Origin of the sequence: Gordonia crocea, assembly GCF_009932435.1 — a bacterium.
Lineage (GTDB): Bacteria > Actinomycetota > Actinomycetes > Mycobacteriales > Mycobacteriaceae > Gordonia > Gordonia crocea.
This window is the reverse complement of record NZ_BJOU01000001.1, coordinates 1,756,410-1,812,657: the sequence shown is the minus strand read 5'-3', so window position 1 is coordinate 1,812,657 and position 56,248 is coordinate 1,756,410. Positions and strand designations below refer to the sequence as shown.

Genomic DNA, 56,248 nt, shown 5'->3' with positions numbered 1-56,248 from the left:
GGCGCCCGACGGTGCCGATGGCCAGGTTGTCCGGCGAGGTCAGCGTCGTCGCCCCGGTGGACTCGGACATGCCCCAGACCTCCAGGACCGGAACACCCAGGGCGAGGAAGAAGCGCAACACCTCCGGCGGGATCGAGGCGGCCCCGGAGTAGGCGATATTCATCGCATCCATGCCGATCCCCTCGCGCACCTTGGCGAGGACGAGTTTGTCGGCCAGTCCGTGTTGCACGCCGAGCAGGCCCGACGGCGACTTGCCCTGCAGCCGCAGGTCGGCGACCTGCTTGCCGACGCCGAGTGCCCATCCGGCCAGCTTCGCCTTCACCCCGGTCGCCTCGGCGAGCTTCGCCTCGACCCCGGCCTTGAGCTTGCCCCACACCCGCGGCACCCCGAAGAAGAACGTCGGCCGCGCGTCGGGCAGCGCGGTGGCGAGCGCCCGCGGATCGGGTTCGGTCGTGATCATCGGCCCGCGCACCATGTTCGTGGCGTGGGTCGACACGCGGTCGGCGATATGGGCGGCCGGCAGATACGACAGCAACCGGTCGTCGAGGCCGGCCTCCACGATGTCGCTGAGCGCGACGAGCTCGGCGATCATGTTGCGGTGCGTGATCTCGACGCCCTTGGGCGGACCGGTCGTGCCGGAGGTGTAGATCAGAGTGGCGAGATCGGCCGGGGTCACCGCGCGCCAACTCGCCTCGAAGTCGAAGTCCGCCGGCGCCGGCGTCGCCTCGACATCCGTGAGGGGAATCGTGCCCTCCCCGCCGTCGACGCTGATGATGGCGGCGACCTCGGACTTGGCCGCCGTCATGATCGGCAGGAACACCGACTCGGTGATCACGACCTTGTTGCCCGCGTTGCCGAAGAGGTACTCGACCTGCTCGGGCGAGCTGGTGTTGTAGATCGAGAACGGCACGGCGCCCAGGTGCAGCACCGCGGTGTCGACGAGGTGGAACTCGGGCCGGTTGGTCAGCATGATGCCGACGGTGTCGCCGTGCTTCACCCCCAGCGCGGCCAATCCGCCGGCGATGGCGCGGACCCGGTCCCCGTACTGCTTCCAGGTGATCTCGGTGCCCCCGCCGACGGTGCGCAGCGCGACCCGGTTCGGCGCGAGGGTGATGGTCTCCTGGAAGCCTTCGGGCAGGGTTGAGACCGCCTTGCCCGAGTGGTGTGGGAACGTGATCAGATCGTCGGCCATGCCGGAACCCCTAGTGGTTGAGCGGTGATTGAGGTCACCGTATCGGGGACCGGCCCCGGCGGGGACAGGTTCGGCGCAAAAAGGTAAAGACTCGGTAATCTTTCGAGGTCAGGCAGTCTCGACCGCGATATCGGTCAGCTCCCAACGCCCCTCGCCCTGCAGCTCCAGCATCTTGGTGTGGTGCTGCTCGGTGGTGCTGCGGTGGCTGATCGAGACCACGATCGTCTCCGGCAACCGGGTGCGGATCAGGTTGTACAGCGCGTACTCGAGCCCCTCGTCGACCGCGGAGGTGGCCTCGTCGAGGAACACCACCTTGGGCCGTGACAGGAGGATGCGCGCGAACCCGACGCGCTGCTGCTCACCGGGCGAGAGCACCTTGGCCCAGTACTCGTCCTCATCGAGTCGCTCCACCAGGTGCGGCAGGGAGACGTCGATCAAGACCTGGCGCAGCTCGTCGTCGCTGAACTCGGTCGGCGGCGCCGGATAGGTCAACACCGACCGCAAATCGGCCAGCGGGAGGTAGGGCACCTGCGAGAGGAACAGCGTGTCCTGCCCGGCCGGTCGGACGAACTCGCCCTCGGCATAGGGCCACAACCCGGAGAGACCGCGGAAGAGGGTGGTCTTGCCGCTGCCCGAGCGGCCCTTGACCACCAGCGCCTCGCCGGTGACCAACCGCAGCGAGAGGTCCTCGATCAACAGGGTCCCGTCGGGCTTGTTGATGTCGACGCTGCGCAACTCGATGTCGTCACCGTCGGCCGTGTCGATGGTGGGCAGCTTCCTGGCCTTGGCGTCGGCGTCCTGCAATCCGTCGAGACGGATGATCGACGCCCGGAAGGCGGTGAAGTCGTCGTACATCAGGCGGAAGAAGGACAGCGCGTCGCTCAGGTTGCCGAAAGCCGACGCCGTCTGGTTGAGCTGGCCGAAGCTGATGCTGCCGGCGAAGAACCGATTGGCCTGCACCAAGAACGGCAGCACGACGGACGTCTGGCTGACCGACAGGTTCCAGCCGGAGAAGAGCAGCGTCCGGTGGATGATGTTCCAGTAGTTCTTGATGACCTGGTCGAACCGGTCGATGAGGCCGCGATGCTCCACCTCTTCGCCGGAATACAGCGCGATGTTCTCGGCGTTCTCGCGCACGCGGACCAACGCGAAGCGGAAGTTGGCGGTCAGGCGCTCCTTGAGGAAGTTCAGGTGGATCAGCGGGCGACCGATCCAGAACGCGACGAGTGAGGCCAGGAACACGAACATCAGCAGCAGGTAGACCAAGCCGTGGGAGATCTCCAGCCCGAAGACGTGCATCGGCCCGGACAGTCCCCACAGCATGACCGAGAAGGTGACCATCGTGACGATCGCAGGAATGATGCCCCCGGTGGCCGAGCCGCCGCTGCTGAAGACGAACTGTCGGGTCCAGGTCACCAGCGTGGTGATGTCGGCCTCGATGCGCTGATCGGGGTTGTCGACGCCGGCCGTCAGATCCCCGTCGGTGGTCTCGATCGGGACGAACCGGTTGCGGTAGAAGGCCCGATCGGCCAGCCAATCCTCGGTCACGTGCTCGGTGAGCCAGGATCGCATCCGGACCGAGAAGGCCGCGCCGAACCACACCTCGACCAACGTCCGCACGACGTGGATGGTCGCCAGCAGCGCGAACACCGCCATCGATTTCCAGAACGCCGACTGCGCGGCGTCGAGCCCGGTCTGGCGGGCCGGATCCCCCGCCTCCTTGCCCAGCGCCGAGGCCCCGGCCTGGATCGCGTTGTACATGTCCAGGCCCTGGTAGGTGAACAGGACGTTCAGCCGTACCCCGAAGATGGCCAGCAGCAGGAGCACGACGATCAGCAGCCAGGTCATCGGCGCGATCTGTCGGTCGGTGAAAAAGCCACCGGTCACCCGCCAGTACTGCCTACCCCACTTCGTGTAGGCGGCCAGCAGCGCGCCGACCACCACGAGGCCGGCGAGCGACGCCGCCGACACCCACAGCGTCCACACCAGGGAGTTGACCAGCTCGTCGCCCCAGTCGAGGCCGCCGCCGTCGGTGTTCACTTCTCGCCCCCGACGACGATCGGCACGATCGCGCCTTCGGCGAGCGACTTCGACGTCACGAACTGCGAATCGGTGTTGCCGATGCGGATGTTGTAGCCGGCCGCGTCGCGGCGCAGCTTGTCGAATGAGAAGGGCAGATAGCAGCGCGTGACCGTGCGCCGGCTTGCATCGTCGGTATTGCGCACCTCGGTCTGCTTGACCTTCTCAAGCCGGGTGCGCAGCACCCGATCGGTGCGGTCGGTCCACGCGACGACGAGCGTTCCGGCCTCCACCTCACCGTCGGCGGTGGTCGCCGAGGAGCAGTCGACGATGACGCCGCCACCGCCGGTGAAGGTCGCGGTCTTCTGATACCGACCGACCAGGTAGCCGACGAGCACCACGGCGATCAGGGCGAGGATCCAGACGCCGCCGCTGACACCGGTGACCCAGGAGACGGCGGTACGCGTCTTTTGCTGCCACGTCCGGCGCGGTAGGTAGGGGCCGGGCGGCAGCCACTGCTGCGGGAGCGATCCGGGCGGCGTCACCGGCGGCGGGGGCACCATCCCTGCCGGGGGCACCATTCCCGCCGGGGGTGCATAGGCCGGCGTCGAGGGCTCGGGGGCGACCGGCGCGTCTGACGATCCCTCGGTCGTCGCGCCGTCGGGCTGATCGTGCGTCTCCACGCTGCGAAGTACTCCTCATACAGGGCCGGCCTACCGGGCCGGAGGCGGTCAACCCGGCCAGGTTACCGTTGGATTCAGCCTTTCGGCGGGAAGTACTTGATGAGTGCCTCCTGAACGACCGACGTCGCCAGGGTCCCGTCGCGGGTGAAGAACCGCCCCGACCCGATACCGCGCGAGCCCGCCGCAACCGGCGACTCGGTCGCGTACAGCAGCCATTCGTCGAAACGGAACTCGCGGTGGAACCACATCGAGTGGTTGACCGTCGCCGCGAACAGCCGGTCGATCCCCCAGGACAGTCCGTGGGTGGTGATGATCGAGTCCAGCACCGTGGTGTCCGAGGCGTAACACATCGCCGCGACGTGCCAGATCGGGTCGTCGGGCAGGTTGCCGTCGGTTTTCATCCACACCCGGTTGCGCATCAGCTTCTCCCCCGCCTCCCGGACCTTCCAGGTCGGGTCGTTGGCGAAGCGGATGTCGATCGGGTGCAGCGCGTTCACGAAGGTCGCGATCGTGTCCTCATAGCCCTTGAAGTGCTCGCCCAATTCGGGCAGCTCCTCCGGGTAGGGCACCGTCGGGCTCTCGATGGCGTGCTCGAGACCGGCGGTGTTGTCCTGGTAGGCGACGAGCATCGTGAAGATGTCCTCGCCGTTCTGCCGCGCGGTGACCTGGCGGTTGGCGAACGACTTGCCGTCGCGAAACCGCGTGACGTGGTACTCCATCGGCTGGTTGACGTCACCGCCGCGGATGAAGTGCGCGTGCAACGCGTGGATCGGCGGGTTGCCACGGGTCAGCGACCGCGATGCCGCTACCACCCCCTGCGCCAGCAACTGCCCGCCGAAGGTGCGCGCGGTCTTCTGCTCCGGGTGTTGCCCGATGAACACGTCCTCCTCGCGTTGCGCCACGTCGAGGAGGTCGAGAAGGACTTGGAGGTCTTCGCTTTGTTCGAGGGTCACCAGGACATGCTAGGCACGAACGTCCCGTGGAATCCCATGGGGATGTGGTTGGCCAGCTCGGCGGTGGCCACCGGTCCGTCGGCGAGGCGGTCGGTGTCGAGGATCAACAGTCGCGAGCGCGCTTGCGCCGCCACGTGTTCCACCGACATCAACCACCCGCCGCGGTCGCGCTCGGGGTCGGCGGCGAAAATCGCCTCGCACACCGTGTTGCCGGCCTCGACGGTGAACACGTCCTGTCTGCCGGTGGTGTGGTCGACCGCGGTGATCGAGTCGGGATCGCCGCCGGGCGCCGACGCCGCGGCCGCATAGGTCACCGGGTGGGCCCGGGTCTCGTAGCGGTGGTCGAGTTGGGGAAATTCACACGGCGTGTCGGCGATCCGTTCGCGGCTCACGCGCCGCCGGCCGATCCGGATCCGCTCGATCCGGCCGCCGAATGCCGCGCCGGGGTCGTTTTCGCAATCGCGAACCGCCTCATTCCACTGCGACCAGGCCGTCGCCGCGTCGTGTGCCACCACTTCGACGACGACGTCATCGCCATCCTCGAACGCGTTGGTGGCGTGGAAGTGGAAGAGCGCATCGGTCTCGAGAATCCGGGTCGCGCCGCCGTCGCGCGGCACCAGCGCCACCCGGGTGCCCAGCTTCTCGTCGAAGGTCAGGCAGTGGTCCAGCGAGTCCAGGCCCAATGCGGCGGCCACCGGCCGCCCGACGACGATCGGATCGACGAGGAACACCAAGTAGTGCTCGGTCAAGGCGAAATCGTGGCAGAAGGCCGGGCGGGTCAACGGAACGGTGCCCAACCGCGTCATGGCCCCGGTGCGGTCGCGGCGGTAGGTCCGCAACATCGGTCGCGGGAAGATTTCGATCCCGAAATTGAACATCTCCCCCGACGCCGGATCGACCTTGGGATGCGCGGAGAAGGCGCCCATCAGCCGCAGCGTGCCGTCGAAGTCCTCACGGCCGATGGTCGCGAGACTCTCCGGGTCGAGCCGGTAGGGCCGGCCACCTTCCCAGAGTGAGAACAGCCCGCCCGCGTGCGCGACGACGTTGGTATTCGACACATTGGCCGGCAGGCGGAACGCATTGGCCAGAAAACCGCCCGGCCGCTGTGTCCCGATCCCCCGGCCGATCCACCGCGACGACGCCTTGGCGAAGTGGCGGGTCCGCACGTATCGGTTGCGGAAGCCGACTCCCTCGGGTCCGATCTCGAAGCGCGAGACCATTCCGTCCCCGTCGAAGATGTGGCCCAGGCGGTGCCCGCCGATCTGGAGGCGGCCCGGCCCGATGCGGTACAGCACCCCGCGCAGGGACGCCGGGACGGTGCCGGTGATCTCGTCGACGCGGTAGTCGAATTCGCGTTCTTGTGCATCCCAGGGTCCACTCCCGGGGCGGTGGGCGGGTTCGGCCGCCAGCTGATCAGTCATACGTGTCAGTGTTGCATCAATGAGACATATTGTCTGACTATTGTCTCATTGTGTTCCGAGCGGACTGGGTAGTATCCGCGTCGTGGACGAACAACGGGTCATCGACGGGGCCTTGGCGGTCATCGCCGACACCGGTCTGCGCAACCTCACGCTGGCCTCGGTCGCCACCCGGGCGGGGGTCAGCCGCGCCAGCGTCTACCGCACGTTCGACAACCGCGCCGCACTGATTGACGCCGTCGTCGCCCACGAATTGGCGACGATGGAGACGATTCTGAGCGCCCGGGTGCGGTATGCCGACGATGCGGCCGCGACCGTGCGCGCCATCGTCCGCGAGGTCCTGGCCTACTTCGACGAGAATCCGGCGCTACGGGCGATCCTGCGGCACGACGGCGCCGAACTGACGCCGTTCCTCGTCGAGGACGGCTCCGGCCACCCCACCCTGGTGGCCATTCTGAACGAGGTCGTGTGGCGTCATATCGGCCAGACACCGGTGGCCGAAGCACTGCGCCCGGACGCCCGGCGCGCGGTCGAGCACCTGGTCCGGGTGGTGTTCACCCACTTCTTGATCCCCACGTCGGCCTGCACCGACGACGACGTCGCGCGTTTGGTCGCCGACGCCGTCGTCGCGCCGGCGTAGTCAGCTCAACGCAGCGTCGCCGGGCGCACGACCATCACCGACGAGGCGCGGCGCCCCTTCTCCCGCACGAGCGCGATCGGATGGTCCTGCGGATCGATCACCACGTAGACGTCGGACATCCCGACCGGATCCAGCCAGCGGCCCTGGCTGATGCCCTCGGCCTCGTCGGCGGAGATGGCGCGGTGCGGAAAGGCGATGCGGGCCGCCTCGTCGATGTGCAGGCTCAGCCGCGCATCGGCCTCCAGCGCGTCGAGCCCGATCGCATGCTCCAGCGTGAACGGCCCGACCGCGGTGCGCCGCAGTGCGGTGAGGTGTCCGCCGACGCCGAGCGCGACCCCCAGGTCGCGGGCCAGCGCCCGGATGTAGGTCCCCGACGAGCAGTCCACCTCGACATCGAGGTCGATGACCCCGGTACCGCGCCGCGTGTCGAGCACGTCGAACCGGGACACGGTCACCGACCGTGCCTCGAGTTGGAACTCCTCGCCCTCGCGGGCCAGCGCATGCGCCCGCTTCCCGTCGACCTTGATCGCCGACACGGTCGCCGGCACCTGCTTGATGTCACCGGTGAGATCGCCGATCGCCGCGGCGATCTCCTCGTCGCGCACCCCGTCGGCGGCGACGGTCCGCACCACCGCGCCCTCGGCGTCGTCGGTGTCGGTGGCGACGCCGAGGCGGATGGTCGCGGTGTAGGACTTCGTGGTGAGCGACAGCAGGCCCAACAGTTTGGTGGCCCGCTCGATCCCGATGATGAGCACACCGGTCGCCATCGGGTCGAGCGTGCCGGCATGGCCGACGCGGCGGGTGTTGAACGCCTTGCGGCACCGGCTGACCACGTCGTGGCTGGTGATCCCGGCGGGTTTGTCGACGATGACGAGACCGGCGTGGTCGAGGTGGGCGTGTTCGGTCATCGGTCGCGTTCCGTTCCGGCCGTCACCGCAGTGCGATCGTGGTCGTGATGAAGCCGCGCGCGATCAGCCAGCGCCCGGGCAACTCGAGCAACGGCGGACCGCCGTCCGCGGCAGCGGGATCGATGAGGATCCGCGAGGTGAAGGTGCCGTGCGCACCGCCGCCGTCGAGATCACCGGCCTTGTCGAAGGTGATGTGCGCATCCTCGAATCCGAGCCAGCGCCGCGTCAACGGGAACCACGCCTTGTAGGTGGTCTCCTTGGCGCAGAACAGCAGCCGGTCCCAGTGCAGCCCCTCGGGACGGGTGGCCAGGACGTCGCGCTCGGCGTCGATGCTCGTCAGATCCAGGACGCCGTCGGGCAGGGCCTCATGCGGCTCGGCGTCGATTCCCAACGACCGGACCGACATCCCGAAGGCGACGATCGCCGCGCGGTATCCCGCGGTGTGGGTGATCGACCCGACGACCCCGTCCGGCCACACCGGCATGTCCTTCTCCCCGCGCATGATCGGCACCGGATCGATCCCCAACTCGCCCAGGGCGACCCGGGCGCACGCGCGGGCGGTGATGAACTCCTTGCGCCGCTTCTCCACGGCCCGACCGATGATCGACTCCTCGGCGGGCAGGGCGGTCAACCCCTCGGGGTCGCCGAAGCTCTCCGCCGACGCGATGCCGCCCGGCAGGAGCGGGGCGATCATCGTCGACGTGCTGATGCCGGGCACGGGTGTGGTCACCGGTTTCCTTTCTGCATGCGGGCGCGGCGCTCCTCGAGCCGTTGCCGCATGGCCTCGGCGCGCTCCCGGTAGTCCGGCGGCAGCTCGAACCGGGCGCCGTGCTCGTCGAGGTCGGGCGGCGTGGCGTCGGGGATGATCGCGCGCATCAGCGGTTCGGGCAGTCCGCGCCGCTTCCATTCGCGCGGGTACCCCACCGACACCTCTTCGAAGCGCACGCCATCGTAGTAGGTGGTCCGCGGGATGTGCAGGTGGCCGTAGACACAACAGGCCGCACGGTAGCGCAGATGCCAGTCCGCAGTCAGTTCGCTGCCGCACCACAGCGCGAACTCCGGGTACATCAGTACTTCGGTGGGTTCGCGGCGCAGCGGCCAGTGGTTGATCAGGATGGTCTTCTCCGACGGGTCGATGGCGTCGAGTCGGGCCGCGGTGGCCTCGATCCGCGCCCGGCCCCAGGCGTCGCGGGTGCCGAACGGCTCCGGCGACAACAGGAATTCGTCGGTGGCCACGACGTTGCGCTCGCGGGCCACGGCGAGTGCCTGCAGCGCGCTGGCCGTCCCCTCCGGGCGGAACGTGTAGTCGTAGAGGAGGAACATCGGCACGACGCGGACGGGCTCGCTGCCGTCGCCGGGGTCGAACAGCGGATACATGTCCTCGGGCGTCACGACACCGAGGTCGCGGGCCGCCTGCACGAGATAGTCGTAGCGGGCGACGCCGTGGATCTGCAGGGGGTCTTTGGCCGTGGTGTACAGCTCGTGGTTGCCCGGCACCCAGATCACCGTGGCGAACCGGGTGGCGAGTCGTCGCAGCACGTCGACGATGTCGTCGGTGCGCTCGGCGACATCCCCGGCGACGATCAACCAGTCGTCGTCCGCGGCGGGGTGCAGGCGGTCGACGATGTGCTCGTTGCCCCGGTGGGCCACGTGCAGATCACTGATCGCCCAGAGCGTTGCCATATCGACCATCGTGCCACGGCGCGCTGGCGCGCCACCGCAGCGCCGGGCCGTTCGCGGCTATCGGGGAGTGCACTCGAACAGGTTGAAGCGGTAGGCCTTCGAAATCGCCGACCGGCCGACCACCTTGATGGCCAACCGCGGCAGCAATGGCCACGTCCGCACCACCGCGCGCGGCGGCTCGGCGAAACTGTAGGACTCCAGCAGCATCAAGCCGTACCGCTCCAGAGCGGACGGATCGTCGCAGGCCCAGTGGAACTCGGCCTGGACCTCGCGGTGGGTCGTGGCCTGACCGTCCACCATCACCTGACCGGCGGTGTCGAAGGCGAGTCTGGCGCCGGGAAACGCCGACGCCATGGCCTGCAGCGCACCCGCGACCCGGTCCTCCTCGAAGTAGAGCAGCACACCTTCGCTGAGCAGCAGGACCGGCTTCGACCGGTCGATCTCGTCGTACCAGTCGGTGTCGAAGATCGAGCCGACGCGCATCCGATAGCGCTCCCCGTCCCGGGCGAACTTGCGCCGCAGCGCGATGGTGTCGTCGAGATCCAGGTCGAGCCAGGTGACCCGGCCGTTGTCGAGCCGCTCGAAGCGGGTGCTCAATCCGCATCCGAGGTCGGCAACCGTCCCGTCGGGGTGCTCGGCGAGGAAGTCGCGGACGAATCCGTCGAAGACGGCCGCCCGCCACACCGACCCCATGGTGTTGGGCAGCGTGAAGCTCGAGAAGTCGTAATCGACGCGGTCGACGATCTCGGCCGCCCGGGTGTCGCCGAGCACACTGGACCGGCGCCGCGCATCGGCTGCGCGCCCGTACAACGGGATCATCAGGGTCTCTTGGACACTGCCCAGGTCGATCTGCTCCGCCATGTCCCCCACCCTAACTTAGGGTTGGCTAAGTCCGAAAGCGAAAACCGAAGCGATAATCGCCGGGCCGGATGGTCCGATCGCTGACCCGAGCGGGCTGCGCGTCGACCATCTCGAGCACGCCGCCGACCACGCGCTGGGGGCGCCTCAGGACGAACTCCCTGGTCTCGCTGTTGCTACCGCGGTTCACGCGCGCGGAGAGCGTCACCACCCCGGGCCAGACGCACTGCACATCCTGCGGACACCGGCTGTCCTGCACCACGGTCAGGGGCGTCACCCGGGCCCCGCCGACCGTCACGGTTTGCCCGATCTTCGCGTAGCCGGCCCGGGGCACGGGGTTGGCGGCCGTGTTCGCGCAGCCGACAACCAGCAGCGGGACCGCTGCCAGGATCACCACCAGGCGAAGCATCGGCCCATCATCGCACGGATCGGCCGACGCGTCGGACAGTCAGTTCTTGTACTCGGCGTAGAACGGCGCGGTGGGCAACATCGACTTGCGGGCGGTCAACACCCCGTCCGGGACAGTGACGAACCGGCCCTGGCACCGTCCGGCCAACGAGGCCGCCGTTGCATCCCACACCGCGGGTGTCAGCGGCTCGATGGTGTGGTCGAATCCGGCGGGCACGTCGTTGATCGGGATCGGGGTGACCCGGCACTGACCACCGTCCAGGTGGCCGTCGGCGTACTCGTTGACGCTGCGGATCCCGAAGTACTTCGTCGGGCCGGGGGTGTCGTCGCCGGCGTTGAGTTGTTTGAGGAACGGCGTCTTGGGGCAGTTCTCCCGGGCGATGTCGGCCCGGCAGGAGGCGGGCGAGCCATACTGAGCCGTGCCGATGGCCACATAGGTGGCCACCTTCGAGGCACCGCCCATCTCCTTCAGGTACCAGCGCGAGCTGATACCGCTGACGCTGTGGGCCACCAGGGCGACCCGGTCGTGCGGATGGGCGCGCCGGAGGCGCTCAACCGCGCCGGCGACCGTGCGCGCATCCTTGCGCATGTCCTTTCCGGGCAGGTCGAGGACCGTCGTCGGGTAACCGCGGTTGGTCAGTTCGTCGGCCATCGCACCGTAGGCCGGCGCCAGCGACTGGTTGCCCACCTGCTGGCCCGGCATCAGGATGACGCGGGTCTTGACCGGGGCGGCCTCGGCCGGAACCGCGGCCACCGTGATGGCCCCGACGGTCGCGATACCGCAGACCAGGGCGGAAAGCTGTTTCATCATGGCGGTAAGGATAGCCTGGGCTAATGCGCGGCGCCGATTTGGCCCGTCCATCCGCCCTGGCGGTAGCGCCAGTACACCGCGGCGAGACGGGCGAGCATGAAGACCAGCAGGCCCGTCCAGATCCCCGCGAGCCCCCAGCCGAAGACGTGCGACGCCCAGATCAGCGGTAGGAAGGCGACCAGCGCCGCCCCGAGGGTCGCGGTGCGCAGGAACGCCGCGTCACCGGCACCCAGGAGGACTCCGTCGAGGGCGAAGACGACGCCGGCGATCGGTAGCATGGCGATCAGGAACCACCAGGGCGTCGCGATCGCGTCGAGAACCTGGGCGTCGGTGTTGAACAGCCGCGGCAGCACCCCCGCCCCCAGTCCCAACACCACCGCGACCACCAGGGCCAGCCCCACCGATGCCACCGTCACACGGCGGGCCACCTCCCGGGCCCGCGCCGGGGCCGCGGCCCCCAGCGCCGCCCCGACCAGCGCTTGTGCCGCAATCGCCAGGGAATCGAGCAGCAGGCTGAGGAACTCCCAGACCTGCAACACCACCTGGTGCGCGGCCACCGCCGCCACCGAGTACCGCGCCGCCACCGCGGCCGCGGACAAGAAGCACACTTGGAACGACGCGCTGCGCGCGATCAGGTCGCGGGCCATCACCAGCTGCGCGCTGATCACCGCCCGGTCCGGTCGCCACCCGACGCCGGTGGCACGGCATTCGCGCCACAGTGCCCCGAGGAAGCACAACCCGGTCACCGATTGGCCGGCGAGATTGGCCCACGCGCTGCCGGGCAACCCCCACCGCGGGAACGGGCCGACGCCGTGGACCAGTACCACGCAGAGCACCGCAGCCAGACCGAGGCCGACGACCACATTGACCACCGGGGCCCGGGTCTGCTGGACGCCGCGCATCCAACCGTTGCCGGCCATCGACGCCAAGATCAGCGGGACCCCGAAGACGGCGATGCGCAGCCACCCGGCACCCTCGGCGGCCACCGCCGCATCCGGCACCAGGGCCCGCATGATCGCGGGGGCCGCCGCGTACCCGGCCGCCACGATCGCCAACCCGACGACGACGGCGATCCACGTCGCCTGCACCCCCTCGATCACCGCACCGTCGCGGTCGCCCTCGCCGAATCGGCGCGCCGACCGCGCAGTCGTGCCATAGGCGAGAAAGGTCAACTGGGTGCTGAGGATCGCCAACATCAGTGTGCCGACCCCCAGCGCCGCGAGCTCCCGGGCACCGAGGCGCCCGACGACGGCCAGATCCAGCAGCAGGTACAGCGGGGGCGCGATCAACACGACCAGCGCCGAGGCGGCGAGTGCGCCGATCCGCCGCGGGCCCGACTCGGAATCGGCCGGCGCCGAGGTCACTGCGCAGCGGCCAGCAGCGCCGCGACCACCTCGTCGGCGGTGCCCGACGCGCTGTACCCGGCGGCGCGCACATGGCCGCCGCCGCCGAAGCCGCCGGCGATCGTGGTCACGTCGACGTCGGTCCTCGACCGCAGTGACACGTTCCAGCGGCCCGGTTCGGACTCTTTGAAGACTGCCGCGACTTCCGCGTCGCCCGCCGTGCGGACGAGGTCGATCAGGCTTTCCGACTCGTCCCAGGCCATCGACGACAGCAGTCGGTGGGGCACCGTCGCGTAGACCAATCCGGCTCCGCCACAAGCAGATTCAACCAACTGTGCATCGCCGAGCACCTCACCGGCGACCTGCAACCAGGCGAACGGATGGGTGTCGAGGAGCTGGCGGCTCCAGCGCGCCCCGTCGACGCCGACCTCCAGCAGCCGGGCGGCGATACGGAACGACGCGGGCCGGGCCCATCTGAAGGAACCCGTGTCGGTGACCAAACCGGCGTAGATGCAGGTGGCAATCGGCTCGGTCAGTTCGACGCCCAGCTCGTCGACGATCTGCAGCACCAGCGAGGCGGTGCAATCCGACGTCGGGTCGATGAGGTCGACGCTGCCGAATCCGCCGTTGGAGACGTGGTGGTCGACCACGATCCGGGTGGGAGCCGCCTCGAACACGGCGCCGAGCTCCTCGAGGCGGCCCTGGGTGGCGGCGTCCACGGCGACGGCGACCGGATGACCGGTCACCGATGCCGCATCCACCAACAACTCACCGCCGGGCATCCCCGCCATCGTCGCCGGCAACGGCAACACCCCGGGGTAGGCGACCTCGACCGTCTTGCCGAGGGCGACCAGCGCCTGGCCGAGGGCAAGGCCGCTGCCCAGGGTGTCCGGGTCCGGCCGCACGTGGCACAGGATCGTCACCGCTGCGGCATCGCGCAGCAGTGCGGCGACCCCGGCCGCGGTCGCCGACGTCACCGGTCGGACTCGTCCCGATACGGATCGGCCTCCCCCGCGGGCTGCGCCTCCGCCGCCTGACGGGCCACCAGTTCGTCGTTGGCCCGCGCCCGCGCCACCAGCTCCTCCATGTGGCGGGCCGTGTCGGGCACCGTGTCCACCTGGAAGGCCAGCGTCGGGGTGAACCGAACGCCGGTGCCGGCCCCGACGAGGGAGCGCAGGTGGCCGGTGGCCTTGGCCAACGCGGCCGCCGCACCCTCGAAGTCGGGCTCGGCGTCGATCGTCTCGCCCATCACCGTGTAAAACAGCGTGGCGTCGTGCAGATCGCCCGACACCCGGGCATCGGTGATCGTCACGTGGGCCAGCCGGGGATCCTTGATCTCACCGGAACCGATCGCCGACGCGACGATCGACGAGATGCGCTTGGCCAGCCGGGCCGCGCGCGCCTGATCTGCCATGACAGAACCGCCTTTCGGCAGGGACCGCACGCGACCGGGTCTCCCCTAGTCGCGCGCCTTCTCCTGCAGCTCGTAGCTCTCGATGACATCGTCGACCTTGATGTCGGAGTAGGTCAGCGTCAAACCGCATTCGAAGCCCTCGCGGACCTCGGTGACGTCGTCCTTCTCCCGCCGCAGCGACGAGATGGTCAGGTTCTCCGCGACCACCACGTTGTCGCGCAGCAGACGGGCCTTCGCGTTGCGCTTGATCAGACCGCTGCTGACCATGCAACCGGCGATGTTGCCGACCTTCGACGACTTGAAGATGGCGCGGATCTCGGCGCGGCCGAGTTCCACCTCTTCGTAAACCGGCTTGAGCATGCCCTTGAGCGCGCTCTCGATCTCATCGATCGCCTGGTAGATGATCGAGTAGTACCGGATGTCGACGCCCTCGCGGTTGGCCAGCTCGGTGGCCTTGCCCTCCGCGCGCACGTTGAACCCGATGATGATCGCGTCCGAGGCGGCCGCCAGGTTGACGTTGGTCTCGGTGACGCCACCGACACCGCGGTCGATGACCCGCAGCGAGACCTCGTCGTCGATCTCGATCCCCAGCAGCGCCTCCTCGAGCGCCTCCACGGTGCCCGAGTTGTCGCCCTTGAGGATGAGGTTGAGCTGGCTGGTCTCCTTCAGCGCGGAATCCAGGTCCTCCAGGCTGATCCGCTTGCGGCTGCGCGCGGCCAGTGCGTTGCGCTTGCGCGCCGCGCGCCGGTCGGCGATCTGCCGGGCGGTCCGGTCTTCCTCGACGACCAGCACGTTGTCACCCGCACCGGGCACCGACGTGAAGCCGATGACCTGGACCGGGCGAGACGGCAACGCCTCGTCGACGTCGACGCCGTGCTCGTCGACCATGCGGCGCACACGGCCGTAGGCGTCGCCGGCGACGATCGAGTCGCCGACGCGCAGGGTGCCGCGCTGGATGAGCACCGTCGCGACCGGGCCGCGACCGCGGTCCAGGTGCGCTTCGATGGCCACACCCTGGGCGTCCATGCCCGGGTTCGCCCGCAGGTCGAGGGCCGCGTCGGCGGTGAGGAGCACCGCCTCGAGCAGCTGGTCGATGTTGGTGCCCTGCTTGGCCGAGATGTCGACGAACATCGTGTCGCCGCCGTACTCCTCGGGCACCAGGCCGTACTCGGTGAGCTGACCGCGGATCTTGGCCGGATCGGCGCCTTCCTTGTCGATCTTGTTGACCGCGACCACGACCGGCACGTCGGCAGCCTGGGCGTGGTTCACCGCCTCGACCGTTTGCGGCATAACACCGTCGTCGGCCGCGACCACGATGATCGCGATATCGGTGGCCTTCGCACCGCGGGCACGCATGGCGGTGAACGCCTCGTGACCCGGGGTGTCGATGAAGGTGACCAGCCGGTCCTCGCCGTTGAGCGAGGTGTTCACCTGGTACGCACCGATGTGCTGGGTGATGCCGCCGGCCTCGTCGGCACCGACGTTGGCCTGTCGGATGGTGTCGAGCAGGCGGGTCTTGCCGTGGTCGACGTGACCCATGACGGTCACCACCGGCGGCCGCTGCTCGAGATCCTCTTCGCCGCCCTCGTCCTCACCGTAAGACAGGTCGAAGCTCTCCAGGAGCTCGCGGTCCTCGTCCTCGGGGCTGACGACCTGGACGACGTAGTTCATCTCCGAGCCGAGCAGCTCGAGCGTCTCGTCGTTCACCGACTCGGTGGCGGTCACCATCTCGCCGAGGTTGAACAGCGCCTGGACCAGGGCTGCCGGATTGGCATCGATCTTGTCGGCGAAGTCCGACAGCGAGGCTCCGCGGGCGAGCCGAATGGTCTGCCCGTCACCGCGCGGCAGCCGGACGCCGCCGACCGTCGGGGCCTGCATCGAGTCGTACTCTTGGCGCTTCTGCCGCTTGGACTTGCGCCCCTTGCGCGGCGCACCGCCCGGACGACCGAAGGCACCCGCGGTTCCACCGCGGCCTCGGGCGCCGCCACCGCCGCCACCGGGACGACCGCGGAAGCCGCCACCGGGCGCACCACCGGCCGGCGCACCGCCGCCGGGTCCGCCGCGGTATCCGCCGCCACCGCCACCGGGACGATTGCCGCCGGGTCCGCCGCGGCCGGGACGACCGGTCTCGGGACGCGCGGAACGACTGGGCATGGCACCCGGGCTCGGGCGAGGCGGCATGCCGGACGGACTCGGCCGCGAGCCGCCGCCCGGTCGGGGACCGCCGGGCCGCGGGCCGGCCGCACCGGCACCCGGGCGGGGGCCCATCGGGCGCGGCGCGGGGGCCGGGGCCGACGAGTACGGGTTGTTGCCGACGCGGGGCGCGCGCGGACCGGGCTTCGGTCCGGGACGCGCTCCGGCACCCGGAGCGGGAGCCGGTGCCGCGGGCGCCGCCGAAGCGGCGGGGGCGGCCGGCTCGGCCAGGGCCGGGGCCTCGGGCTGCGCGGGCTTCGGCTTCGGGGCCGACGGGGCGGGGGCCGGAGTCGGCGCCGCCTCGGGGGCCGGGGCCTTGGACGCCGCTGCGGCCGCCGCCGCAGCGGCGGGGCTGGCAGCGGCCTTCTTCGGCGCAGCCTTCTTCGGGGCCTCGGCGGGAGCCGAGCCCTCGGACTTGGGGAATGATTCGCGAAGTCGCCGGGCCACCGGGGCCTCAACGGTCGACGACGCTGATTTGACGAACTCGCCTTGCTCTTTCAGACGCTCGAGCACAACCTTGCTCGTCACGCCCAGTTCTTTGGCCAGTTCATGCACGCGGGCCTTGCCTGCCACTGCTCTCCTCACTTGAGGTCGAGCGGGCACCCGCTACGACCTAGTTAACTCCGATACGTGCTCATCGTGGGAACTTCACGGTGTGCTCATGTCTGGTGCTACCTGTTCTTCCGGTTGACCGGTACCGGTCGCTGAATCCAGCGACCCGACCAGGTCGGTTAGGTCGACAGTCAATCCGTCGACCCGAAGCGCCGGTGCCAACGCCTTGCGCCGCACCGCCGCCGAAGCACATTCGGCGGTGGGGTGCAGCCAGGCGCCGCGGCCGGGCTGGTTCTTGCGGTGGTCGATGACGACCACCGGCCCGTCGGGACCGCATCGGGCGATCACTCGGACCAGTTCTGCCCGATCTGCTCGACCGCGGCAACCGACGCACATCCGTATCGGATGGTGACGCATGGTGTTCTCCGTGGACCGGGCGAGATCTCGCACAACCTTTGCCAGTCTAGCCCGCTGCAATCGTCATGTCATACCGCCGCGCCCAAGGCCTCCGACGAGGGCTCCGGATCGGCGTCGGATCGGATGTCGATCCGCCACCCGGTGAGCCGTGCGGCCAACCGCGCGTTCTGTCCCTCTTTGCCGATCGCCAACGACAGTTGGTAGTCCGGCACGATCACCCGGGCCGCCTTGTTCGCCTCGTCGACGACGGTCACCGAGATGACCTTGGCCGGCGACAGGGCGTTGGCGACGAAGACCGCCGGATCGGTGGAGTAGTCGATGATGTCGATCTTCTCCCCCGCCAGCTCACTCATCACGTTCCGCACGCGCTGGCCCATCGGCCCGATGCACGCCCCCTTGGCGTTGAGGTCGGGGACGCCGGTGTGCACGGCGATCTTGCTGCGGTGACCGGCCTCGCGGGCGACCGCGACGATCTCCACCGCCTTGTTGGCGACCTCCGGCACTTCGAGTTCGAAGAGCTTGCGGACCAGGTTCGGGTGGGTGCGCGACAGCGTGATCTGCGGTCCCCGGGCGCCGCGGGTGACGCCGACGACGTAGCACTTGATGCGGTCGCCGTGTTCGTAGACCTCACCGGGGACCTGTTCGGCGGCCGGGATGACACCCTCGGTGCCGTTGGCCTCGTTGCCGATCGCGACCACGACGAGGTCGCGCGCATTGGCCCGCACGTCGCGCTGCACGACGCCGCCGACGATCTCGCCTTCGTGGGCGACGAGCTCGCCGAAGTTCTTCTCGTTCTCCGCGTCGCGCAAGCGCTGCAGGATGACCTGCCGCGCGGTCGTCGCGGCGATCCGGCCGAAGCCCTCGGGGGTGTCGTCCCACTCATGGACGACCACCCCGGCCTCGTCGAGTTCCTGGGCCATCACCCGGACCTCGCCGGTCTTGCGGTTGACGTCGATCCGGGCGTGCGGGACGAACCCGTCGGTATGCCGGTAGGCGGTGAGCAGCGCCGTCTCGATGGCGGTGATGACGGTGTCGATCGAGATGCCCTTGTCGGCCTCGATCATCCGCAGGGCTGAGATATCGATGTTCATCGGTGGTGACTCCTATTCACTTTTCTGTTCAGTTGTCGTGTTCAGTTGTCGGTCGTGTTCGGTTGTCGAGTCCGGTCACCCCTCGCCGCGGCACAGCTTCAACTCGGCCGGGCTCGGCTCGCCGAACTCGACGGTGACCACCGCCGAGACCACGTCTGACAGCGCCACCTCGCGCACGGCGAGTCGGCCCTTGTGGTTGACGACGATGGACACCGTGTCGCCGACGAGAGTACCGATTCGCCCGGTCAACTTCTCCTCGTTTGCGTCCGTGTCCCCCGAGGCGTCGCCACCCTGGGCGGCCAGGGTCAGCTCGGCCTTGCGGCCGAGGTTGCGCCGCCAGTGGCGCTCGAGGGTGAGCGGGCTGTCCACCCCGCGCGACATCACGTCGAGGGTGTAGTCCTGCGCCCACGGCTGGGTGTCGAAGGACGCGGTCAGCGCCCGGGTGAGATCGGTGAGCGCATCCAGGCCCACCCCGTCCTCGCCGTCGACGACGACGGTGATGGCACTGCCCCCGCCGGCGATGTCGGCCACCGCCACGTCATCGACGTCGAAACCCGCGCCGACGACGACGGGTTCGACCAGCGCGGCAACACTCTTGTGGTCCGGCACGCCCACTCCTCACGATTCGCCCAGTTCACGCGCACCGAGGGCCCCGGTGCGCACCACAGGAGTGTAGGCGATGGCATTATGGCCGACGTGCCTTCCCTGAACCGCCGCACACTGCTCCGCGGCGCCGCCGTCTCCGCCGTCGCCCTGCCACTGGGCACGGCCGCGTTGACCTCGTGCAGCAGCGAGCCGTCCCCGGAGGAGGTGACCGCGGGCAAGCTCGTCGAACTGGCCAATGCGGCCATCGCCTCCGCCGCGGCGGCCCGCGGCCTCAAGGCGGTCGAACCGGGTCGGGCGGCCGCCCTCGACGAGATCGCCGGCATCCGCGACACCCATGCCGCCCGGCTGCGCGACGAGATCAACCGGCTGCACTCCTCGTCGGCCGCCCTCATCACCACCCCGAGTGCCGCGCCGGCCTCGAGCCCCGACTCGCCGGCGCCGGCGAAGACGGGCCTCGAGGCTTTCCGCGGCACCCTGACCGCCGACGCCGACGCCGCGCGCCGGGTCGCGGTGGCCGCGAGCGGCTTCCAGGCCGGCCTGACCGCCTCGGTGTCCGCGTCCATCACCAGCCTCAAGGATCTGCTGTCATGACCGTCGCCGATGCGCTCACCGCCGTCATCCGGGCCGAGGATGCCGCGATCTTCACCTACGGGGTGATGACGGCCTTCACCCGCAACGACGTCCGCAGCCGACTCGCCGTCGACATCGCCGCGCACCGCGTGCGCCGCCGGGCCGCCGCCGACGCCCTGGTGAAGTTGGGCGGCCACGTGCCCGCCGCGGCCGCGGGGTATCAGCTGCCCGTGCCGGTGACCGATGTGCGGTCGGCCGGTCGGGCCGCGGTCGCCGCCGAGAACGACACCGCGGTGGCCTACCGGGCGCTGGTGGAACAGGCCGACACCGACGCGCTGCGCCGCCTCGGAGTGGACGGGTTGACCGAATCCTCGGTGCGCGCCGTGTACTGGCGGGGGGTCGCCGGGATCACGCCGACCGCGGTGGCACTGCCCGGCGACCCGCGCCCGAGCTAGCCTTCGCCCCGCGCGAGCGCGAGAACCGCGTCTACCGCCTCGCCGACGGCGACCTCGTCGGTCGCCCCGCTCAACCGGTCGCGCACTTCGATGGTGCCGTCGGCGAATCCGCGGCCCACGACGACGACGGTCGGCACGCCGAGCAGCTCGGCATCCTTGAACTTGACCCCCGGCGAGGCCTTCCGGTCGTCGAACAGCACCTCCACGCCGGCGGCGTCGAGCTGCTCGACCAGCGCCTGCGCCCCGGCGACCGCCCCCTCGTCCTTGTTCGCGATGACCACGTGCACGTCGAACGGCGCGACCTCGCGCGGCCAGCGCAGTCCCTTCTCGTCGTGCATCTGTTCGGCGATCACCGCAACCAGCCGCGACACGCCGATTCCGTAGGAGCCCATCGTGAGGCGCACCGGCTTGCCGTTCTCGCCGAGGACGTCGACCTCGAAGGCGTCGGTGTACTTGCGGCCCAGTTGGAAGATGTGGCCGATCTCGATGCCCTTCGCGGAGACCAGCGTGCCGGTACCGTCCGGCGCCAGGTCGCCGTCGCGGACCTCTGCGGCCTCGATGGTGCCGTCGGGGGTGAAGTCACGGCCGGCGACCAGGTCGACGACGTGCTTGCCGGCCTCGTCGGCACCGGTGATCCACGCGGTACCGGTGACCACGCGGGGATCCACCAGGTAGGTGCCGCCGGCGGCCTTCACCCCGGCGGGGCCGATGTAGCCGCGGACCAGCGCCGGGTTGGCGGCGAAGTCGTCGTCGCCGAGCAGTTCGACCTCGGCCGGCTCGACGGCGGCCTCCAACCGCTTGAAGTCGACCTCGCGGTCACCGGGCACGCCGATCCCGGTGATGACCCAGTCCTCCCCCGGCCGGCGGATCTTGACCAACACGTTCTTGAGCGTGTCGGCGGCGGTCACGGTCCGGTCCAGCGCCCCGTTGGCCCAGTCGACCAGCGTCGCGATGGTCGGCGTCTCCCCGGTGTCGTAGGCGATGGCCGCGGGCAGCCCGTCGGTGTCGCGGGGCTGGCCGGGCGGGGTCACCACGGCTTCGACGTTGGCGGCATAGCTGCCGTCGGAGCTGCGCACGAAGGTGTCCTCGCCGACCTCGCTGATCGCCAGGAACTCCTCCGACGCGCTGCCGCCCATCGCGCCGGAGGTGGCGGCGACGATGACGTACTCGACGCCCAACCGCGCCATGATCGCCTGGTAGGCGTCGCGGTGGGCCCGGTAGGACTTCGCCAAGCCCTCGTCGGTGAGGTCGAAGGAGTACGAGTCCTTCATCACGAACTCGCGCCCGCGCAGGATGCCGGCGCGGGGCCGCTCCTCGTCGCGGTACTTCGTCTGGATTTGGTACAGCGTCACCGGCAGGTCCTTGTAGGAGGAGTACTCCCCCTTGACCAGTTGGGTGAACAGTTCCTCGTGGGTGGGCCCGAGCAGCATGTCCGCACCCTTGCGGTCCTGCAGGCGGAACAGCGCCGAACCGTATTCGGTCCAGCGGCCGGTGGCCTCGTAGGGCTCGCGCGGCAGCAGCGCCGGCAGCAGGATCTCCTGCGCGCCGATCGCATTCATCTCCTCGCGGACCACGTTCTCCACCGCGCGCAGCACCCGCAGGCCCAACGGCAGCCAGGAATAGACCCCCGGCGCGGCCCGGCGGACATACCCGGCCCGGACGAGCAGTTTGTGCGACGGGACCTCGGCGTCGGCCGGGTCGTCGCGGAGGGTGCGCAGGAACAGCGAAGACATGCGGGTGATCACGAGGCACCAGCTTAGTGAGACCCCGGGGCGGGCGGGAGTGCCGGGTCGCCCCGCCACGCTAGGGTGCTGGGGTGCTCGTGATCCTGCCCCCTTCGGAAACCAAAGCGGACGGCGGCGACGGCGCCCCGCTGAACCTGGCGTCGCTGTCGTTCCCGTCGGCGACGCCGACGCGCCAGCACCTCGTCGACGCGGTGGTCGCCCTGTCGGCCGACTTGGACGCCAGCCGCACCGCACTGGGTTTGGGCAAGACGGCCATTGCCGAGGTCGACCGCAACGCCGAACTCTGGCAGGCGCCGACTCGGCCGGCGGTCGAGCGGTACGCCGGCGTCCTCTACGACGCCCTGGACTATGCCGGGATGACCAAGCCCACGCAGTCGAAGGCGCGCGAGCGCCTGTTGATCGGTTCGGCACTGTTCGGCGTGCTGGGCGCCGGCGACCCGATCCCCGCGTACCGCCTCTCGGCGGGATCGAAGCTGCCCGGGGAGCCGACCCTGTCGGCCACGTGGAAACCGGTGTTGCGCGAGGTGTTCGCCGGCGTCGACGACTTCATCGTCGACCTGCGCTCCGGCGCGTACCAGAATCTGGGCAAAGTCGACGGCGCGGTGACCGTCACCGTGATGACCGAGAAACCCGACGGATCGCGCTCGGTGGTCAGCCACTTCAACAAGCACTACAAGGGTCTCGTCGCCCGCGACCTGGTGCGGACCCGGCGGACCGTGTCCGACGTCAACGGTGTCGCGGCGGTGCTTGCCGACGCCGGTCAGCGGGTGGAATTGGCCGGCCCGACGACCATCGTCGTATTCACCGACTGACCGTCGGACCGTCACCGGTGCCGGTCGCCGGCGCCCGGGACGTTAGACTCTTGCCGGGCAATCCGCCGCCCCATCGACGCCCACCATCGACGACTGACGAGGATCGGAGAGCAACACCGAATGCTCCACGCCCTCGCCTACGCGTTTGTCGACGCGGTGAACGTCCTCCTCATCGGTGTGCTCGTGGCGCTGGCGATGATGTCGGCCAAGGGGCGCTACGGCCCGGTGGCCGCACTGCTCGTATTCGGCGACTGGCTCGGTGTGCTCGGGACGGCGCTGGTCGTGCTGCTGGCTTTCGACGGTCTCGGCGAATTCGTCAAGCACATCGTCGATTCCCCGCTCTTCGGCGTCCTGTTGATCCTCGCCGGTGTCGCCACCATGGTCCTCACCATCCGCGGCGGCGACTCGTCGGCACTGATCAACCGGATCTTGGAACCGTTGCGCTCCCCGTCACCGCTGACCGTGCTCGTCGGCATCGTCCTCGGCGTGATTCAGTCGGTGACGTCGGTCCCGTTCTTCGCGGGCCTGGCCGTGCTCTCGGCCAGCGAGGTGCCCCCGCTCCAGCGCTACCTGGGACTGTTCCTCTATGCGACCGTCGCGTTGAGTCTGCCGATTCTCGCCGCCCTGCTGTTGGCGCTGGTGCGCCGCGCGCCGGACTCCTTCATCAGCCGCGGCTTCGACGTTGCGCGGGCCAACAAGGAGGCCGTCGTCCTGGGGGCCGGCTATCTGGTGTCGGTCCTACTGATCGGCATCGGCGTTCTTCGCCTGATGTAGGGCGGCCGCCTCCCCCTCGGTGAATCCGGCGACCGCACCGATCACCACGATGGCCGGCGGTGCCAGCTTCTCGTCGGCGGCGACCTGCGCGGCGTGTTCCAGATCGGCGCGCAGCAGGCGCTGGGTGGGCAGCGAGGCGTTCTCGATCATCGCCACCGGGGTCTGCGGGTCCCGACCACCGGCCAGGAGCGCATCGGCGAACGCGTCGAGGCGTTCCACGCCCATCATCAGCACGATCGTGCCGCGCAGCCGGGCCAGCGCCGACCAGTCGGTCAGCGAATCCGGGTGGTCGGGGCGGACGTGCCCCGACACCACGACCACCTCATGGGTGACGCCGCGATGGGTCACCGGGATCCCGGCCAGCGCCGGCGCGCTGATCGCGCTGGTCACCCCGGGGACGACGGTGACCGCCACACCCGCGGCGACGCAGGCCTGCAACTCCTCGAAGCCGCGGCCGTAGACGTACGGGTCCCCGCCCTTGAGGCGGACGACGAACTTTCCGGCCGTGGCCCGGTCGACGAGGATGTCGTTGATGATCTCCTGGCGCATCGCGCGGCCGTAGGGCACCTTGGCGGCGTCGATGATCTCCACGTCGGGCCCGAGGGCGGCAAGCAGTTCGGCCGGCGCGAGCCGATCGGCGACGACCACGTCGGCGCGGGACAACAGCGCCCGGCCGCGGACGGTGATGAGGTCGGCGTCGCCGGGTCCGCCGCCGACCAGCGCCACGCCCGGCGCATGTGGTTCGGCGGGCAGCGGTTCGACGGCCGCGGCGGTGTCCAGGGCGGCCATGAGCTGGTCGCGCACCCGCGCCGAGCGCCGGTGGTCGCCCGAGGCGAGCACCCCGACGGTCAGGCCGCCGGCGCGACCGCTGGCCGGGGTCACCGCGGTCCCCTGCCGGGCCTCGTCGGCGCGCACGCAGAAAACCCGCCGGCGCGTCGCCTCGTCGACGACCGCCTCGTTGACCGCGGGATCGTCGGTGCACGCCATCGCGTACCAGGCCCCCTCGAGGTCTCCCTCGGCGTAGGGGCGGCGGATCACCTCGATACGGGGATTGGACTCCACCGCCGGGGTCGGGTCGGTCGCGACCACGACGACCCGGGCGCCGGCCGCCAACAGGTTGGGCAGGCGGCGCTGGGCGACCGAGCCGCCGCCGACCACGACGACCCGTCGCCCGGCCAGGTTCAAGCCGGCCAGATAGTGCCGCGGGTCGGGTCGGTCGTCAGCTGCCATAGCCGACAACTTTACCGGCGCGCCGACAATGACCGTACGACGGGCGGCGGGTCAGATCGGCAATTCGCCGGTGGCGCGGATCCGGGCCCAGATATCGCTCACCGGGACGCCGTGCACATGGGCGTGGTGGCGGATGAACTCGGCCAGCAGCACCGAACTCGCATAGCCGACGTCGGCGTCGTGGGTCCGGTTGCGGACGTCGTTCCACCAGGTCGGGTTGTCGCAGGCGGCGGCCTCGGCCATGGTGATCGCGGTGTCGAAGCCGGGGATCGGCACGGCCGCGCCGGGCGGGGTGTCGATGACGGTCATCGGGCCGCCTTCTCCCGGTCGGCCTTGGCCTGCATCCGCTGCAGGGCGCGGTCGCGCGCGGCCTCGAACTTGTCGACCTTCTCGTCGAGGTCGTTCAGGAAGGCCGCCAACTGCTCGCGGTAATACTGGCCGACCGGGCCGAAGTCGTCGCGCTCGAAGATCCGCCATTTCCGCAGGACCGGTTTGAGGACCTCGGAGCGGTGCTGCGGGAGGTCGTAGATCCCGTCCTTGGCGATGAGCACCGCGTTGCGGCGGAAGTTCGGCATGGTGGCGCCGGGCATCGCGAAGTTCGACACGATCGAGTAGATCGCCGTCATCGCCAGGTCCGGCACCACGTCGAGCGCCGCGGAGACGATGTTGCGGTAGAACATCATGTGCAGGTTCTCGTCGGCGGCGACGCGCTGCAGCATGCGGTCGGCGATCGGGTCGCCGCAGGCCTTGCCGGTGTTGCGGTGGCTGACCCGGGTGGCCAGTTCCTGGAAGCTGACGTAGGTGACCGACAGCAGCATCTCGAAGGCGGTGTTCCCCTCGAAGGCGGGGTCGAGGTGGTGCACGGCGCGGGCGTGGTCGAGCGGGTCGTAGCCGTGGGTCATGTGGATCATGCGGGTGTTTTCCAGCTCGACCGGGTCGACGCCGCGGGTGACGACGAGGTAGTCGCGCATGACGATCGAGTGGCGCGCCTCCTCTGCGGTCCACCGCCCCACCCAGAAGCCCCAGGCGTCGTCGAGGGAGAAGTTCTTCGCGATCACCCGGTGGTAGGACGGGAGGTTGTCCTCGGTCAGCAAGTTGGTGATCATCGCGGCCTTCGCCGTCTCGGAGAGCTCGGACTGCGTCGGGTCCCAATCCACGCCGCCGAGGAAGGCGAAGTTGCGCCCCTCGTCCCACGGCACGTAGTCGTGCGGGTTCCAGTCGACGGCGACCTTCATGTGCCGGTTGACTTCCGCGGACGCGGCCGGCTCCAGTTCGGTCAAAAGGTCCGAGCCGCTCATCTTCTCGGTCAGGGCGTTGACGTCTATTGCGGTCATACCCACGACCCTGCCTGCAGACGTGTCGGATCTCATGAGGCTAAAGTCCTCACACGCATGCGACATGCGTCCCGAATCGGACGGGACCCAGGTACCGTTTGGGCATGCCCCAATCCTCGGTCCGCGTCTTCATCGTCGACGATCACGAGCTGGTCCGACGCGGTTTGCGCGACCTTCTCGGCACCGCCGGCGACATCACGGTGATCGGTGAGGCGGCCAATGTGGCCGAGGCGCTCGTCGGTATCACCAACGACCCGCCGGATGTGGCCGTCCTCGACGTCCGACTGCCCGACGGGTCCGGCGTCGAACTGTGCCGCGAGGTGCGGTCCCGGTGCCCGGATACGCACTGTCTGATGCTGACCAGCTACGCCGACGACGACGCGCTGCTGGCCGCCGTCATGGCCGGCGCGTCGGGCTTTGTGCTCAAGCAGATCCTCGGCCAGAACCTGGTTTCGGCGGTGCGCACCGTCGCCGCCGGCGGCAACCTGCTCGACCAGCGCAGCACCGCCGCCCTGATGGAACGCCTGCGGGGCCGCAGCACCGGCCCCGGTGATCCGTTCGCCAAGCTCACCGACCGCGAGCGCGAAATCGTCGACCTGATCGGCGAGGGGCTCACCAACCGCCTGATCGCCAAGCGCATGCACCTGGCGGAGAAGACGATCAAGAACAACGTGACCCGGATCCTGGCCAAGCTCGACCTGTCCAGCCGCACGCAGGTCGCGGTCCTGGCGACGAAGGCCTCCCAGCGCGACTCATGAGTGCCCCCGGCTGAGCGATTCCGCCCGACCACCCACTATGCCGAGGTCTGCTGTCGCCAGGTGGTCACAGACCTCGGCACAAGCGCCGATGACCAATCGGAGTTAGTCGGTTTTGCGCTCGACGAGCGGTACCTGCCAGACCAACCGGGTGCCGCGGCCGTTGAGCCCGGGGCCGACGGAGAACTCGCCCTCCCACTCCTGGGCGCGCATCCGCAGGTTCTCCAACCCGCTGCGGCGCACCCCGGGGGTGATGCCGCGACCGTCGTCGGTGATTTCGACGATCAGTTCGCCCGCCCGGGGCTCGGCCACCACGCGCACCTCGATCCGATCGGCGCCGGAGTGCCGCAGCGCGTTGCTGATCCCCTCGCGGACCACCGCGTCGACGTGGCTGGCCAGTTCCGGGATGACGACGGTGTCGACCGGCCCGTCGAACCGCACCATCGGGGTGACCTCGGCGTGCCCGGAGACCTGTCCGACGACGGCGAGCACGCGACGGCGCAGCGTCGGGGTGCGCGACGGGTCGGCGGTCTGCAGGTCGAAGATCGACGTGCGGATCTGCGCGATTGTGCCGTCGAGGTCGTTGAGGACCTGGGTGAGGCGCTCATGCTGCATCTGGGCCGAGAGCCCGCCGTCGGCGTCGTCGTCGCCGTCGCGGGCCACGGTCAGCGCCTGCAGGGTCAGCCCCATGGCGAAGAGCCGCTGGATGACGTGGTCGTGGAGGTCCCGGGCGATCCGGTGGCGGTCCTCCAGGACCTCCAACCGGCGGCCCATCTCCCGCCGCTCGGCATAGGCGATGGCCAGCGAGGCGACCTCGGCCACGCCGGCGAGGCCGGAGCGCTCCTCGGCCTCCCAGTCGGGCTTGACGTCCTGGTGGATCACGATGGCGCCGTACACCCAGGGGCCGCGCACCAGCGGCACGATGGTGACCCAACCGTCGTCGCGGTCACCCCACCCGGGTACCTCGTCGTCGGGCAGGACGCGCAGCTGCGCCGACTCGGTGATCGTCTCGCCGAGGCGGACCGCGTCGACGGTGCCCGGCCATCCCGAGTTGGCGCGCAGCGTCGCCGCGGAGTCCTCGGTCTGGTAGACGTACACCGCACGCGCCTCGGTCAGTTCGGCCACGTCGGCGCAGATGTTGTTGAGGTTCGCCACCAGGCTGACCCCGGCCAGCGGCTCGGCACCGCGGCGGGCGATCAACTCCATCCAGGTGTGCCGGATCCGCGCGCGCTCGAATCCGCGGGCGTTGTCCACGGCGATGCCCGCGGCCACCGCCAACACCCCGATGAGCGCCTCGTCGACGGCGGAGAAGGAGTCGGCGGTCCGCTTCTCGGTCAGATAGATGCTGCCGAACACCTCGCCGCGGATGAGGATCGGCGCACCGAGGAAGCTGTGCATCGGCGGATGGTTCGGCGGGAAGCCCACCGACGACGGATGGGTGGACAGGTCGGTGATCCGCAGGACCTGCGGCTCGTTGATGAGCAGGCCGAGGACGCCGCGTCCGTGCGGTAGCGAGCCCATGGTGGCCCGCACCTCGGGACTGATGCCGGTGTAGACGAATTCCCGCAGGCCGCCGTCGGCGGCGCGGACGCCGAGCGCCACGTAGCGGGCGTCGAGGACGCGGGCGGCGACGTCGACGATCCGCTGCAGCGCCTCGTCGAGGTCGAGCCCCTGGCTGACCACGAGAACGGACTCGAGCAGGTCGCGGGCCTTGTCGGGGCGGAGGCTGTGTCGGGCCAGGGTGTTGAGCGTGGCGTGCAGGTGGTCCAGGTTGGCCGATATCGGGTTGTCCATCAGTCCTTCGTTCCCGCCGCCGCGGCGACGAATCTGGCGATCGCCCTCGGTACCGCGGCCGGATGCACATGGAGGAACGAGGCGTGCACCCCGCGGTACAGGTGGCCGTCCACCCGGGCCCCGTCGGCCTGCCACCCCCACGCCGGGGCCGGTCCCGCCTCGACGGTGCTGCGGTGGAACTCGTGCCCGGTGACGCGGTCCCCCGCCCGGTACAGCACCGAATCGGCCAGGGCGACACCGTCGCGGTAGCCCAGGCACAGCCGCGGGCCGAACTCGGCGGTGACCGGCAGCGCCCCGGCCAGCGCGGGGCCGGTGCGGCCGTCCCGCACGACCCCCGAAGTCAGGTACAGGTAGCCCGCGCATTCGGCGTGCACCGGCCGACCGGCGTCGACGTGGGCGCGCACCGCGGCGCGCAGCGGTGCGTTGGCACTCAACGATTCGGCGTGCTCCTCGGGGAACCCGCCGCCGATCACGAGCGCGGCGGTGTCGTCGGGCAGCGTGTCCGACAGCGGATCGAACTCGACGACCCGTGCGCCTGCCGCCGCCAACAACTCGGCATGCTCGGGATAGCCGAAGGTGAACGCCGCGCCCGAGGCCACGGCCACCACCGGTCGCCCGGCCACCGGGTCCCCCACCGCGTCGACCGCCGACCACGCCTCGACGACGGGGCCGGCGCCCGCGACGGCGGCCACCGCCTCGACGTCCACCGACGCCCCGACCAGCGCGGTCATCGCGTCCACTGCCGCCCGTGCCTGCGGCGAGCGCTCCGCTGCCGGGATCAACCCCAGGTGTCGGGAGGGCACCGCCAGCGCGTCGTCGCGGCGCAGCACCCCCAGGACCGGCAGCCCGACCGATTCCGCCGCGGCCCGCAAGACCTCTTCGTGCCGGTCCGACCCGACCCGGTTGAGGATCACTCCGGCGATCCGGATCCCGGGGTCGAATCCGATGAACCCGTGCAGCAGTGCGGCCACCGATTGGCTGTGCCCGGCCGCGTCGACGACGAGGACCACCGGGGCACCCAACAGCGCGGCGACGTGTGCGGTCGAACCGAAGCCGCCGGCCGGCGAATCCGGGGTGATCCGACCGTCGAACAACCCCATGACCCCCTCGACGACGGCGATGTCGGCGCCCACGCTCCCCGCGGCGAACAGGGCCGGGACGAGCGGCTCCCCCACCAGGTTGGGGTCCAGGTTGCGCCCGGGGCGGCCCGAGGCCAGGGCGTGGTAGCCGGGGTCGATGTAGTCCGGGCCCACCTTGAACGGCGCGACGGTGCGCCCGGCGGCGCTCAGTGCGCCGATCAGCCCGGTGGTCACGGTGGTCTTGCCGCTGCCCGACGCCGGCGCGGCGATGACCACGGCCGGGACGCCACTCATCGGCCGGCCACCCGCGCCACTACCACTCGATCCCCTTCTGCCCCTTGCGCCCGGCATCCATCGGGTGCTTCACCTTGCGCATCTCGGTGACCAGGTCGGCGGCCTCGATCAAGGCCGCCGGGGCACGGCGGCCGGTGATGATCACGTGCTGGCGGCCGGGCCGGTCGCGCAGCGTCGCCACCACCTCGTCGACGTCGATCCAGCCCCAGTCCAGCGGGTAGGTGAACTCGTCGAGGACATAGAAGTCGTGCTCCTGCGCGGCGAGGCGGCGGGCGATCTCCTGCCAACCGTCGCGTGCCGCCTGGGCGTGGTCGTCCTCCCCAGAGTCGTTGGCGCGCAACCACGACCAGCCGCTGCCCATCTTGAACCAGGACACCGGGGCCCCCGCGCCGGTGGACTCGTGCACGTCGCCGAGCGCACTCAGCGCCGCCTCCTCGCCGACGCGCCATTTGGCGCTTTTGACGAACTGGAACACCACTACGTCCAGCCCCGCATTCCAGGCGCGCATGGCCATTCCGAACGCCGCCGTCGACTTGCCCTTGCCGTCCCCGGTGTTGACTCCGAGCAGGGGTGCGTTGCGGCGTTGGCGGGTGGTGAGACCGTCGTCGGGGATGGTCGTCGGGACTCCTTTGGGCATGGCCCCGACGCTACGCCACCGCGGTCCGCGCCGTGCCCAGCGCACCGCGGATCGCCGTCCCGGTGACCTCGGCCATCGGGACGTGCCGACCACCGAGCCGGTGCGCGAGTTCGGCGGCCAATCCGAGGCGGATCATCCCGCGCTCACAGTCGATCACCACCGACTCGATTCCGCTGCGCCGGACCGCCCGCGCCGCGGCGTTCGCCCGCGCCACCGCGTCGGGTCCCGACGTCGCGCGGCCGTCGGTGAGCACGGCGAGCAGCGGGCGCCGACGGGGCTCGCGCACCCGCGCGCGGTCGATCAGTTCGCGCGCGGTCAGCAGGCCCTCGGCCAGCGGGGTGCGCCCGCCGACCCGCAGGTCCGACAGCCGTGACACCGCCAGGTCGACCGATCGGGTCGGCGGCACGACGACCCGCGCCGACGATCCGCGTGCGACCACCACGGCGACGCGGTCGCGGCGCGTGTAGGAATCGCGCAGCAGGGCCACACACGCCTCGGTGAGGGCCCGCAGCCGCTCGCGCGCCGTCATCGAGCCGGACAGGTCGAGGACGAAGACGACGAGGTTGCCCTCGGTCCCCTCGCGCTCGGCACCGCGCAGGTCGTCGACCCGGACCGGACTGCGGCCGGTGGCGCGCCACGCGCCGGATGCGGCCGGGTCGCCGACGAGGCGCTGGGCGGCGGCCAGGGTGGTCCCGAACAGATGGACCGGAGTTCCCGGCCCGAAGTCGACGGCACGGGTGGTGTGGCCGCGCACGCTGCGCGAACGGGATCTGCGCCCGGGATCGCCGTCGCCGATGCCGGAAACCGCCATCGACCGCAACCGGGTCGCCGCAGTGAAGCGCTGCGCGGCGGTACCGAATCGGCGCGCGTCCACGCCCGACTCACCGTCGCCAGAGGATCCCTCGCCCGGGTCCGGCCCGGCGGCGTCACCGTCGGCCGCGCGACCGTCACCGGAGCCTTCAGGACCCGCACCGTCGCCCGACGGTGCCCCACCACCGGGACCGCCATCGGGGTCGGGGTCGGGATCCGGCTCGGCCTCGGCGGCCTCGTCGCCGGCCGCCATCGCCTGTGACATCAGTTCGTCATCGACGCCGCCGGTGTCGAACGGATCGCGCCGACGCCGATGCGGCAGCGCCAACTCGACCGCGACGGCGATGTCGTCTTCGGTGATCGCTTCGCCGCCCCGCCAAGCCGCGTGGGCCGCGGCGGCGCGGGCGACGACAAGGTCGCCGCGCAATCCGTCCACCTGCAGGTGCGCGCAGATTCCGGCGATCCGCCGCAGTTGGGCGGCGGGCAGTTCCACTCGTGCCACCCGCGCCCGGGCAGCCGCGATCCGATCGGCCAGCGTCTGCTCGGCCTCGGCGTAGGAGGCGGCAAACCCGGCCGGATCGGCGTCGAAGGCCATGCGCCGGGACACGACGGCGACCCGGTCGTCGACGTCGGCGGGGGCGGTGACGTCCACCGCCAACCCGAAGCGGTCCAGCAGCTGCGGCCGCAGCTCACCTTCCTCGGGGTTCATCGTGCCGACGAGGACGAAACCGGCGTCCTGGGTGTGCGAGACGCCGTCGCGCTCGACGGTCACCCGGCCCGAGGCGGCCGCGTCGAGGAGCACGTCGACCAGGTGGTCGGCGAGCAGGTTCACCTCATCGATGTAGAGGACCCCGCCGTCGGCCTGGGCCAGCAGTCCGGGGGTGAACACGGCCTCCCCGTCGCGCAGGGCGCGGGTCAGGTCCAGCGACCCGACGACCCGGTCCTCGGTCGCACCGATCGGCAACTCGACGACCCGGGCGGATCCGCCCGGCAGCAGCGGGCCCAGACCGCGGACGACCGTCGTCTTGGCCGTCCCCTTCTCGCCGCGCACGAGGACGCCGCCGATGCCCGGCGCGATGGCCGACAGGATCAGGGCCAGTTTCAGCCGTTCCTGGCCGACGACGGCGCTGAACGGATAGCGGATCACCACCTCGGCCGACATCGTCGTGTTACGCCTTGGCCGACGCCCCGGTGAGTTCGAGGCTCTTCGAGGTCCAGTCCCAGACTTCCTTGAACAGGGTCGGGTTGTCGCTCAGCGGCTTGCCGAAGGACGGGATCATCTCGCCGAGCTTGGGCGCCCAGGCGGTCTCATACAGGTCGCCGAAGCACTTGCTCAGCACGTCCAGCATCGCCGGAACCGCGGTCGACGCACCGGGCGAGGCGCCCAGCAGACCGGCCATCGTCCCATCGGCGGCCGCGACGACGGCGGTGCCGAACTCGAGGGCCCCGGACACGCCGCTGCCGCGGATGACCTGGACGCGCTGGCCGGCGGTGATCGCCTCCCAGTCGTCGCCGAGGGCCTCGGGCACGAAGGCGCGCAGCGTCTCGATCCGGTCGGCGGGACTGGCCGCGAGCTCGCTGATCAGGTACTTGAGCAGGCCGAACTCCTTCGGCGCGATCGAGACCATCGGCAGCAGGTTCGACGGGCGCACCGAGAAGGGAAGGTCGGTGATGGAGCCGTTCTTGAGGAACTTCGGCGACCAACCGGCGTACGGGCCGAACAACAGGCCCTGCTCGTGGTTGATGACGCGGGTGTCCAAGTGGGGCACCGACATCGGGGGTGCGCCGACGGCGGCCTGGCCGTACACCTTGGCGCTGTGCTCGGCGATCAGCTCGGGGTTGGTGCAGCGGAGGAACTCGCCGCTGACCGGGAAGCCGCCGAAGCCCTTGGCCTCCTTGATCCCCGACCGCTGCAGCAGGTGCAGCGCGCCGCCGCCCGCGCCGACGAAGACGAACTTGGCGTTCACCTTGCGCTTCTCGCCGGTGTGCTCGTTGCGGACCGTCACGATCCAGCTGCCGTCGCGCTGCTTGGACAGGTTGGTGACCGAGTGCCCGAAGAACACGTCGGCGCCGCCGCCGACGAAGTTGATCAGCTGCTGGGTCAGCGCACCGAAGTCGACGTCGGTGCCGTCCTCGTACCAGTTCAGCGCGACCGGGGTGTCGTAGTCGCGGCCGGCCGCCATCAACGGCAGGCGCTCGGCGAACTCACCGGGGTCGGTGATGAACTCCATGCCCTCGAACAGGGTCTGGCGCGACAGCCTGTCGTACCGGGTGCGCAGGTAGTCCACACCCTCGGAGCCCTGGGTGTAGCTGACGTGCGGAATGGGGTTGATGAACTCGCTCGGGTTCGTGAGGATCCCCTGGTCCACCGCGTGGGCCCAGAACTGCCGGGACACCTGGAACTGCTCGTTGATCGACAGCGCCTTGTCGATGTTGACGTCGCCGTCAGCCGAGCGCGGCGTGTAGTTCAGCTCGCACAGCGCCGAGTGTCCGGTGCCGGCGTTGTTCCACGGGTCCGAACTCTCCGCGGCCGCCGCGTCGAGCTTCTCGAACAGCGTGATGGACCACGTGGGTTCCAACTGGCGCAGCAGGGCACCGAGCGTGGCGCTCATGATCCCGGCTCCCACCAACACGACGTCTGTCTTGACCACCGATGCAGACACGAACACTCCATTTCTCACGGTTACCCGAACATTGTTCCCCATCGGGAATCCGAAGCCGATACCGGCCGACCTGATTGCGCTTAAACCACATCCGATCGTGACCCCGGCTACGATCGGCAATCGTGACTGAAACCACCGAATGGCAGCCCGACACCGAGCTCGCGGGCTACTCGCAGCGGGTCTTCGAGCTGGGCGCCGACCCCGATGGCGAAGCCCCCGTCAGCGCCACGTTGATCCGGGCCCCCAAATCCCCGCGCACCACCAAGGGCGCGGTGCTCTACATCCACGGGTTCACCGACTATTTCTTCCACGAACCGCTCGCCGATTTCTTCGTCTCCCAAGGCTACCGCTTCTATGCGATCGACCTGCGCAAATGCGGGCGTTCCCGGCGGGACGGCCAGACCGCGCACTACGTCACCGACCTCTCGCTCTACGACGTCGAGCTCGGCCTCGCCGTCGACGTGATCGCCGAAGAGGTCGGGATCGGCGCCGGCGCGGACGATCCGAAGATCATCGTCGGGGCGCATTCCACCGGCGGGCTGATCGCGCCGCTGTGGATCGACCGGCTGCGCCGCCTCGACCCCACCCGCCACAGCCTCATCGGCGGGCTGGTCCTCAACAGCCCGTGGCTCGACCTGCAGGGCCGGGCCGCGATGCGCTCTCCCGCAGTCACCGCGGTCATCCGCAGCGTCGGCATCACGCGCGGTCTGACCGTGCTGCCCCAGGACCTGTCCCCCGCGTACGGCGACAGCATCCACGAGAGCCGCCACGGCGAGTGGAAGTACAACCTGGACTTCAAGCCGCTCGGCGGTTTCCCGGTCACCTTCGGCTGGATCCGGGCGATCCGCAACGGCCACGCGCTGTTGCAGGCCGGGTTGGACATCGCCGTTCCGGCGCTCGTGCTGCGCTCGGACAAGTCCTACTTCGCCAAGCAGTATTCGTCGCGCACCGACCGCGCCGACGCCGTGCTCGACGTGTCGCACATGGCCCGCTGGGCCGGCTGCCTCGGCGGGCGGTTGACGTCCGTGCCGATCCCCGACGCGCGCCACGACGTGTTCCTCTCGCTGCCCTCGGTCCGCGAGCAGGCCTACGCCGAGGTCGAGGCATGGCTGGCCACCGGCTTGCGGCCGCCGACGGCGAAGGCAGCCGCGAAGAAGGCCGCCGCCGCGACGCCGCCGAAGAAGACGGTCGCCCCGACCTGACGCCGACTGGGCCCTCGATCTCGCCGACTGGGCCCTCGATCTCGCCGACTGGGCCCTCGTCGGGCCGAAGCAGGCCTATCGCCCGGCGCCCGCCCGGTCGATGATGGCCGCTGCCAACGCTTCCGGCGCCTTCTCGGGCACCCAGTGATCGACGCCGGACAGCTCGACGAAGCGGTAGTCCGCGTCGACGAACTCCCCGCTGCCCTCCGCCTGTTCGCGACCCAGCGCGGTGTCGCCGTCGCTCCACACCATCGTCGTCGGGATGGTCACCCGGCCACCGCTGAGCTTCTCGGCGATATCGCCGTTGAAGGTCGCGCGGTACCAGTTGAGCGCGGCCGTCAGTGCCCCCGGTTCCTGGAGCGGCGGGACCGCCTCACGCGGGCAGGTCCGGCGCAGCAGCACGGCATTGCGCGCCAACAATTTCTCTTCGGCGCCGTCGGCGATGAAGGCCGCGATGTACGACGACCGTTCGCGCTGATCGCTGCCCGACCGCAACGCCCCGGCGATCGCCGACGAATGCCCGGTGCTCACGGCCACATATCCGGTGAACCTCTCGGGATGGCGGGCGGCAAGCTGCCACCCGAGAATCCCGCCCCAATCGTGCCCGACGAGCAGGCAGCGCTCGACCCCCAGCGCGTCCAGAACCCCCAGGGCATCGCCGACGAGGTGGTCGATGCCGTACGGCTCGACCCCCGCCGGCCGTGCGCCCGGGCTGTAGCCGCGCTGGTCAAACGTGATTGTGTGCAACCCCGCGTCGTGCAACAACCCGACCACGCCGTCGTAGCTGCCGCTGTTGTGGGGGAAGCCGTGCAGCAACAAGACCGGCTCACCGTCGGCCGGGCCACCGACCGCCACGTCGAAAGTGAGGTCGCCAAGGGTGATCTGACTCTTCGTCGTCGTCATGGGTTCACCGTATCGGTGAACGACCTCACGCCGACGGTTCTGCACCCAATGCGTGGGTGATCACCGGCGGATCCTCGTCGCGGCCCTCGATCACCGCGGTGAAGGCCGCACGATCGAGGTGGGCATCGAGCAGGTCGGCGATCACGTCGAACTGCTCGGCGCGCACCGCGGCGAAGGATGCCCCACCGTGCCGGAAGTCGCGCCCGCGCGCCGCCGCCACCCGGGTCAACAGCTCCCGGCGCACCCCGTCGTTCTCCAGGAGGCCGTGCCAATGCGTCCCCCACAGCGCCCCGCGCTCGACGCCCTCACCACCACCGCCGTCGACGATGAGCCACGGCGGTTCGGCGGTCTCTGCGACGACGCCGTGGTGGATTTCGTAGCCGCCCGCCGCTTCGCCCCACACCCGCCCCGCGCTGCGGCGCACCGTCTTCTCCGGCGCGAATCGGATGGTCTGGTCCAGGATCCCCAGGCCGGCCACCACACCGCTGCCCGACTCGACGTCGTCGACAATCGTCGTGGCGAGCATCTGGAACCCGCCGCACACCGCCAGCAGCGGCCCGCCGGCGGCGACGCGATCGCGCAGCGCCCGGTCGATTCCCCGTTCGCGCAACCACCGCAGGTCGTCGACGGTGGCCCGCGTTCCCGGCAGCACGACGAGGTCGGCGGTCCGGACCGTCGCCGAATCGGCGACCCAGGTCACCTCGACGCCCGCTTCGACGGCGAGCGCCTCGACGTCGGTGGTGTTCGACACCCGCGGGAGGCGGATCGCCGCCACCCTCAGGTCGGCCGACGAGTCCCCCGGCCCCGACGACGACGGGCCCAAGCGCATGCCGATCGGCGCCGACAGCGAGTCCTCGGCATCGAGCCACAGTCGCGGTTCATACGGGATCACGCCCAGCGTCGGGCGCCCGGTCAGCTCGGTAACGCGGTCCAGGCCCGGCGCCAACAGCGCCGGATCGCCGCGGAACTTGTTGACGAGGAAGCCGCGGACGCGCCGCTGGTCGTCGGGGTCGAGGATCGCCGTCGTTCCGAACAGGTGCGCCAGTGAACCGCCCCGGTCGATGTCGCTGACGACGACGACCGGCAGCGACGCCGCCGACGCCAAGCCCAGGTTCGCGATGTCGGAGGCGCGCAGGTTGATCTCCGCGATGGACCCCGCCCCCTCGACGATCACCACGTCGAACTCCGCGCGCAGCGACGCCAGGTCCTCGACGACGACGCCGCGCAACCGTTCGCGCCAACTCGCGTAATCGGCGGCACCGACCGTGCCCACCGTCTCGCCCCGCACCACGACGTGGGAGTGGCGGTCGGAGCCCGGTTTGAGCAGGACCGGGTTGTACCGGGTCGACGGCTCCAGCCCGGCCGCGCGGGCCTGCGCGGCCTGGGCGCGGCCGATCTCGCCACCGTCGAGGGTCGCGACCGAGTTGTTCGACATGTTCTGGGCCTTGAACGGCGCCACCCGGACGCCTTCGCGCGCCAACAAACGGCACAGACCCGCGACGATCATCGACTTACCGGCGTCGCTGGTCGTACCGCCGATCATTACCGCGCCGCGCACGCGCGACCTCAGACGTCGTCGGGGAGCGTCAGGACTTCTGCGCCGTCCTCGGTGACCACCAGCGTGTGCTCGAACTGCGCGGTCCACTGCCGGTCCTTGGTGACGACGGTCCAGCCGTCGTCCCAGATCTCGTAGGGCAGGCCGCCGAGGTTGATCATCGGCTCGATGGTGAACACCATGCCGGGTTCCATCACCGTCTCGACGTTCGGCTGGTCGTAATGCAGGACGACGAGGCCGTTGTGGAAGGTCTCGCCGATCCCGTGCCCGGTGAAATCGCGAACCACGTTGTAGCCGAAGCGGTTTGCATACGCCTCGATGACCCGCCCGACGACGTTGAGTTCACGACCGGGCTTGACCGCTTTGATGGCGCGTTCGGTGGCGATTCGGGTCCGTTCGACGAGGTCGGCCGCCTCCTGGGAGACGTTGCCGGCGAGGAAGGTCGCGTTGGTGTCGCCGTGCGCACCGTCGACGTAGGCGGTGACGTCGATGTTGACGATGTCCCCGTCGGCGACCACCGTCGAATCCGGGATGCCGTGGCAGATCACCTCGTTCAACGAGGTGCAGCACGACTTGGGGAAACCCTTGTAGCCCAGCGTCGACGGATAGGCGTCGTGGGCGATCAGATAGTCGTGGACGATGCCGTCGAGCTCGTCGGTGGTGACCCCGGGTGCCACCGCCGCCCCCGCGGCGGCGAGCGCGTTGGCCGCGATCTTGCCTGCGACGCGCACGCGTTCGATGATGTCGGGGGTCTGCACCCACGGTTCGGCGCCTTCTTTGACGGTCTTCTTGTCGACGTACTCGGGCCGGACGATATGGGCGGGCACGGCTCGCCGCGGCGACACGGCGCCGGGGGCCAGTGGGGCGCGAACAGACATGGCGTCCACTGTAGTCCGCGCGACGCTGTCGCTACGGGCGACCGCGCATGCCGTAGCCGGGGGGCAGCGAGTTGAAGAAGTCGCGGGTGACGCCGACGGCGTGCGTCGAATCCCCACCGCCGACGATCAGCGTCGCGAAGGCGAGGTCGCCGCGGTATCCGGCGAACCACGCGTGCGACCCGCCGGCGAACTCCGCCTCACCGGTCTTGGCGAAGATCGGTCCGAGGCCGTTCACCACGGTGCCGGTGCCCTCGGTGACCACCGCGCGCATCATGGGCTTGACCTCGTCGTAGATCTTGGGGTCGACGTGGGGCCGGGGGCCCGACACCGTCGTCTTGCGCCCGCGGATCAGCGTCGGCACCGGTGGAGCGCCGTTGGCGATCGTCGCCGGGACCAAGACCAATCCGAACGGCGACACCAGCACCTTGCCCTGCCCGAACCCGTCTTCACTGCGCGCCACGAGATCCGGGGCGATCGGCACCGAGCCGGACACGTTGGCCAACCCGGGGATGTCGTAGGTGGCACCGAGCCCCATCGCGGCCGCCTGGTTCGCCAGGTCGGAGGGACCCATCCGACTGGCGAGATGGGCGAACGTGGTGTTGCAGGACTGGGCGAACGCGCCTAGGAGCGGGATGTTGCCCAGAGCGAACTTGTCGTAGTTGGGAATCACGCGCGGCCCGATTTGAATCTCCCCCGGGCACGGCACGATCGTCGACGGATGGGCCAGGTTCGCCCGGACCGCGGCGGCCGCCGTCACCATCTTGAACGTCGATCCGGGCGGGAAGAGCCCGGTCGTGGCGATGATGCCGTCGGCGTCGGCGCGTTTGTTCTGGGCGATGGCCAAGATGTTGCCGGTCGACGGTTGGATCACGACCATCGCGATTTTGAACCGGTCGGTGGCGTTGACCGCCCGCTGTGCCGCCATCTGCACCGCGCGCGACAGCGTCAACGTGACGGCGGGTGCGGGCGTGGGCGAATGGTCGACGACGATCCCAGCGGTCAATCCGTTGGGGTTGACGATGTCGACGCGCCAACCCGGTGCGCCGACGGTCTGGTCGCCGATCACCTTGCGGACCTGGGTCAGCAGCGCCGGCGCGAAGCCCGGGTCGGTCGGAAGGAGTTCGGCCTGGTCCGTCGCGACGATTCCCGGGATGGCGAGTCGGTCGCGCAGCTGGTCGAAGTCGCGGTGGCTCAGGCGGATGAGGGAGTACGGCTTCCCGGTCGCGGTCGCGGTCTCGACGATCTGCTGGGCGTTGAGCTTGGGGTCGAAGCGGTGCAACGCGCTGACCGCTGCGGCGACCGACTCGGCCGGCTCGGCACCGGCCCGCTGGGCTGCCTTCGCGTCGAAGGTGATCCCGACGACGGTGCCGTTCGCCATCACCCGAGAGCCGTCGGCCTCGTTCACTTCGGCGCGCGGCGCCTCGATGACGCGGAACTTCAACTGTTGGTCGGCGCCGAGGTCGGGGTGCAGGTCGGTCGGCATCCACCGCACCGACCAGCCGGCGTCGTTGCGGCTGGCGGCGACCTGGGCGGTGTAGCGCCATTCACGGTTGCCCGGCAGTTTCCACGTGTAGGTGACGTCGGCGAGGGCGTTGTCCACCGAGAGGCGGACCTTCCCACTCGAGACGTCGAGCGCCTCCGCCGACAGTCCGCTCCACAGGTCGGCGATGGCCCGCTGGGCCGCGTCGGGGTTACTGGTCTGGGCCGCGGCGCCCTTCGCGTCCCGAGCCGCAATCGAGGAAAGGAACCGGTCGACGGCGCGACGGGGACTGTCCTCCGCCGAGCCGCAGGCCGACAGCGACACGCCCACCAGGGCGGCGACCGTGACCGCCAGAACCCGAGTCTTTGCCTGTGAAGAGATCATCAATGCTGATAGTAAATGTGACGCATGTGATTTCTGGGACGCCACGCTGGCAACGTTTCCGGTTCCTCCCGACACGCTTCGCATTTCCCGACGAAGTCCCGTCGGGAAATGTCGATCGCGTCGGGCGGAACGCGTGTGCGAGGGTCAGTCGATCAGGATCGTCGCGAAGGTCGACACCTGTTCGAAGCCGACGGCCTCGTAGACGCGGCGGGCACCGACGTTGAAGTCGTTGACGTAGAGACTCGGGACACGACCATGCGCACGGATGGCGGAGGCGACCGCAGCGGTCCCACCGCGCCCGATGCCGGCCGAGCGGAACTCCGGATCGACCCACACTCCTTGGATCTGGCCGACCGCGCGCGACATCGCACCGATCTCGGCCTTGAACACGACGCGATCGCCGTCGAAGCGCGCGAACACCCGCTGCGCGTCGATCAGCCCGCCGAGCCGTTGGCGATAGGCGCGGCCGCCGTCGAAAGCACACGGGTCGATCCCGATCTCGCTGGTGAACATCGTCACCGCGGCCGGGAAGTAGCTGTCGAGGTCGGCCCGGGTCACCAGCCGCACCTCCGGATCGTCGGCGACGCGCGGCGGCCCCGACAGCGCCATCATCTGTTGGACCGGGCGGACGTCGCGGGCCGGCCCCCACACGTGTTCCAGCCGGTCCCACAGACCGAGCGCCAGATGCGCCGGCCCGACGATCGACGAACACTCGCGCGGCCGCGCCAGGGCCACCTCGGCGAAGTAGTCGAGGTCGGCGTCGCCGCCCAAGAGTGGAATCAGGTTGGCGCCGGAGAAGCACAGCGAATACTCGGGGTCGTCGGCCGACCACAACTGCCCGCCCAACCACCGCGGTTCGACGCCATAGCACTCCACCCGGGCGGCAACCATGCACATGGCCACCGGATCCTGGTCGAGGGCACGACCGACCGCATGCGCATCAGCAGCCTGCAGCGGCTGTCGGCGCCTGGTCAGCATCGTCAGACATCCTCTCGCGGGCAACGGCCCCTGTCAGCTCACCGTGACGACGGGAGTTCCACTCTCAGTGTCTCCCGACTCCTCGGCGATCCGCAGCGCTTCCTCGATTAACGTCTCGACGATCTGCGACTCGGGGACGGTCTTGATGACCTCGCCCTTGACGAAGATCTGCCCCTTGCCGTTGCCCGACGCGACGCCGAGATCGGCCTCGCGCGCCTCCCCCGGACCGTTCACGACGCAGCCCATCACCGCGACGCGCAGCGGCACCTCCATGCCCTCCAGGCCGGCGGTGACCTCCTCGGCGAGCTTGTAGACGTCGACCTGGGCACGACCGCACGACGGGCAGGACACGATCTCGAGCTTGCGGGGGCGCAGGTTCAGCGACTGCAGGATCACGTCGCCGACCTTGATCTCCTCGGCCGGCGGCGCGGACAGCGACACCCGGATGGTGTCGCCGATCCCCTCCGACAACAGCGCCCCGAAGGCGACGGCGGACTTGATCGTGCCCTGGAAGGCCGGACCGGCCTCGGTGACGCCGAGGTGCAGCGGGTAGTCGCACTGCGCGGCCAACTGCCGATAGGCCTCGACCATGATCACCGGGTCGTTGTGCTTGACCGAGATCTTGATATCGCCGAACCCGTGCTCCTCGAACAGCGACGCCTCCCACAGCGCCGACTCCACGAGTGCCTCGGGGGTGGCCTTGCCGTACTTCTCCATCATCCGCTTGTCCAGCGAGCCGGCGTTGACGCCGATCCGGATGGGGATGCCCGCGGCGCCGGCCGCCTGGGCGACCTCCTTGACGCGACCGTCGAACTCCTTGATGTTGCCGGGGTTCACCCGGACCGCGGCGCAGCCCGCGTCGATGGCGGCGAAGATGTATTTCGGCTGGAAGTGGATGTCGGCAATCACCGGGATGTTGGCCTTGCGGGCGATCTCGGGCAGCGCGTCGGCGTCTTCCTGGCGTGGGCACGCCACGCGCACGATGTCGCACCCCGACGCGGTCAGCTGGGCGATCTGCTGCAGCGTCGCGTTGATGTCGTGGGTCTTGGTCGTCGTCATCGACTGCACCGAGATCGGGCTGTCGCTGCCGACGCCGACGCTGCCGACGCGGATCTGGCGGGTCTTGCGGCGCGGGGCGAGTACCGGCGGCGGGGCGTCGGGCATGCCGAGACCGATGGGGATGGACGATGGGCTGGTCATCTTGGCGTCCTCAGAACAACGTGATCGGATTGATGATGTCGGCGGTCAGGGTGAGCACCATGAACACGCCCATGATCGCGACGACGGCATAGGTCAGCGGCATCAGCTTCATGTAGTCGACCGGGCCGGCGGCGGTCTTGCCGAACCGGCGCCGCAGCAGGTCGCGGACCTTCTCGTACCCGACGACGGCCATGTGCCCGCCGTCGAGCGGGAGCAGTGGCACCAGGTTGAACAGGCCCAAGAAGAAGTTGATGCTGATCAGCAGACCGAGGAACAACTCCCACACGCCGCGCTCGACGGCGTCGCCGCCGATCACCGACGCGCCCCAGACGCTGATCGGGGTGTCCGGGGAACGCTCGCCGCCGGTGACGGCCGTCCACAGCGCGCCGATCTTGGTCGGCAGCGACAGCAGGGCGTCCCAGGTCATCTCGAACATCTGCCCGGTGAAGGCCACCGACGCGGGGATCGCCGACAGCACGTTGTACTTGACCGGCGCCGGCGGTGCCGGGTACTTCAGGCCGACCATATTGCGGTGTTCGGTGGTCGTCGTCCCGTTGGGGCCGGGTCCGGTGATGGTGACCGGCGTCGGCGTCACCGACAGGTTGACCACCTGACCGGCGCGGTCGACGGTGAGGGCGACCGGCCCGGTGGACGCGGCCAAAGCCTTGGACAGCTCGCCGGCCGTGCTGATGGCGGCGCCGTTGACCGCGGTGATGCGGTCGCCGGCCTTCAGCCCGGCGTCGGCCGCCGGACCGCTGCCGACGCAGGGCACGGCGTTCTCCCCCTTCTCGTTGAGCTGGGGGGCGACGCAGAACGTCGATGCGACGACGGCCGGCGTGGGCTTGAGATCGGGCAGCCCCCACCCGACGGCGAGCACCATGATCAGCAGGAAGCCGAGGATGAAGTTCTGCATCGGGCCGGCAGCCAGCACGACGAGGCGCTTCCACGGCTTCTGCTTGTACATCGCCCGCGGCGCCTCGGCATCGCTCAGCTCGTCGTACGGGGTCATGCCGGCGATGTCGCAGAACCCGCCGGCCGGGATGGCCTTGAAGCCGTATTCGGTCTCGCCGCGGCGGGTCGACCAGAGGGTGGGGCCGAAGCCGACGAAATAGCGGCGCACCTTCATCCCGGTGGCCTGCGCGGCCCACATGTGGCCGCACTCGTGCCAGGCCACCGACAGCACCAATGCGATCGCGAATGCCGCGACCCCGAGGGCAAAGCTCACTGGTTCAACTCCGTTGCTCCCACCACCTCGGCGGCCCGGGCGCGGGCCCACCGATCGGCGGCGTATACCTCCTCCACACTACCCGGCCGGGCCCGCCATTCGTCGGCCGCGGACAGCACCTCGACGATGGTCGCGACGATGCGGTCGAAGCGCAGACCGCCGTCGAGGAAGGCCTGCGCGGCCACCTCGTTGGCCGCGTTGTAGACCGCGGTCAGACTCCCCCCGGCCCGGCCTGCATCGCGCGCGACCGCGATCGCCGGGAACACCTCGTCGTCGACGGGTTCGAACGTCCACTGCGAGGCGGTGGCGAAATCGCACGCCGCCGAGGAGCCGGGAACGCGGTCGGGCCAGCCGAGGGCGAGCGCGATGGGCAGCTTCATGGACGGCGGCGAGGCCTTGGCGATGGTGGCCCCGTCGATGAACGTCACCATCGAGTGCACGATCGACTGCGGGTGCACGGTCACGTCGATGCGGTCGTAGGGCACGTCGAACAGCAGGTGCGCCTCGATGACCTCGAGGGCCTTGTTCACCAGGGTGGCGGAATTCAGGGTGATCATCGGCCCCATTGACCAGGTCGGATGCCGACCGGCCTGTTCCGGGGTGACGTCGCGCAGCTGGGCCGCCGACCACCCGCGGAAGGGGCCGCCCGACGCGGTGAGCACCAGTCGGTCGACCTCCGACGCACTGCCGCCGCGCAGGCACTGGGCGATGGCCGAGTGCTCGGAGTCCACCGGGACGATCTGCCCCGGCGCGGCCGCATCCATCACCAGCGAACCGCCCGCCACCAATGACTCTTTGTTCGCCAACGCCAGCCGGGCGCCCGACCGCAACACCGCCAGGCTCGGCGCGAGGCCGCGCGCGCCGACGACGGCGTTGAGGACGATGTCGGCCGGGACGGCCTCGACGAGGTCGACCATCGCGTCGGATCCGGCGTGCACCCCGGCCCCGAGCTCGGCGACGACCTCGGCCGCCGCACCCTCGTCGGCCACCGCGATCGCCGACGCCGGCACGCCGAAGCCGCGCGCCTGCGTGATCAAAGTCGCAGTGTTGGCACCCCCGGCGCCCAGCCCGACGACGGTGAACCGGTCGGGGTGCTCGGCGATCACCTCCAGGGCCTGGGTGCCGATCGACCCGGTTGAGCCGAGAATCAGTACGCGCGTGGTCACGTCCGACATTCTCCCCCATCGCCGGTCATCGGCCGCACGCCGGTTAGAATGATCCGCATCCAGCCCGCACCGTCGAAGGAGTCGTCAAGTGGCTAGCACCGAGGTCGATCACCCCACCGTTGACACCGGTTGGGTCCGCGAGCCCGTCGAGGCCCCGTCGGCACGTTTCGGATGGCACGGATTCGGCCGCAAGACCGGCGCGATCGCCGGTTGGATCGTCGTGATCGCCCTGCTGGGCATGACCATCGGCAACCACACCGGCAAGATCGAGGACATCTTCCTCGTCGGCATCGCGATCGTCGTGGCCTTCCTGCTGCTGCGCAACACGATTTGGCCGGCGCGCAGCCGGGCTCGCTGATTCCGAGCGCTACCGCTCAGCGGTCTTCGGCGGCGAGCTGACCGCACGCCGCCGCAATCTCCTGCCCGCGCGTGTCGCGGACCGTGCAGGAGACGCCCTGCGCCCGCACCCGGGCGACGAACTCCCGTTCCACCGGCTTGGGGCTGGCGTCCCACTCCGATCCCGGCGTCGGGTTCAGCGGAATCAGGTTGACGTGCACCAGCGACCCCAGGGCGTCGCGCAGCTTGGCACCGAGCATGTCCGCGCGCCACGGTTGGTCGTTGACGTCGCGGATCAGCGCGTATTCGATGGACACCCGCCGCCCGGTGGTGTCGGCGTAGTAGCGCGCCGCTGCCAGCACCTCGGCCACCGACCACCGGTTGTTGACCGGGACCAGCGTGTCGCGCAGCTCGTCGTCGGGGGTGTGCAACGACACCGCGAGGGTCACCGAGAGTCCCTCGTCGGCGAGCCGCTTGATCGCCGGGGCGAGGCCGACGGTCGAAACGGTGACCGAGCGCGCCGAGATGCCGAGCCCCTGCGGCGCCGGCGAAATGATCTTGCGCACCGCGTCGACGACCCGCTTGTAGTTCGCCAGCGGCTCCCCCATGCCCATGAACACGACGTTGGACAACCGGCCCGGCTCGCCGAATTCCCCGTCGCGCAGAGTGCGCGCCGCGGAGCGCACCTGGTCGACGATCTCGGCGGTGGAGAGGTTGCGGTCGAGCCCGCCCTGACCGGTCGCGCAGAACGGGCAGGCCATCCCACAGCCGGCCTGCGACGAGATGCACAGCGTATTGCGCTCCGGGTAACGCATCAGCACGCTCTCCAAGAGGGTACCGTCGTGCAGGCGCCACAGCGTTTTGCGCGTGGTGTGGTCGTCGGTGTCGATCGTGCGGACCGGCGCCATCAACGACGGGAACAGCTGCTCGCCGACGTCGTCGCGGATTGCCGCGGGCAGGTCGGTCATCTCCGCGACGTCGGCGGACAACCGGGCGTAGTAATGGTTGGCCAATTGTTTGGCGCGGAATTTGGGCAGCCCGAGCCGCTCGACTGCGGCAGCGGCCTCCTCCGGCGACAGATCGGCGAAATGGGTGGGCGGCTTGCCGCGCTTGGGCGCGTCGAACACCAGCGGCAAGGAAGTCATGGGGTCTATTCTCCCACGACGGACGGTGTTCCCACGAACTCCGCCGCGCGACCGACACGCCCGGGCGCTATTGTCGTCTTCTGATCACCACCGCTTCACTGGGGGAACCTATGGCCGCACCGATCCCGCCGGGGATACCCGCTCCGCAGCCGCCCACCGGGCCCGTGTCACCGCCCACCGGGCCCGTATCACCGCCCACCGGGCCCGTACAACCGCCCACCGGCCCCTCGGTGGTGCCCCACGCCCACCCGGGACAGCCTTACCCGCCTCAGCCTTATCCCGGACAGCCCTATCCGCCCCAGTACGCCGGCGTTCCGCCCAAGCCGCCGCTGAAGAATGCCGGCCTGGTCCGGGCGCTCGGCGCGGTCCCGATCGTCGGATGGTTCGCGATCATCGTCTTCGGGTTCGCGACCTTCACCAACGTCACCGCCAAGAGCACCGGCGGCGTGTCGACCTTCAACGGCTTCGGGCACTGGACCGAGCAGGGCGAAGGTCTGCCGCTGCACCACGGTGCGCACGCCATGACCCTTGGCGGGGTCTACCCGACGCTGGCGCTGCTGCTCCCGGCGCTGATCGTCGCACTGCTCATCGTGTTCGCCGTGGCACCCCGCGCAATGGCCATCATCAACATCGTCGTCAGTGTGCTGGCGACGCTGATGGCCCTGCTCTTCATCGTGCGGCCCGACTTCACCACGATCACCTTCGACTCTCGGTCCAGCGACTACGTCGACTCGCACTACAGCTTCAGCGCCGGCCCGTCGGCCTACCTCACGCTGGTCGTGTGCCTGCTCATCCTCGGGGCCAGCATTGCCACGGCCGTCCTCGGGGGGCGCGCCAAGCCGGCCTCAGCGCCGCTGGGATAGGCAGCGGATCAGCAGATCGAGCTGCTCGTCGAACCGTTGTTGGGCCGGGCGGAACCCGTAGTGCCCGGCGGCGACGGCCAGCGGGTAGTCCTCGCCCACGGCGTCGTCGCGCTGGGCCAACGAGTAGCGCGACCCGTCGGCGCGCTCCTGCTCCTCGATGACGAACCCGACGACGAAGGCGGTCACCACGTCGTAGGCGTCGACGATCCGCTCGAGCGAGACGCCCTGTGAAATCCATCTGCGCAGGCCCGCTTCTTGGCCCCGCAGGACCGCCGGGTCGTTGATCCGCGTGCCCGAGAACGTCCGGGCGCCGTCGCGGTGCGCCAGGTACTCCTCGCGCGCGGCGACCGCGTAGCCGCGCAGGGCAGCCTCGAACCCCTCGCCGCTGTTGGGTACCGCCCGGGTGGCGATGCGGCGGGCGATCTCGGTGCCCATCTCGTCGAGCAGCGCCTGCTTCGAGTCCACGTGCCAATACAGCGCCGGCGCCTTGACCCCCAGCCTCGCGGCCAGTGCCCGGACGGTCAGGCCCTCGATCCCGTCGGCGTCGAGCAGGCCGAAGGCCGCTTCGACGATGCTCTCCCGGGTCAGTTTCGCACCCACCTTGACACTTTAACATTGTTAGAGAACGCTGGTAGTAGCCCTTAACATAGTCAAATTCCTGAAGGAATCATGAAAGCCGCAGTCATCGCCGGCCCCGACGCCGCGCCCGTCTACACCGACTTCGACGATCCGGTCGCGGCCGACGGACAGCACACCGGCGGGGAGCTCGATCCCGAACGGGATGGGAACGGCGAAGTGGGCCGATCCACTCGCCGTCGCCGCCGGGTGCAACCCCGGGCTGGCCTCGTGGGGACCGCTGCGCGCCCGTCGCGACGCGCTCGCCGAGTCCGGGTCGGGGCTGGGCCGAGTGCTCATCCTCGGTGCGACCGGTATGGCCGGGCGGCTGGCGGTGGCCAACGCGGCGGCCCTCGGCGCCGACACCGTCGTCGCCGTCGGGCGCAACACCGACGCATTGGCCGAGTTGGCGGCGCGGGGCGACTCGGTGCGCACCGTCGCACTGAGCGGGACCGCCGACGACGCGGCCGCGATCGCCTCCTCGTTGGCCGACGGGCCGCCGACCACGGTCCTCGACTTCGTCTGGGGGCCGGTCGCCGAGCGGACCTTCACCGCACTCGCACCGATCGTCGGCGACGCCGAAGTCGTCCACATCCAGATCGGCGAGGGCGCGGGGACGACGGCGGCCGTCCCCGGCGCGCTGCTGCGCGGATGCCGCTATCTGTTGCGCGGCAGCGGGATCGGCAGTGTCGACCCGGCATCGCTGTTCGCGTCGGTCGCCGAATTCATCGAGATGATCGCCAGCGGAGCGGTGGCGATCGACTACCGTTCCTACCCGTTGTCACAGGTGGGCACGGCCTGGGCCGCGACCGGTCCGCACCGCGCCGTCGTCGTGCCCGGGTAGCCCGGTGAAACGTTAGAGAAGCGCCGAGAGCACGGCCCACACGATGAAGGCCGACGGCAGCAGGGAGTCCAGACGGTCCATGATCCCGCCGTGACCGGGCAACAGCGTGCCCATGTCCTTGATCGCCAGATCACGTTTGACCTGGGATTCGACGAGGTCGCCCAGGGTCGCACAGACCACGAGCACAGCGCCGAGGATGACGCCGATCCACCAGTGGCTGTCCAGCAGGAACACCACGCAGCACACCGCGCCGATGATGCCGAAGGTGAGGGAGCCGCCCATCCCCTCCCACGACTTCTTCGGACTGATTGCGGGCACCATCGGGTGCCGGCCGAACAGCACGCCGGCGGCGTACCCCCCGATGTCGGAGCAGACCACCACGATCATCAGGGTGAAGACCCGCTGCGCGCCGCGGTCGTCGAGCACCATCGCGGCACCGAAGGAGGCCAGGACCGGGATCCACACCAAGACCAGGACCGAGGCCGCGAGGTCCTTGAGGTATCCGACGGGCGCGGCCGAGAGTCCTTGGCTCAACAACCGCCAGACCATGACCACCAGCACCGTCGCGACCAGGGCGACGAGCACCGCGCCCGGATCACCGTTCCAATGCCACGACGAGACCATGATGGCCGCGGTACCGGCGAGAATCGGGATCACCGGGACGTCGAACCCGCCCTCGCGCAACCGCTTCACGACCTCCCAGGAGGCCACCAGCATCGCGACGCCGACGACCAGGTACCACCATTCGGACGCCAACAGGAGCACGGCGATGACCAGACCGCCGAGGAAGACGCCGACGGCGATCGCGGCGGGAAGGTTGCGGCCGGCCTTCGACGGCTTGGTGCCGTCGACGGGGGCGGTGGGCGGATTCGTCATCGGGATGTCGCTCAAACCTCGAGCAGCTCGTCTTCCTTGTTCTTCACCACGTCGTCGACCTGGGCCACGTAGGACGAGGTGGTCTTGTCGAGCTCCTTCTCGGCGCGGGTGACCTCGTCCTCGCCGGCTTCGCCGTCCTTCTGGATGCGCTTGAGTTCGTCGACCGCCTTGCGCCGCACGTTGCGGATGGCGACCTTGGCGTCCTCCCCCTTGGCCTTGGCCTGCTTGACCAACTCCTTGCGGCGGTCCTCGGTCAGCTGCGGGACCGACACGCGGATGAGGTTTCCGTCGTTGGTCGGGTTGACGCCCAGGTCGGAGTTGCGGATCGCATTCTCGATGTCGCCGAGCGAGGACTGCTCGTACGGCTTGATGACGACCAGGCGCGCCTCTGGTGTGCTGATGCTGGCGACCTGCGTGACCGGCGTCGGCGAGCCGTAGTAGTCGATGACGACCCGGTTGAACATCGACGGATTCGCCCGTCCGGTACGGATCGAGGCCATGTCGTCCTTCGCCTTGGCGACGGCCTTCTCCATCCGTTCCTCGGCGTCGAGCAGCGCTTCGTCAATCATGGGTATCTACGTTTCTCCTAGGTCGTGACGAGGGTGCCGATGCGCTCGCCGGCAATGGCGCGCGCAATGTTTCCCTCAGTCAACAGATTGAACACCAACATCGGCATCTTGTTGTCCATACAGAGGCTGAACGCGGTCGCGTCGGCGACTTTGAGCTCTTTGTCGAGGACGTCGCGGTGGCTGATCTCGGTGAACATCGTCGCGTCGGGGTCTTCGCGGGGGTCCGCGGTGTAGACGCCGTCGACGGCCTTGGCCATCAAGACCACCTCGGCCTTGATCTCCAGCGCCCGCTGGGCGGCGGTGGTGTCGGTCGAGAAGTAGGGCATGCCCATACCGGCGCCGAAGATGACCACGCGTCCCTTCTCCAGGTGGCGCACCGCGCGCAACGGCAGGTAGGGCTCGGCCACCTGGCCCATCGTGATCGCCGTTTGGACGCGCGTGGTCACGCCGCGCTTCTCCAGGAAGTCTTGCAGCGCCAGGCAGTTCATGACGGTGCCGAGCATGCCCATGTAGTCCGAACGCGCGCGGTCCAACCCGCGCTGTTGCAGTTCGGCGCCGCGGAAGAAGTTGCCACCGCCGATGACGACGGCGATCTGCGCACCGTCGCGCACGACCTCGGCGATCTGGTCGGCCACCGCGGCCACCACGTCGGGGTCGAGTCCGACCTCCCCACCACCGAACATCTCGCCGCCGAGCTTCAACAGGACGCGCTTGTAACCGCGCCGAGCAGTGCCGTCCGACCCCGTCATCTCACTCCTCGCCTCATGTGGTTCGCGTGCCCCGTTCCCGTTCGCAGACACACTCGTTCCATCTTAGGGTGCACGCCAGTGGGCCCCGCCCCCGACCTGTCGGACGGGAGGCGGGGCCCACGTGGTCATTGCAGTCCGGTTAGGACTGGCCCACCTCGAAGCGGGTGAAGGCCTTCACGCTGACGCCGGCGTCGCTGAGAATCGCACCGACGGTCTTCTTGGAGTCGGTGACCGACGGCTGGTCGATCAGGACGACGTCCTTGAAGTAGCCGGTGAGACGGCCTTCGACGATCTTGGGCAGCGCCTGCTCGGGCTTGCCCTCCTCGCGAGCGGTCTGCTCGGCGATGCGTCGCTCGTTGGCCTGGACGTCCTCGGGGACCTCGTCGCGGCTGGTGTAGCGAGCCTTCAGTGCGGCGACCTGCATGGCGGCACCGCGGGCGGCCTCCGCCGCGGCATCGCCCTCACCGGTGTAGGACACCAACACACCCACGGCCGGCGGCAGGTCCGACGCGCGCTTGTGCAGGTAGGTCGCGACCGGGCCGTCGTAGTAGACGACGCGGCGCAGTTCGAGCTTCTCGCCGATCTTGGCCGACAGGGCCGCAATGGCGTCAGCCACGGTGCCCTCGCCCAGCTTGGCGGCCTTGAGCTCCTCGACATCGCTGGTCTTGGCGGCCAGCGCGGCGTCGAGGACCTGGTCGGCCAGGGCCTGGAACTCGTCGTTCTTGGCGACGAAGTCGGTCTCGCTGTTGAGCTCGATCATCGCACCGTCGCGGGCGGCGACGAGACCCTCGGCCGTGGAGCGCTCGGCGCGCTTGCCGACGTCCTTGGCGCCCTTGATGCGCAGTTCCTCGACGGCCTTGTCGAAGTCGCCGTCGTTGTTGGCCAGGGCGTTCTTGCAATCGAGCATGCCCGAGCCGGTGAGCTCACGAAGCCGCTTGACGTCGGCTGCGGTGTAGTTCGCCATGGGTGGCGAGCCTCCTTATCGGATTGGCTGGTTGGTGTGGTGTCCGCGGGCCCCCGCGACCCTTCGGCCGCGGGTGCCGCAGTGACTACTCGGCGGCCGGAGCCTCGGCGGCGGGCGCCTCGGTGGCCGGGGCGTCGGTGGCCTTGGCCTCGTCGGCGGCAGCGGTCTCGGTCGAGGCGGTTGCCTCGGCGAGCAGTTCCTGCTCCCACTCGGCGAGCGGCTCGCCGGCACCGGCGGCCTCCGGCTTGTCGTCGCCGGCGGACTGGCCGGCACGCGCCTGCACGCCCTCGGCCACGGCCGATGCGATGACGCGGGTCAGCAGCGCGGCGCTGCGGATGGCGTCGTCGTTGCCCGGGATCGGGTAGTCGACGAGATCGGGATCGCAGTTGGTGTCGAGGATCGCGATGACCGGGATGTTCAGCTTGCGGGCCTCGCCGACGGCGATGTGCTCCTTGTTGGTGTCGACGACCCAGATGGCCGACGGGACCTTGGCCATGTCGCGGATACCGCCGAGCGTGCGCTCCAGCTTGTTCTTCTCGCGGGTCAGCATCAAGATTTCCTTCTTGGTGCGGCCCTCGAAGCCACCGGTCTGCTCCATGGTCTCGAGCTCCTTCAGGCGCTGCAGGCGCTTGTGGACGGTCGAGAAGTTGGTGAGCATGCCGCCCAGCCAGCGCTGGTTGACGTAGGGCATGCCGACGCGGGTCGCCTCTTCGGCGATCGATTCCTGCGCCTGCTTCTTGGTGCCGACGAAGAGGACGGTGCCGCCGTGGGCCACGGTCTCCTTGACGAACTCGTAGGCGCTATCGATGTAGGTCAGCGTCTGCTGCAAATCGATGATGTAGATGCCGTTGCGGTCGGTGAAGATGAATCGCTTCATCTTCGGGTTCCACCGGCGGGTCTGATGCCCGAAATGTGCACCGCTGTCCAGCAGCTGCTTCATGGTCACGACAGCCATCGTCGAGACTCCCATTCTGTTGCAGTTGTCATCACCCGCCCGGTTTGGCGGGAGATCCTGATGCTTGCCGCGGTGGCGGACCCGAGTGCTCGGGACTGCCCGCACCGCGCCGACCAGCGAAGATCGGTAGCGAGCATGCGAAGTCACGTCATCTTCGGCAAAGCGGAGACGAAGTGCGTCATCAAGTCTAACGGCGCAGGTCGGCGCCACCAAATCGGTTCCGCGGCACCCCTCGCGGGAACCGCACCGCATCCCGCTGCGTCCAAGTCGTATGACCCGATTCGCGATCGCCGCCGCAGGCGTGCTCGTCACGCTCTCCTCGTCTGCCCCGCGCGCCGGTGCGGCGCCGGGCTACGACTGGCCGCGGCAACCGCGGCCACGGGTGGTCACCGCCTACGACCCGCCGGCGCAGCGCTGGTTGTCCGGACACCGCGGTGTCGACCTGGCCGGCGACGACGGGCAGCCGGTGCTGGCCGCCGGGGCCGGCACGGTGGTTTTCGCGGGCCGGGTGGGCGGCAAGCCGGTGGTGTCCATCCGACACTCCCCCGTGCTGTGGACCACCTACGAGCCGGTGCAGCCGCGGGTGAGGGCGGGCGACGCCGTCGTCCGCGGCACCGTCCTCGGCCTTCTGCAATCCGGCCACGAGGGATGCCCGGTCACCGCCTGCCTGCATTGGGGTGCGCGGACCGGGTCGGGCCCGCATGCGGGCTACCGCAACCCGCTGGGCCTCGTCGGCGCGCTGCGGGTGCGGCTGTACCCGGTGCCCGACGGGCGTTAGTCCACCGGCGCGTGCAGGTGCGGGCGCGGGGTCCCCGATCCGGGTCCGTCGTAGTGCCACCACTCGCCGGCGTACTGGGCGAGGCCGCCGGACTCCATCGCCCGTCGCAGGGTGGCCCGGTTGCGTTGGGCGGCGGCACCGATCCCCGTCGCCCCGGCATGCGAGGCGGGGGTGAAGTCATCGAATCCGGTGCCCATGTCGAGTCGGCGGCCGTCGCGGCCGGCCAGGGTGACGTCGACCGAGCGGCCCGCTTCGTGACTGGTCGCCATCGGGCCCGGACGCGCCACCCAGGCGGCATTCGGCACGACCTGCCACATCTTCACCTGCGCCGAGTGCGGCCGATAGCAGTCCCAAAACACCAGGCGCAAACCCTTGCCGCGCAACCGATTCGCCGCGGTGGCCAATCCGGGCGCCATCGAGTTGTGCACCAGACACCGCGCCCCGCGCGGATAGAGCCGCACCTTGGTGAAGTTGTCCGCCGTGGCGTAGCGCAGATCGATCAGGGCGTCCGGCACCGCGGTCGCGACGTCGACGAGACCGTCGGCGGCGGCTGTCGGCCCCACCGGGGGAACCGCGTGCGTCGGTGCGGAAAGCCCGACAGTGGCGACGGTGGCGACAGTGGCGGCGGTACCGACGACGACCCCGCAGATGCGCTTGCTGATCACGCGTCCACGCTACCGGCTAGGCACGCGGGTGCGCCTGCGCGTGCACGGCGCGCAGGCGCTCGACGCTGACGTGGGTGTAGAGCTGGGTCGTCGCCAACGACGAGTGGCCCAGCAACTCCTGCACGACGCGCAGGTCGGCGCCTCCTTCGAGGAGGTGGGTCGCGGCGCTGTGGCGCAGACCGTGGGGTCCCATCGCCGGTCCCCCGACCGCTTCAACGGCCTTGGTGACCACGGTTCGCGCCATGCGCTGGTCGAGGCGCCCGCCGCGCGCACCGAGCAGCAGCGCCGCCCCGGAGGAGGCGGTGGCGAGTTCGGGTCGGCCGTCGCGGCGCCAATCCGCCAGCGCGCGGGCGGCGGGACGGCCGAACGGCACGGTGCGCTGCTTGTTGCCCTTACCGATCACGCGGAGGACTTGCCGGGCGTCGTCGACGTCGTCGATGTCGAGGCCGCACAGCTCGCCGACGCGGATTCCGCTCGCGTACAGCAGTTCCAGGATCAGTCGGTCGCGCAGTTCGATCGGTGTCGGCGCCTCACCAATCGCGCGTTCGCCGTCGGCGACGGGAATCTCGGTCACCGCCCGGGCCTGTTCCGGGGACAGCACATGCGGCAGGACGCGATGGGCCTTCGGCGCTTGCAATCGGGCCGTCGGGTCGGCGGCGAAGACTCCCTCCCGGGTCGCCCACGCCCCGAAGGTCTTGGCGCTGGAGACTTGGCGCGCAATCGTCGTGCGGGCGATGCCGCGCCGGGTCTGCTCGGCCAGCCACGCGCGCAGCAGGGCGAGGTCGATGTCCGCGACGGCCACCCCCCGTGCACCCGCGAAGGCGATCAGGGAGCGCACGTCCCCGGTGTAGGCGCGCACGGTGTGCTCGCTGCGCGCCTTCTCCAGGCGCAGGTGTGCCGCGAACTCTTCGACGACGCCGTGCTCCTGGACCATGCCGACCAGTCCACGCCGACCCTGTCGTGACCGCAATCCGACGCGCCCGGTTGCGACCAGACCGTTACGCCGCGCCGTTTCCGGAAGGGGCCGGCTGGCCGCCAAAGCCCAAACGACAACGCCCCCGACCGTGATCGGTCGGGGGCGTCGGAGACGTCGGAGGGGAAGGCCGGTCCTACTTGGACTTCTTGGCGTGGTGCTCCTTCTTCTTCACGTGGAACGGGAGGAACAGCGAGGACTTGTGCTTGGCCTTCTTGGGCTTCGACATTGGGTGTCTTCCTTCACTTCTTCTGCGCCGGGCCGAAGTGCCCGACACCGATGAAGCTAGCAACGCGAACCCGACACCAGCCTTGGCGAAAAGTAGGGGTATCCCCTCGAAAAGACTAGGGAAATCATGAGTCCGTTTTTGCGGGCCATCCGTTTGTCCGAAACCTCCGTTAACCTGCCCGTTTACCGCAGTTTGGGGGTGTCGCGCGATCCGCGTCGACTATCCGTTCTGCGGCTGTTCCTCGGCCTTGCGCAAGTCGGCCTTCCACTGCCGGAACCCCTCCTCGGTCCGGCCGCGGCGCCAGTAGCCGGAGATCGACGCATTGGCCGCCCCCACCCCGCGCTCCTTGCGGACATAGCCGCGCAGGTTGTGCATGACCGCCTGCGCCTCGCCGTGGATGAAGACCTGCGGCTCGCCGTCCCACCACTCGGCGTTGCGGACCGCGGCGATCAGCGGTGCGTTGTCCCCGGCCGCCTCGTCGCCGACCTCGCCGGCGCCCCCGCCCCGGTGGATCCAGGTGATCGTGACCCCGTCGGGGGCCACCAGCGGGAGTTCGTCGTCGGCATCGGCCACTT

The 56,248-nt window shown here is 69.8% G+C and carries 56 protein-coding genes (2 of these 56 only partly in view); 11 read left to right on the top strand and 45 right to left on the bottom strand.

What is annotated here, in order from left to right; all coding sequences use genetic code 11:
- From nbrcactino_RS08550 to nbrcactino_RS08530, 5 genes are all read right to left on the bottom strand, one after another.
- Positions 1-1,192: the 5' portion of an AMP-dependent synthetase/ligase gene (locus nbrcactino_RS08550; RefSeq protein WP_161926971.1), read on the bottom strand. The gene continues 635 nt to the left of window position 1, outside the view; only the first 1,192 of its 1,827 coding nucleotides appear in the window; it begins with the start codon at positions 1,190-1,192; its stop codon lies off the left edge, out of view.
- A gap of 108 nt (positions 1,193-1,300) precedes the next feature.
- Complete coding sequence (locus nbrcactino_RS08545) at positions 1,301-3,232, bottom strand: ABC transporter ATP-binding protein/permease (RefSeq protein ID WP_161926970.1); 1,932 nt, start codon at positions 3,230-3,232, stop codon at positions 1,301-1,303.
- Positions 3,229-3,894: a hypothetical protein gene (locus nbrcactino_RS08540; protein WP_161926969.1), complete on the bottom strand. Its 666-nt coding sequence runs from the start codon at positions 3,892-3,894 to the stop codon at positions 3,229-3,231. The genes nbrcactino_RS08545 and nbrcactino_RS08540 overlap by 4 nt, the downstream gene beginning before the upstream one ends.
- 74 nt (positions 3,895-3,968) lie before the next feature.
- The gene (locus nbrcactino_RS08535) at positions 3,969-4,847 is read right to left on the bottom strand and encodes an acyl-CoA thioesterase (protein ID WP_161926968.1); all 879 of its coding nucleotides are present in this window, start codon (positions 4,845-4,847) and stop codon (positions 3,969-3,971) included.
- Positions 4,844-6,268: a carotenoid oxygenase family protein gene (locus nbrcactino_RS08530; RefSeq protein ID WP_161926967.1), complete on the bottom strand. Its 1,425-nt coding sequence runs from the start codon at positions 6,266-6,268 to the stop codon at positions 4,844-4,846. Before nbrcactino_RS08530 ends, nbrcactino_RS08535 begins: the two co-directional genes overlap by 4 nt.
- Positions 6,269-6,350: 82 nt before the next feature.
- Between nbrcactino_RS08530 and nbrcactino_RS08525 the strand changes: the two genes are divergently transcribed.
- A complete protein-coding gene (locus tag nbrcactino_RS08525) occupies positions 6,351-6,905 on the top strand; it encodes a TetR/AcrR family transcriptional regulator (RefSeq protein ID WP_161926966.1) in 555 nt (184 codons plus the stop codon).
- A 5-nt stretch (positions 6,906-6,910) separates the two neighbouring features.
- Here the strand turns inward: nbrcactino_RS08525 and truB are convergent, their stop codons facing one another.
- From truB to rimP, 13 genes are all read right to left on the bottom strand, one after another.
- On the bottom strand, positions 6,911-7,813 hold the full coding sequence (gene truB / locus nbrcactino_RS08520) for a tRNA pseudouridine(55) synthase TruB (RefSeq protein WP_161926965.1): 903 nt from the start codon (positions 7,811-7,813) through the stop codon (positions 6,911-6,913).
- A 22-nt stretch (positions 7,814-7,835) separates the two neighbouring features.
- Complete coding sequence (locus nbrcactino_RS08515; RefSeq protein ID WP_161927668.1) at positions 7,836-8,507, bottom strand: 4'-phosphopantetheinyl transferase family protein; 672 nt, start codon at positions 8,505-8,507, stop codon at positions 7,836-7,838.
- 32 nt (positions 8,508-8,539) lie between these two features.
- Complete coding sequence (locus nbrcactino_RS08510) at positions 8,540-9,496, bottom strand: metallophosphoesterase family protein (RefSeq protein WP_161926964.1); 957 nt, start codon at positions 9,494-9,496, stop codon at positions 8,540-8,542.
- Between the two features lie 57 nt (positions 9,497-9,553).
- A complete protein-coding gene (locus nbrcactino_RS08505; protein ID WP_161926963.1) occupies positions 9,554-10,357 on the bottom strand; it encodes a class I SAM-dependent methyltransferase in 804 nt (267 codons plus the stop codon).
- Positions 10,358-10,382: 25 nt separating this feature from the next.
- Positions 10,383-10,763 carry a hypothetical protein gene (locus nbrcactino_RS08500; RefSeq protein WP_161926962.1) on the bottom strand — a complete coding sequence of 127 codons (381 nt, stop codon included), beginning with the start codon at positions 10,761-10,763 and terminating at the stop codon, positions 10,383-10,385.
- 39 nt (positions 10,764-10,802) lie between these two features.
- Positions 10,803-11,573 (bottom strand): esterase/lipase family protein, encoded by a 771-nt coding sequence (locus nbrcactino_RS08495; RefSeq protein ID WP_161926961.1) that lies wholly within the window; start codon positions 11,571-11,573, stop codon positions 10,803-10,805.
- Positions 11,574-11,593: 20 nt separating this feature from the next.
- The gene (locus nbrcactino_RS08490) at positions 11,594-12,937 is read right to left on the bottom strand and encodes an MATE family efflux transporter (protein ID WP_228460742.1); all 1,344 of its coding nucleotides are present in this window, start codon (positions 12,935-12,937) and stop codon (positions 11,594-11,596) included.
- Positions 12,934-13,893: a DHH family phosphoesterase gene (locus nbrcactino_RS08485; RefSeq protein WP_161926960.1), complete on the bottom strand. Its 960-nt coding sequence runs from the start codon at positions 13,891-13,893 to the stop codon at positions 12,934-12,936. The genes nbrcactino_RS08490 and nbrcactino_RS08485 overlap by 4 nt, the downstream gene beginning before the upstream one ends.
- Positions 13,890-14,330, bottom strand: coding sequence for a 30S ribosome-binding factor RbfA (rbfA, locus tag nbrcactino_RS08480; protein ID WP_161926959.1), 441 nt, complete (start codon positions 14,328-14,330; stop codon positions 13,890-13,892). The genes nbrcactino_RS08485 and rbfA overlap by 4 nt, the downstream gene beginning before the upstream one ends.
- Before the next feature lie 45 nt (positions 14,331-14,375).
- Positions 14,376-17,096, bottom strand: coding sequence for a translation initiation factor IF-2 (gene infB / locus nbrcactino_RS08475; protein ID WP_161926958.1), 2,721 nt, complete (start codon positions 17,094-17,096; stop codon positions 14,376-14,378).
- A gap of 75 nt (positions 17,097-17,171) precedes the next feature.
- On the bottom strand, positions 17,172-17,471 hold the full coding sequence (locus nbrcactino_RS08470; RefSeq protein ID WP_161927666.1) for a YlxR family protein: 300 nt from the start codon (positions 17,469-17,471) through the stop codon (positions 17,172-17,174).
- 89 nt (positions 17,472-17,560) lie between these two features.
- Positions 17,561-18,583, bottom strand: a complete 1,023-nt coding sequence (nusA, locus tag nbrcactino_RS08465; RefSeq protein WP_161926957.1) for a transcription termination factor NusA — start codon at positions 18,581-18,583, stop codon at positions 17,561-17,563.
- Between the two features lie 75 nt (positions 18,584-18,658).
- Positions 18,659-19,192 (bottom strand): ribosome maturation factor RimP, encoded by a 534-nt coding sequence (rimP, locus tag nbrcactino_RS08460; protein WP_161926956.1) that lies wholly within the window; start codon positions 19,190-19,192, stop codon positions 18,659-18,661.
- A gap of 87 nt (positions 19,193-19,279) precedes the next feature.
- On the opposite strand from rimP, the gene nbrcactino_RS08455 reads away from it, so the two are divergent.
- Together nbrcactino_RS08455 and nbrcactino_RS08450 are read left to right on the top strand one after the other, a co-directional pair.
- Positions 19,280-19,780, top strand: coding sequence for a hypothetical protein (locus nbrcactino_RS08455; protein ID WP_161926955.1), 501 nt, complete (start codon positions 19,280-19,282; stop codon positions 19,778-19,780).
- Positions 19,777-20,214 (top strand): ferritin-like domain-containing protein, encoded by a 438-nt coding sequence (locus nbrcactino_RS08450; RefSeq protein ID WP_161926954.1) that lies wholly within the window; start codon positions 19,777-19,779, stop codon positions 20,212-20,214. Before nbrcactino_RS08455 ends, nbrcactino_RS08450 begins: the two co-directional genes overlap by 4 nt.
- Here nbrcactino_RS08450 and nbrcactino_RS08445 read toward each other — a convergent pair.
- A complete protein-coding gene (locus tag nbrcactino_RS08445) occupies positions 20,211-21,959 on the bottom strand; it encodes a proline--tRNA ligase (protein ID WP_161926953.1) in 1,749 nt (582 codons plus the stop codon). The two genes, nbrcactino_RS08450 and nbrcactino_RS08445, sit on opposite strands and share 4 nt — an antisense overlap.
- Positions 21,960-22,030: 71 nt before the next feature.
- On the opposite strand from nbrcactino_RS08445, the gene yaaA reads away from it, so the two are divergent.
- Together yaaA and nbrcactino_RS08435 are read left to right on the top strand one after the other, a co-directional pair.
- Entirely contained in the window at positions 22,031-22,771 is a 741-nt protein-coding gene (gene yaaA, locus nbrcactino_RS08440) for a peroxide stress protein YaaA (protein ID WP_161926952.1), read from the top strand.
- Between the two features lie 120 nt (positions 22,772-22,891).
- Complete coding sequence (locus nbrcactino_RS08435) at positions 22,892-23,545, top strand: hypothetical protein (protein ID WP_161926951.1); 654 nt, start codon at positions 22,892-22,894, stop codon at positions 23,543-23,545.
- Here the strand turns inward: nbrcactino_RS08435 and cobA are convergent.
- From cobA to nbrcactino_RS08420, 3 genes are read right to left on the bottom strand one after another with little or no spacing between them, the layout of a single operon-like run.
- Positions 23,510-24,775 carry a uroporphyrinogen-III C-methyltransferase gene (cobA, locus tag nbrcactino_RS08430; RefSeq protein ID WP_161926950.1) on the bottom strand — a complete coding sequence of 422 codons (1,266 nt, stop codon included), beginning with the start codon at positions 24,773-24,775 and terminating at the stop codon, positions 23,510-23,512. The genes nbrcactino_RS08435 and cobA overlap by 36 nt on opposite strands.
- Positions 24,776-24,826: 51 nt before the next feature.
- The gene (locus nbrcactino_RS08425) at positions 24,827-25,084 is read right to left on the bottom strand and encodes a hypothetical protein (RefSeq protein ID WP_161926949.1); all 258 of its coding nucleotides are present in this window, start codon (positions 25,082-25,084) and stop codon (positions 24,827-24,829) included.
- Positions 25,081-26,109, bottom strand: coding sequence for an acyl-ACP desaturase (locus nbrcactino_RS08420; protein ID WP_161926948.1), 1,029 nt, complete (start codon positions 26,107-26,109; stop codon positions 25,081-25,083). The genes nbrcactino_RS08425 and nbrcactino_RS08420 overlap by 4 nt, the downstream gene beginning before the upstream one ends.
- Positions 26,110-26,213: 104 nt before the next feature.
- On the opposite strand from nbrcactino_RS08420, the gene nbrcactino_RS08415 reads away from it, so the two are divergent.
- Positions 26,214-26,867: a response regulator gene (locus nbrcactino_RS08415; protein ID WP_161926947.1), complete on the top strand. Its 654-nt coding sequence runs from the start codon at positions 26,214-26,216 to the stop codon at positions 26,865-26,867.
- Between the two features lie 102 nt (positions 26,868-26,969).
- Here nbrcactino_RS08415 and nbrcactino_RS08410 read toward each other — a convergent pair whose 3' ends face one another.
- From nbrcactino_RS08410 to mqo, 5 genes are read right to left on the bottom strand one after another with little or no spacing between them, the layout of a single operon-like run.
- The gene (locus nbrcactino_RS08410; RefSeq protein ID WP_161926946.1) at positions 26,970-28,658 is read right to left on the bottom strand and encodes a sensor histidine kinase; all 1,689 of its coding nucleotides are present in this window, start codon (positions 28,656-28,658) and stop codon (positions 26,970-26,972) included.
- Complete coding sequence (locus tag nbrcactino_RS08405; protein ID WP_161926945.1) at positions 28,658-30,031, bottom strand: cobyrinic acid a,c-diamide synthase CobB; 1,374 nt, start codon at positions 30,029-30,031, stop codon at positions 28,658-28,660. Before nbrcactino_RS08405 ends, nbrcactino_RS08410 begins: the two co-directional genes overlap by 1 nt.
- Positions 30,032-30,050: 19 nt before the next feature.
- Complete coding sequence (cobO, locus tag nbrcactino_RS08400) at positions 30,051-30,668, bottom strand: cob(I)yrinic acid a,c-diamide adenosyltransferase (RefSeq protein ID WP_161926944.1); 618 nt, start codon at positions 30,666-30,668, stop codon at positions 30,051-30,053.
- 10 nt (positions 30,669-30,678) lie between these two features.
- Positions 30,679-32,640, bottom strand: a complete 1,962-nt coding sequence (locus nbrcactino_RS08395; RefSeq protein WP_161926943.1) for a VWA domain-containing protein — start codon at positions 32,638-32,640, stop codon at positions 30,679-30,681.
- 7 nt (positions 32,641-32,647) lie between these two features.
- The gene (mqo, locus tag nbrcactino_RS08390) at positions 32,648-34,183 is read right to left on the bottom strand and encodes a malate dehydrogenase (quinone) (RefSeq protein ID WP_371864509.1); all 1,536 of its coding nucleotides are present in this window, start codon (positions 34,181-34,183) and stop codon (positions 32,648-32,650) included.
- Between the two features lie 80 nt (positions 34,184-34,263).
- Between mqo and nbrcactino_RS08385 the strand changes: the two genes are divergently transcribed.
- Complete coding sequence (locus nbrcactino_RS08385) at positions 34,264-35,343, top strand: alpha/beta hydrolase (RefSeq protein ID WP_161926941.1); 1,080 nt, start codon at positions 34,264-34,266, stop codon at positions 35,341-35,343.
- A 75-nt stretch (positions 35,344-35,418) separates the two neighbouring features.
- Here the strand turns inward: nbrcactino_RS08385 and nbrcactino_RS08380 are convergent, their stop codons facing one another.
- From nbrcactino_RS08380 to dxr, 8 genes are all read right to left on the bottom strand, one after another.
- The gene (locus tag nbrcactino_RS08380) at positions 35,419-36,246 is read right to left on the bottom strand and encodes an alpha/beta fold hydrolase (protein ID WP_161926940.1); all 828 of its coding nucleotides are present in this window, start codon (positions 36,244-36,246) and stop codon (positions 35,419-35,421) included.
- Positions 36,247-36,271: 25 nt separating this feature from the next.
- Positions 36,272-37,789: a cobyric acid synthase gene (locus nbrcactino_RS08375; RefSeq protein ID WP_161927665.1), complete on the bottom strand. Its 1,518-nt coding sequence runs from the start codon at positions 37,787-37,789 to the stop codon at positions 36,272-36,274.
- Between the two features lie 23 nt (positions 37,790-37,812).
- On the bottom strand, positions 37,813-38,679 hold the full coding sequence (map, locus tag nbrcactino_RS08370) for a type I methionyl aminopeptidase (RefSeq protein ID WP_161926939.1): 867 nt from the start codon (positions 38,677-38,679) through the stop codon (positions 37,813-37,815).
- Positions 38,680-38,710: 31 nt separating this feature from the next.
- Positions 38,711-40,543, bottom strand: a complete 1,833-nt coding sequence (locus nbrcactino_RS08365; RefSeq protein ID WP_161926938.1) for a penicillin-binding transpeptidase domain-containing protein — start codon at positions 40,541-40,543, stop codon at positions 38,711-38,713.
- A 144-nt stretch (positions 40,544-40,687) separates the two neighbouring features.
- Positions 40,688-41,521 (bottom strand): GNAT family N-acetyltransferase, encoded by an 834-nt coding sequence (locus tag nbrcactino_RS08360; RefSeq protein WP_161926937.1) that lies wholly within the window; start codon positions 41,519-41,521, stop codon positions 40,688-40,690.
- Between the two features lie 33 nt (positions 41,522-41,554).
- Positions 41,555-42,721, bottom strand: a complete 1,167-nt coding sequence (gene ispG, locus nbrcactino_RS08355) for a flavodoxin-dependent (E)-4-hydroxy-3-methylbut-2-enyl-diphosphate synthase (protein WP_161926936.1) — start codon at positions 42,719-42,721, stop codon at positions 41,555-41,557.
- A 10-nt stretch (positions 42,722-42,731) separates the two neighbouring features.
- The gene (locus nbrcactino_RS08350; protein WP_161926935.1) at positions 42,732-43,946 is read right to left on the bottom strand and encodes a M50 family metallopeptidase; all 1,215 of its coding nucleotides are present in this window, start codon (positions 43,944-43,946) and stop codon (positions 42,732-42,734) included.
- A complete protein-coding gene (dxr, locus tag nbrcactino_RS08345; protein WP_161926934.1) occupies positions 43,943-45,121 on the bottom strand; it encodes a 1-deoxy-D-xylulose-5-phosphate reductoisomerase in 1,179 nt (392 codons plus the stop codon). Before dxr ends, nbrcactino_RS08350 begins: the two co-directional genes overlap by 4 nt.
- Before the next feature lie 79 nt (positions 45,122-45,200).
- On the opposite strand from dxr, the gene nbrcactino_RS08340 reads away from it, so the two are divergent.
- Positions 45,201-45,470, top strand: a complete 270-nt coding sequence (locus nbrcactino_RS08340) for a DUF2631 domain-containing protein (RefSeq protein ID WP_161926933.1) — start codon at positions 45,201-45,203, stop codon at positions 45,468-45,470.
- A 16-nt stretch (positions 45,471-45,486) separates the two neighbouring features.
- Here the strand turns inward: nbrcactino_RS08340 and rlmN are convergent, their stop codons facing one another.
- A complete protein-coding gene (rlmN, locus tag nbrcactino_RS08335; RefSeq protein WP_161926932.1) occupies positions 45,487-46,593 on the bottom strand; it encodes a dual-specificity RNA methyltransferase RlmN in 1,107 nt (368 codons plus the stop codon).
- 230 nt (positions 46,594-46,823) lie between these two features.
- Here rlmN and nbrcactino_RS08330 point away from each other — a divergent pair, with 230 nt between their 5' ends.
- Positions 46,824-47,456: a hypothetical protein gene (locus tag nbrcactino_RS08330; RefSeq protein ID WP_161926931.1), complete on the top strand. Its 633-nt coding sequence runs from the start codon at positions 46,824-46,826 to the stop codon at positions 47,454-47,456.
- Here the strand turns inward: nbrcactino_RS08330 and nbrcactino_RS08325 are convergent.
- On the bottom strand, positions 47,439-48,056 hold the full coding sequence (locus tag nbrcactino_RS08325) for a TetR/AcrR family transcriptional regulator C-terminal domain-containing protein (RefSeq protein ID WP_161926930.1): 618 nt from the start codon (positions 48,054-48,056) through the stop codon (positions 47,439-47,441). The genes nbrcactino_RS08330 and nbrcactino_RS08325 overlap by 18 nt on opposite strands.
- A 181-nt stretch (positions 48,057-48,237) precedes the next feature.
- On the opposite strand from nbrcactino_RS08325, the gene nbrcactino_RS08320 reads away from it, so the two are divergent.
- The gene (locus tag nbrcactino_RS08320; RefSeq protein ID WP_228460741.1) at positions 48,238-48,915 is read left to right on the top strand and encodes a hypothetical protein; all 678 of its coding nucleotides are present in this window, start codon (positions 48,238-48,240) and stop codon (positions 48,913-48,915) included.
- Between the two features lie 12 nt (positions 48,916-48,927).
- Here the strand turns inward: nbrcactino_RS08320 and nbrcactino_RS08315 are convergent, their stop codons facing one another.
- The 5 genes from nbrcactino_RS08315 to rpsB form a co-directional block, all read right to left on the bottom strand.
- Positions 48,928-49,791 (bottom strand): phosphatidate cytidylyltransferase, encoded by an 864-nt coding sequence (locus nbrcactino_RS08315; RefSeq protein WP_161926929.1) that lies wholly within the window; start codon positions 49,789-49,791, stop codon positions 48,928-48,930.
- A gap of 11 nt (positions 49,792-49,802) precedes the next feature.
- On the bottom strand, positions 49,803-50,360 hold the full coding sequence (frr, locus tag nbrcactino_RS08310) for a ribosome recycling factor (protein ID WP_161926928.1): 558 nt from the start codon (positions 50,358-50,360) through the stop codon (positions 49,803-49,805).
- Between the two features lie 17 nt (positions 50,361-50,377).
- On the bottom strand, positions 50,378-51,109 hold the full coding sequence (pyrH, locus tag nbrcactino_RS08305) for a UMP kinase (protein ID WP_161926927.1): 732 nt from the start codon (positions 51,107-51,109) through the stop codon (positions 50,378-50,380).
- Positions 51,110-51,248: 139 nt separating this feature from the next.
- On the bottom strand, positions 51,249-52,073 hold the full coding sequence (gene tsf, locus nbrcactino_RS08300; protein ID WP_161926926.1) for a translation elongation factor Ts: 825 nt from the start codon (positions 52,071-52,073) through the stop codon (positions 51,249-51,251).
- A gap of 85 nt (positions 52,074-52,158) precedes the next feature.
- The gene (gene rpsB, locus nbrcactino_RS08295; protein WP_161926925.1) at positions 52,159-53,028 is read right to left on the bottom strand and encodes a 30S ribosomal protein S2; all 870 of its coding nucleotides are present in this window, start codon (positions 53,026-53,028) and stop codon (positions 52,159-52,161) included.
- Between the two features lie 271 nt (positions 53,029-53,299).
- Between rpsB and nbrcactino_RS08290 the strand changes: the two genes are divergently transcribed.
- On the top strand, positions 53,300-53,806 hold the full coding sequence (locus nbrcactino_RS08290) for a M23 family metallopeptidase (RefSeq protein ID WP_161926924.1): 507 nt from the start codon (positions 53,300-53,302) through the stop codon (positions 53,804-53,806).
- Here nbrcactino_RS08290 and nbrcactino_RS08285 read toward each other — a convergent pair.
- The 3 genes from nbrcactino_RS08285 to nbrcactino_RS08275 all read right to left on the bottom strand — a co-directional run.
- Positions 53,803-54,456, bottom strand: a complete 654-nt coding sequence (locus nbrcactino_RS08285) for a M15 family metallopeptidase (RefSeq protein WP_161927664.1) — start codon at positions 54,454-54,456, stop codon at positions 53,803-53,805. The genes nbrcactino_RS08290 and nbrcactino_RS08285 overlap by 4 nt on opposite strands.
- A 31-nt stretch (positions 54,457-54,487) precedes the next feature.
- Positions 54,488-55,405 carry a tyrosine recombinase XerC gene (locus nbrcactino_RS08280; RefSeq protein WP_161926923.1) on the bottom strand — a complete coding sequence of 306 codons (918 nt, stop codon included), beginning with the start codon at positions 55,403-55,405 and terminating at the stop codon, positions 54,488-54,490.
- Between the two features lie 487 nt (positions 55,406-55,892).
- Positions 55,893-56,248 carry the final stretch of a siderophore-interacting protein gene (locus nbrcactino_RS08275; protein WP_161926922.1) on the bottom strand. It continues 517 nt past the right edge of the window, so 356 of the gene's 873 nt are visible here — the last part of the coding sequence; its start codon lies beyond the right edge, outside the window; it ends in the stop codon at positions 55,893-55,895.

Excerpts from the sequence above, each read along its gene's own strand:
- pyrH (WP_161926927.1), bottom strand. The coding sequence starts at position 51,109 with ATGACGGGGTCGGACGGCACTGCTCGGCGCGGTTACAAGCGCGTCCTG.
- nbrcactino_RS08395 (WP_161926943.1), bottom strand. The coding sequence starts at position 32,640 with ATGTCGGCCGAGGTGGTGATCCGCTATCCGTTCAGCGCCGTCGTCGGC.
- nbrcactino_RS08515 (WP_161927668.1), bottom strand. The coding sequence starts at position 8,507 with ATGATCGCCCCGCTCCTGCCGGGCGGCATCGCGTCGGCGGAGAGCTTC.
- nbrcactino_RS08290 (WP_161926924.1), top strand. The coding sequence starts at position 53,300 with ATGACCCGATTCGCGATCGCCGCCGCAGGCGTGCTCGTCACGCTCTCC.
- nbrcactino_RS08530 (WP_161926967.1), bottom strand. The coding sequence starts at position 6,268 with ATGACTGATCAGCTGGCGGCCGAACCCGCCCACCGCCCCGGGAGTGGA.
- nbrcactino_RS08505 (WP_161926963.1), bottom strand. The coding sequence starts at position 10,357 with ATGGCGGAGCAGATCGACCTGGGCAGTGTCCAAGAGACCCTGATGATC.
- nbrcactino_RS08360 (WP_161926937.1), bottom strand. The coding sequence starts at position 41,521 with ATGCTGACCAGGCGCCGACAGCCGCTGCAGGCTGCTGATGCGCATGCG.
- nbrcactino_RS08320 (WP_228460741.1), top strand. The coding sequence starts at position 48,238 with ATGGGAACGGCGAAGTGGGCCGATCCACTCGCCGTCGCCGCCGGGTGC.
- nbrcactino_RS08470 (WP_161927666.1), bottom strand. The coding sequence starts at position 17,471 with ATGTGCGTCGGTTGCCGCGGTCGAGCAGATCGGGCAGAACTGGTCCGA.
- cobO (WP_161926944.1), bottom strand. The coding sequence starts at position 30,668 with ATGCCCAAAGGAGTCCCGACGACCATCCCCGACGACGGTCTCACCACC.
- nbrcactino_RS08415 (WP_161926947.1), top strand. The coding sequence starts at position 26,214 with ATGCCCCAATCCTCGGTCCGCGTCTTCATCGTCGACGATCACGAGCTG.
- nbrcactino_RS08375 (WP_161927665.1), bottom strand. The coding sequence starts at position 37,789 with ATGATCGGCGGTACGACCAGCGACGCCGGTAAGTCGATGATCGTCGCG.
- nbrcactino_RS08280 (WP_161926923.1), bottom strand. The coding sequence starts at position 55,405 with ATGGTCCAGGAGCACGGCGTCGTCGAAGAGTTCGCGGCACACCTGCGC.
- truB (WP_161926965.1), bottom strand. The coding sequence starts at position 7,813 with ATGACCGAACACGCCCACCTCGACCACGCCGGTCTCGTCATCGTCGAC.
- rlmN (WP_161926932.1), bottom strand. The coding sequence starts at position 46,593 with ATGACTTCCTTGCCGCTGGTGTTCGACGCGCCCAAGCGCGGCAAGCCG.
- mqo (WP_371864509.1), bottom strand. The coding sequence starts at position 34,183 with ATGGGGAACAATGTTCGGGTAACCGTGAGAAATGGAGTGTTCGTGTCT.
- nbrcactino_RS08380 (WP_161926940.1), bottom strand. The coding sequence starts at position 36,246 with ATGACGACGACGAAGAGTCAGATCACCCTTGGCGACCTCACTTTCGAC.
- nusA (WP_161926957.1), bottom strand. The coding sequence starts at position 18,583 with ATGAACATCGATATCTCAGCCCTGCGGATGATCGAGGCCGACAAGGGC.
- nbrcactino_RS08500 (WP_161926962.1), bottom strand. The coding sequence starts at position 10,763 with ATGCTTCGCCTGGTGGTGATCCTGGCAGCGGTCCCGCTGCTGGTTGTC.
- map (WP_161926939.1), bottom strand. The coding sequence starts at position 38,679 with ATGTCTGTTCGCGCCCCACTGGCCCCCGGCGCCGTGTCGCCGCGGCGA.
- nbrcactino_RS08365 (WP_161926938.1), bottom strand. The coding sequence starts at position 40,543 with ATGATCTCTTCACAGGCAAAGACTCGGGTTCTGGCGGTCACGGTCGCC.
- nbrcactino_RS08315 (WP_161926929.1), bottom strand. The coding sequence starts at position 49,791 with ATGACGAATCCGCCCACCGCCCCCGTCGACGGCACCAAGCCGTCGAAG.
- nbrcactino_RS08410 (WP_161926946.1), bottom strand. The coding sequence starts at position 28,658 with ATGGACAACCCGATATCGGCCAACCTGGACCACCTGCACGCCACGCTC.
- rbfA (WP_161926959.1), bottom strand. The coding sequence starts at position 14,330 with ATGGCAGATCAGGCGCGCGCGGCCCGGCTGGCCAAGCGCATCTCGTCG.
- tsf (WP_161926926.1), bottom strand. The coding sequence starts at position 52,073 with ATGGCGAACTACACCGCAGCCGACGTCAAGCGGCTTCGTGAGCTCACC.
- rpsB (WP_161926925.1), bottom strand. The coding sequence starts at position 53,028 with ATGGCTGTCGTGACCATGAAGCAGCTGCTGGACAGCGGTGCACATTTC.
- nbrcactino_RS08435 (WP_161926951.1), top strand. The coding sequence starts at position 22,892 with ATGCTCCACGCCCTCGCCTACGCGTTTGTCGACGCGGTGAACGTCCTC.
- dxr (WP_161926934.1), bottom strand. The coding sequence starts at position 45,121 with ATGTCGGACGTGACCACGCGCGTACTGATTCTCGGCTCAACCGGGTCG.
- frr (WP_161926928.1), bottom strand. The coding sequence starts at position 50,360 with ATGATTGACGAAGCGCTGCTCGACGCCGAGGAACGGATGGAGAAGGCC.
- nbrcactino_RS08425 (WP_161926949.1), bottom strand. The coding sequence starts at position 25,084 with ATGACCGTCATCGACACCCCGCCCGGCGCGGCCGTGCCGATCCCCGGC.
- nbrcactino_RS08450 (WP_161926954.1), top strand. The coding sequence starts at position 19,777 with ATGACCGTCGCCGATGCGCTCACCGCCGTCATCCGGGCCGAGGATGCC.
- ispG (WP_161926936.1), bottom strand. The coding sequence starts at position 42,721 with ATGACCAGCCCATCGTCCATCCCCATCGGTCTCGGCATGCCCGACGCC.
- nbrcactino_RS08510 (WP_161926964.1), bottom strand. The coding sequence starts at position 9,496 with ATGGCAACGCTCTGGGCGATCAGTGATCTGCACGTGGCCCACCGGGGC.
- nbrcactino_RS08495 (WP_161926961.1), bottom strand. The coding sequence starts at position 11,573 with ATGATGAAACAGCTTTCCGCCCTGGTCTGCGGTATCGCGACCGTCGGG.
- nbrcactino_RS08420 (WP_161926948.1), bottom strand. The coding sequence starts at position 26,109 with ATGACCGCAATAGACGTCAACGCCCTGACCGAGAAGATGAGCGGCTCG.
- nbrcactino_RS08405 (WP_161926945.1), bottom strand. The coding sequence starts at position 30,031 with ATGAGTGGCGTCCCGGCCGTGGTCATCGCCGCGCCGGCGTCGGGCAGC.
- cobA (WP_161926950.1), bottom strand. The coding sequence starts at position 24,775 with ATGGCAGCTGACGACCGACCCGACCCGCGGCACTATCTGGCCGGCTTG.